The 57671-nt window shown below is 57.8% G+C and carries 46 protein-coding genes (2 of these 46 running past the window's edge); 16 read left to right on the top strand and 30 right to left on the bottom strand.

What is annotated here, in order from left to right:
• The 3 genes from GN112_RS18850 to GN112_RS18840 form a co-directional block, all read left to right on the top strand.
• A protein-coding gene (locus tag GN112_RS18850) for an AMP-binding protein (protein WP_162459007.1) crosses the window boundary here: on the top strand, nt 1–673 show its final stretch. 1046 nt of this gene lie to the left of the window's left edge; 673 of the gene's 1719 nt are visible here — the last part of the coding sequence; its start codon lies beyond the left edge, outside the window; the stop codon is at nt 671–673.
• Between the two features lie 384 nt (nt 674–1057).
• On the top strand, nt 1058–3751 hold the full coding sequence (locus GN112_RS18845; protein ID WP_155311634.1) for a bifunctional acetate--CoA ligase family protein/GNAT family N-acetyltransferase: 2694 nt from the start codon (nt 1058–1060) through the stop codon (nt 3749–3751).
• A 67-nt stretch (nt 3752–3818) separates the two neighbouring features.
• Entirely contained in the window at nt 3819–4058 is a 240-nt protein-coding gene (locus GN112_RS18840) for an acyl carrier protein (RefSeq protein ID WP_155311633.1), read from the top strand.
• A 43-nt stretch (nt 4059–4101) separates the two neighbouring features.
• Here the strand turns inward: GN112_RS18840 and GN112_RS18835 are convergent, their stop codons facing one another.
• From GN112_RS18835 to GN112_RS34895, 4 genes are all read right to left on the bottom strand, one after another.
• Nucleotides 4102–4950, bottom strand: coding sequence for a DUF4405 domain-containing protein (locus GN112_RS18835; protein WP_231717065.1), 849 nt, complete (start codon nt 4948–4950; stop codon nt 4102–4104).
• A 202-nt stretch (nt 4951–5152) separates the two neighbouring features.
• A complete protein-coding gene (locus GN112_RS18830; protein WP_155311632.1) occupies nt 5153–6316 on the bottom strand; it encodes an MFS transporter in 1164 nt (387 codons plus the stop codon).
• A gap of 13 nt (nt 6317–6329) precedes the next feature.
• Entirely contained in the window at nt 6330–7688 is a 1359-nt protein-coding gene (gene mgtE, locus GN112_RS18825; protein WP_155311631.1) for a magnesium transporter, read from the bottom strand.
• 61 nt (nt 7689–7749) lie between these two features.
• Nucleotides 7750–7878 carry a hypothetical protein gene (locus GN112_RS34895; RefSeq protein ID WP_269434930.1) on the bottom strand — a complete coding sequence of 43 codons (129 nt, stop codon included), beginning with the start codon at nt 7876–7878 and terminating at the stop codon, nt 7750–7752.
• A gap of 233 nt (nt 7879–8111) precedes the next feature.
• Between GN112_RS34895 and GN112_RS18820 the strand changes: the two genes are divergently transcribed.
• Nucleotides 8112–9668, top strand: coding sequence for an OmpA family protein (locus GN112_RS18820; RefSeq protein ID WP_162459006.1), 1557 nt, complete (start codon nt 8112–8114; stop codon nt 9666–9668).
• 57 nt (nt 9669–9725) lie between these two features.
• Here the strand turns inward: GN112_RS18820 and GN112_RS18815 are convergent, their stop codons facing one another.
• Complete coding sequence (locus GN112_RS18815) at nt 9726–12098, bottom strand: nucleotidyl cyclase domain-containing protein (RefSeq protein WP_155311629.1); 2373 nt, start codon at nt 12096–12098, stop codon at nt 9726–9728.
• Between the two features lie 208 nt (nt 12099–12306).
• Here GN112_RS18815 and GN112_RS18810 point away from each other — a divergent pair, with 208 nt between their 5' ends.
• Nucleotides 12307–12597, top strand: coding sequence for a hypothetical protein (locus tag GN112_RS18810; RefSeq protein WP_155311628.1), 291 nt, complete (start codon nt 12307–12309; stop codon nt 12595–12597).
• A gap of 54 nt (nt 12598–12651) precedes the next feature.
• A complete protein-coding gene (locus tag GN112_RS18805) occupies nt 12652–13986 on the top strand; it encodes a dihydroorotase (RefSeq protein ID WP_155311627.1) in 1335 nt (444 codons plus the stop codon).
• Nucleotides 13987–14176: 190 nt separating this feature from the next.
• Here GN112_RS18805 and GN112_RS18800 read toward each other — a convergent pair whose 3' ends face one another.
• The 10 genes from GN112_RS18800 to GN112_RS18755 all read right to left on the bottom strand — a co-directional run bounded on the left by GN112_RS18800 (nt 14177) and on the right by GN112_RS18755 (nt 23600).
• Nucleotides 14177–14755, bottom strand: coding sequence for a manganese efflux pump MntP (locus GN112_RS18800; RefSeq protein WP_231717064.1), 579 nt, complete (start codon nt 14753–14755; stop codon nt 14177–14179).
• Nucleotides 14756–14909: 154 nt separating this feature from the next.
• Nucleotides 14910–15233: a DUF6955 family protein gene (locus GN112_RS18795; protein ID WP_155311626.1), complete on the bottom strand. Its 324-nt coding sequence runs from the start codon at nt 15231–15233 to the stop codon at nt 14910–14912.
• A 110-nt stretch (nt 15234–15343) separates the two neighbouring features.
• Nucleotides 15344–16171 (bottom strand): prephenate dehydratase, encoded by an 828-nt coding sequence (gene pheA, locus GN112_RS18790; protein WP_155311625.1) that lies wholly within the window; start codon nt 16169–16171, stop codon nt 15344–15346.
• A complete protein-coding gene (locus GN112_RS18785; RefSeq protein WP_155311624.1) occupies nt 16168–16899 on the bottom strand; it encodes a prephenate dehydrogenase/arogenate dehydrogenase family protein in 732 nt (243 codons plus the stop codon). The genes pheA (GN112_RS18790) and GN112_RS18785 overlap by 4 nt, the downstream gene beginning before the upstream one ends.
• On the bottom strand, nt 16896–18026 hold the full coding sequence (locus GN112_RS18780) for a pyridoxal phosphate-dependent aminotransferase (protein WP_155311623.1): 1131 nt from the start codon (nt 18024–18026) through the stop codon (nt 16896–16898). Before GN112_RS18780 ends, GN112_RS18785 begins: the two co-directional genes overlap by 4 nt.
• A gap of 4 nt (nt 18027–18030) precedes the next feature.
• Entirely contained in the window at nt 18031–19149 is a 1119-nt protein-coding gene (aroC, locus tag GN112_RS18775; protein WP_155311622.1) for a chorismate synthase, read from the bottom strand.
• 43 nt (nt 19150–19192) lie between these two features.
• A complete protein-coding gene (aroA, locus tag GN112_RS18770) occupies nt 19193–20455 on the bottom strand; it encodes a 3-phosphoshikimate 1-carboxyvinyltransferase (protein ID WP_155311621.1) in 1263 nt (420 codons plus the stop codon).
• Nucleotides 20456–20487: 32 nt separating this feature from the next.
• Nucleotides 20488–21330 (bottom strand): shikimate dehydrogenase, encoded by an 843-nt coding sequence (locus GN112_RS18765; RefSeq protein ID WP_155311620.1) that lies wholly within the window; start codon nt 21328–21330, stop codon nt 20488–20490.
• A 2-nt stretch (nt 21331–21332) separates the two neighbouring features.
• The gene (pheA, locus tag GN112_RS18760) at nt 21333–22445 is read right to left on the bottom strand and encodes a prephenate dehydratase (RefSeq protein WP_231717063.1); all 1113 of its coding nucleotides are present in this window, start codon (nt 22443–22445) and stop codon (nt 21333–21335) included.
• A gap of 396 nt (nt 22446–22841) precedes the next feature.
• The gene (locus GN112_RS18755) at nt 22842–23600 is read right to left on the bottom strand and encodes an enoyl-CoA hydratase-related protein (protein ID WP_155311619.1); all 759 of its coding nucleotides are present in this window, start codon (nt 23598–23600) and stop codon (nt 22842–22844) included.
• Nucleotides 23601–23890: 290 nt separating this feature from the next.
• Here GN112_RS18755 and GN112_RS18750 point away from each other — a divergent pair, with 290 nt between their 5' ends.
• Nucleotides 23891–24859: a hypothetical protein gene (locus GN112_RS18750; protein ID WP_155311618.1), complete on the top strand. Its 969-nt coding sequence runs from the start codon at nt 23891–23893 to the stop codon at nt 24857–24859.
• A 172-nt stretch (nt 24860–25031) separates the two neighbouring features.
• Here GN112_RS18750 and GN112_RS18745 read toward each other — a convergent pair whose 3' ends face one another.
• The 8 genes from GN112_RS18745 to GN112_RS18710 all read right to left on the bottom strand — a co-directional run bounded on the left by GN112_RS18745 (nt 25032) and on the right by GN112_RS18710 (nt 36898).
• A complete protein-coding gene (locus GN112_RS18745) occupies nt 25032–26546 on the bottom strand; it encodes an ABC transporter substrate-binding protein (protein ID WP_155311617.1) in 1515 nt (504 codons plus the stop codon).
• A gap of 50 nt (nt 26547–26596) precedes the next feature.
• Nucleotides 26597–28507 (bottom strand): TonB-dependent receptor plug domain-containing protein, encoded by a 1911-nt coding sequence (locus GN112_RS18740; RefSeq protein ID WP_231717062.1) that lies wholly within the window; start codon nt 28505–28507, stop codon nt 26597–26599.
• 215 nt (nt 28508–28722) lie between these two features.
• Entirely contained in the window at nt 28723–30129 is a 1407-nt protein-coding gene (locus GN112_RS18735; protein ID WP_155311616.1) for an amino acid permease, read from the bottom strand.
• Entirely contained in the window at nt 30126–31064 is a 939-nt protein-coding gene (locus GN112_RS18730; protein ID WP_155311615.1) for an SAM-dependent methyltransferase, read from the bottom strand. The genes GN112_RS18735 and GN112_RS18730 overlap by 4 nt, the downstream gene beginning before the upstream one ends.
• 54 nt (nt 31065–31118) lie before the next feature.
• Nucleotides 31119–33401, bottom strand: a complete 2283-nt coding sequence (locus tag GN112_RS18725) for a TonB-dependent receptor (protein WP_155311614.1) — start codon at nt 33399–33401, stop codon at nt 31119–31121.
• 167 nt (nt 33402–33568) lie between these two features.
• On the bottom strand, nt 33569–34600 hold the full coding sequence (locus GN112_RS18720) for a FecR family protein (RefSeq protein ID WP_155311613.1): 1032 nt from the start codon (nt 34598–34600) through the stop codon (nt 33569–33571).
• Complete coding sequence (locus tag GN112_RS18715) at nt 34584–35090, bottom strand: sigma-70 family RNA polymerase sigma factor (RefSeq protein ID WP_155311612.1); 507 nt, start codon at nt 35088–35090, stop codon at nt 34584–34586. Before GN112_RS18715 ends, GN112_RS18720 begins: the two co-directional genes overlap by 17 nt.
• 230 nt (nt 35091–35320) lie before the next feature.
• The gene (locus GN112_RS18710; protein ID WP_162459005.1) at nt 35321–36898 is read right to left on the bottom strand and encodes a sigma-54 interaction domain-containing protein; all 1578 of its coding nucleotides are present in this window, start codon (nt 36896–36898) and stop codon (nt 35321–35323) included.
• A 225-nt stretch (nt 36899–37123) separates the two neighbouring features.
• Here GN112_RS18710 and GN112_RS18705 point away from each other — a divergent pair, with 225 nt between their 5' ends.
• From GN112_RS18705 to GN112_RS18680, 7 genes are all read left to right on the top strand, one after another.
• A complete protein-coding gene (locus GN112_RS18705) occupies nt 37124–38269 on the top strand; it encodes an efflux RND transporter periplasmic adaptor subunit (protein ID WP_155311610.1) in 1146 nt (381 codons plus the stop codon).
• A 12-nt stretch (nt 38270–38281) separates the two neighbouring features.
• The gene (locus tag GN112_RS18700; protein WP_155311609.1) at nt 38282–39514 is read left to right on the top strand and encodes an efflux RND transporter permease subunit; all 1233 of its coding nucleotides are present in this window, start codon (nt 38282–38284) and stop codon (nt 39512–39514) included.
• A gap of 93 nt (nt 39515–39607) precedes the next feature.
• Nucleotides 39608–40873, top strand: a complete 1266-nt coding sequence (locus GN112_RS18695; RefSeq protein ID WP_155308364.1) for an IS4 family transposase — start codon at nt 39608–39610, stop codon at nt 40871–40873.
• 21 nt (nt 40874–40894) lie between these two features.
• Complete coding sequence (locus GN112_RS18690) at nt 40895–42727, top strand: efflux RND transporter permease subunit (protein WP_162459004.1); 1833 nt, start codon at nt 40895–40897, stop codon at nt 42725–42727.
• A 77-nt stretch (nt 42728–42804) separates the two neighbouring features.
• Nucleotides 42805–44139: a TolC family protein gene (locus GN112_RS18685; protein WP_231717247.1), complete on the top strand. Its 1335-nt coding sequence runs from the start codon at nt 42805–42807 to the stop codon at nt 44137–44139.
• Nucleotides 44140–44319: 180 nt separating this feature from the next.
• On the top strand, nt 44320–45684 hold the full coding sequence (locus GN112_RS33640; RefSeq protein ID WP_162459002.1) for a P-loop NTPase family protein: 1365 nt from the start codon (nt 44320–44322) through the stop codon (nt 45682–45684).
• On the top strand, nt 45665–47689 hold the full coding sequence (locus GN112_RS18680) for a tetratricopeptide repeat protein (RefSeq protein WP_162459001.1): 2025 nt from the start codon (nt 45665–45667) through the stop codon (nt 47687–47689). Before GN112_RS33640 ends, GN112_RS18680 begins: the two co-directional genes overlap by 20 nt.
• 59 nt (nt 47690–47748) lie before the next feature.
• Here GN112_RS18680 and GN112_RS18675 read toward each other — a convergent pair whose 3' ends face one another.
• Complete coding sequence (locus GN112_RS18675; RefSeq protein ID WP_155311605.1) at nt 47749–50916, bottom strand: AfsR/SARP family transcriptional regulator; 3168 nt, start codon at nt 50914–50916, stop codon at nt 47749–47751.
• Between the two features lie 169 nt (nt 50917–51085).
• Here GN112_RS18675 and GN112_RS18670 point away from each other — a divergent pair, with 169 nt between their 5' ends.
• Both GN112_RS18670 and GN112_RS18665 read left to right on the top strand, forming a co-directional pair.
• Complete coding sequence (locus GN112_RS18670) at nt 51086–51499, top strand: EamA family transporter (protein ID WP_155311604.1); 414 nt, start codon at nt 51086–51088, stop codon at nt 51497–51499.
• Nucleotides 51500–51552: 53 nt separating this feature from the next.
• Nucleotides 51553–52341, top strand: coding sequence for a DUF169 domain-containing protein (locus tag GN112_RS18665; protein ID WP_155311603.1), 789 nt, complete (start codon nt 51553–51555; stop codon nt 52339–52341).
• Nucleotides 52342–52404: 63 nt separating this feature from the next.
• Here the strand turns inward: GN112_RS18665 and GN112_RS18660 are convergent, their stop codons facing one another.
• The 6 genes from GN112_RS18660 to GN112_RS18635 all read right to left on the bottom strand — a co-directional run.
• Nucleotides 52405–52746, bottom strand: a complete 342-nt coding sequence (locus GN112_RS18660) for a hypothetical protein (protein ID WP_155311602.1) — start codon at nt 52744–52746, stop codon at nt 52405–52407.
• A 35-nt stretch (nt 52747–52781) separates the two neighbouring features.
• On the bottom strand, nt 52782–53195 hold the full coding sequence (locus GN112_RS18655; RefSeq protein ID WP_231717061.1) for an isoamylase early set domain-containing protein: 414 nt from the start codon (nt 53193–53195) through the stop codon (nt 52782–52784).
• Nucleotides 53196–53465: 270 nt separating this feature from the next.
• Entirely contained in the window at nt 53466–53882 is a 417-nt protein-coding gene (locus GN112_RS35320; protein ID WP_155311601.1) for a YkvA family protein, read from the bottom strand.
• Between the two features lie 77 nt (nt 53883–53959).
• Nucleotides 53960–54415 (bottom strand): response regulator, encoded by a 456-nt coding sequence (locus GN112_RS18645; RefSeq protein WP_231713899.1) that lies wholly within the window; start codon nt 54413–54415, stop codon nt 53960–53962.
• A 67-nt stretch (nt 54416–54482) separates the two neighbouring features.
• Nucleotides 54483–56276 (bottom strand): sensor histidine kinase, encoded by a 1794-nt coding sequence (locus GN112_RS18640; protein ID WP_162459000.1) that lies wholly within the window; start codon nt 56274–56276, stop codon nt 54483–54485.
• A 227-nt stretch (nt 56277–56503) separates the two neighbouring features.
• A protein-coding gene (locus GN112_RS18635; RefSeq protein WP_155311599.1) for a histone deacetylase family protein crosses the window boundary here: on the bottom strand, nt 56504–57671 show its 3' portion. Its footprint extends 1097 nt past the window's final position; 1168 of the gene's 2265 nt are visible here — the last part of the coding sequence; the start codon falls outside the window, past its right edge — the gene reads right to left on this strand; it ends in the stop codon at nt 56504–56506.

Here is a 57671-nt window from a genome sequence, read left to right as displayed (position 1 = left end):
ATGGGGTGAGGACGCCCTGGGTGTACCGATCCGGGACACCTGGTGGCAAAGTGAAACCGGGGGGATTATGATCGCCAACCATCCCGACCAACCGGTTCGACCCGGGGCCATGGGACGGCCGGTGAGGGGCATCCGAGCCGCGGTCGTGCGCCCGGCGGCTGCCGGTGGCCCAACCGTCGAAATCTGCGGCATTGGCGAAACCGGTGAACTGGCCCTGGCCGCCGGCTGGCCGAGCATGTTTCGCCGCCTGCTCGGGGATACGGGGGCGTACGGACGGCGATTCGCAGGGCCATGGTATCTGAGCGGCGATCTTGTCCGGTGTGATGTCGAGGGCCTGTTTTGGTTTTTGGGACGCGCCGACGACATGATCAAAACCGCCGGGCACATGGTCAGCCCCTTCGAGGTGGAAAGCGTTCTGCTTGAATATCCGGGCGTCAGTGACGCCGGCGTGGTCGGTGTCCCTGACATGCACCTTGGTCAACGGGTCAGGGCATACCTCTGTCTCGCTACGGACATTCCCGCCGATGAAAATTTGCGCGGACGCATCATGGCCTTTGCTCGCAAGCGGCTGGGGCCGGCCCTGGCCCCCCGGGAAATCGTCTTTATCGAAACCATGCCCAAAAATCAGGCCGGAAAAATTCTGCGCCGCGAACTCGCCAAGGGGCGCCCATGACACTCCGGTAGAATGGTTTTCTTCTTCCGGTTTTTTCTTTTCGCCGGCACGGACCGCGTCGGCAACTCCGAATGGCCTGCCCAGCCCCGGTTTTCCGTGGAAACCGATCCTGCCCGTACCAGACCCTCTCCATCATCTTTACACCCTGCCGGATTTTTTTACAGGGGCCGCGCTGGCGCCATCTGCACCATTTTATTAACCATCCGTATTCTCTTCTGATTCCGATTCATGCGCGTGGCATGCGGTTTGCTCAACAATTGGGGAAAAAGCTGACACCGTTGGATGCCTGTCGTATCGCGGCATGGCACGGAACAACTCGCCCAAACGGCCGTCATCCCGGAAGACCGATAGCCTTCCAATATAACGAACGACAGGGAGATGCCCATGAGCGTACGCAACCTCAAGTCGCTTTTCAATCCCGCCTCGGTCGCCCTGGTGGGAGCCAGCATCAAACCGCATACCGTCGGCGCGGTGGCCACGCGCAACCTTTTCGCCGCCGGTTTCCAGGGATCGATCTACCTGGTCAATCCCCGGCGAACCGAGATCGACGGCCATGCCTGCCATGCGGACATCGCCAGCCTGCCCAATCCACCCGACCTGGCCGTGATCGCCACGCCGCCGGATTTGGTGCCGGAAATCATCGATCAGCTCGGTGCCCGGGGAACCAAAGCGGCAGTGGTGATTACTGCCGGCTTCGGCGAAGGCGGCAGCGCCCGGGGCCAGGCGCTGTGCAAGGCCATGCTGGAAGCGGCGCGCCCCCATCTGCTGCGCATCGTCGGTCCGAACTGCTTCGGCCTGATGCTGCCGCGGATCGATCTCAACGCCAGTTTTATCCATATGCAGCCCCTTCCCGGCCAACTGGCCTTCGTGGCCCAGTCCGGTGCCCTGCTCTCGACGGTGGTCGATTGGGCCACCCACCGCCGCATCGGTTTTTCCCACCTGGTTTCCCTGGGCGACATGGCGGATGTCGATTTCGGAGACATGCTGGACTACCTCAGCACCGACAGCCATACCCGTGCCATCTTGCTCTATATCGAATCCATTACCCATGCCCGCAAATTCATGTCGGCAGCCCGCGCAGCGGCCCGCGTCAAACCGGTCATCGTTGTCAAAGCGGGCCGGTATGAATCAAGCGCGGCGGCAGCCAGCTCCCATACTGGTGCCATGGCCGGCAGCGACGCTGTTTACGAGGCGGCCTTCAAACGGGCCGGCATTCTGCGGGTGAACGATCTGGAAGCCCTGTTCGATGCGGTTTCCACCCTGGGACAACTGCAACCGGTAACCGGGGATCGGCTGGCCCTGCTGACCAATGGCGGAGGAATCGGTGTCATGGCCACCGACACACTGATGTATAAAAAAGGGACGCTTGCCCAACTGTCCGAGACCACCATGGATCGCCTCAACGCAGTCCTGCCGCCCACCTGGTCCCACGGCAACCCCGTGGATATCATTGGCGATGCCCCGCCCCAGCGCTATGCCGACGCCCTAGGGGCGATCATCGAGGATCCGGGTGTCGACGCCGTGCTGGTAATGAACTGTCCGACAGCCATCGGATCCAGCATGGACGCGGCCCAGGCCGTTCTGGAAACGTTCACCCAGCGATCATCACACGCCCGCCGCTCTGGCCTGCTTAGCTGCTGGCTCGGCGAGGGGCCGGCCGAAGCGGCCCGGCAGATGTTTCACGAGCAAGGCATTCCCAGCTACGAATCCCCCACCAAGGCGGTGCGGGGGTTCATGCAGATGGTGCGCTACCGACACAGCCAGGCCATGCTCATGGAGGTGCCGCCGGATATTCCGGAGAACTTTACTCCCAATCGGCAAGCGGTACGGAAAATCATTGACATGGTCCTGGCCGAAGGGCGGTCCTGGCTGCTGGAAACCGAGGCCAAATCGGTTCTGGCGGCCTACGGCATTCCGGTGGTGGAGACGATAACTGCAGAAAACCCCGAGGCCGCCGCTCAAATTGCATCCACCATCGAGGGGCCGGTGGTGCTCAAAATTCAGCACGGCATGATCCTGCACAAATCGGATGCCGGGGGAGTGGTCCTCAACCTGGAGACGCCCGATGCCGTGCGCGACCGGGCAATCTGCATGCGTGAGCACTTCAAGCAGGCCCTCGATGACGTCAGCGCCCTTCAATTCTGCGTCCAGCCCATGATCCAGAAACCCCATGCCCATGAGCTGATCGTGGGAATGCACGTCGATGACCAGTTCGGGCCGGTGCTGCTCTTCGGGCACGGCGGCACGGCCACGGAAATCATCCTGGACCGCTGTCTGGCCCTGCCGCCGCTGAACATGCGCCTGGCCCATGAGATGATTGCCGGCACCCGTATTTCACGTCTGCTGGCCGGCTACCGGGGCGTTCCCGGGGCCAACCGGGCGGATATCGCCGTCACCCTGGTCAAGGTCTCCCAACTGATCTGCGACTTTGCCGAGATTGTGGAACTGGACATCAACCCGCTTTTGGGCGACCCCCACGAGGTGCTGGCCCTGGATGCGCGCCTGCGGGTGGCACCAGCCGACGGACCGGCCGGTCGCCGCCTGGCGATCTGTCCCTACCCGACGGAACTGGAGCAGATGATCCACCTGCCGGGCGGCCAGACCCTGCGCCTGCGGCCCATCAGGCCGGAGGACGAGCCGGCCTTCCAGCGGCTTTTTAACAACCTGACTCCCGAGGATATCCGCCTGCGCTTTCTGCATCCCATGAAAATGATGCCCAAAACCTTGGTCGTTCGACTGACCCAGATCGACTACGACCGTGAAATGGCCCTGGTGCTGACCGACGGCAACGGCAACCAGGACGCGGATTTCTTTGGCGTGGTGCGCTTCAGTGCCGATCCGGACAGGGAGAAGGCCGAGTTCGCGATTCTGCTGGACAGAAGCAAAACCGGTCTCGGCCTGGGGCCCATGCTCATGCGGCGCATCATCGACTACGCGCGCAGCCGGGGCATCCGCCAGCTTTTCGGCGAAGTGCTCAATGACAACCGCCCCATGCTGGCCCTGTGCAAGGCATTGGGGTTCAAGCGCCGCCATGTGCCGAATGATCCGGGGGTGACGGAGGTGTCACTGCAATTGTAAAACAGCCAGTGGCGTCATGCCGGACTTGATCCGGCATCCACACCATATTGAAAGTAGAGGAACGATCATGCAAGAAGAAGAGATCGACCGCATCGTGTTGGAAATGTTGGGGCAGGTGGCGCCCGAGGCTCCTCTGGGCGGGATCGTGGCCAATCTGCCGTTTAGGGATCAATTCGAGTTCGACTCTGTCGATTTTCTCAGTTTCATTCTCAAACTGGAAAGTCAAACCGGCCTTAAGATATCGGAGATGGATTATCCCCGGCTGGCCAGCCTGGCGGGTTGCCGCAGTTACCTCAACAGGGCTTAGGGTTCGCGGCATGACAGCGGCATTCGGTGGTGGGCATGACCATCTACCCCGCCGTTGCAAGATTGCCGGCGGCCGACCGGACCATCTCGTACAAATCCACCGGCCCCATGCCGTAGCGTTTGGCGATGTCGCGCAGGGATTCCGAGGCATCGGCAGAAATATTTTTGGTTTTCAGTGCCGCCAGAATCGCCTGGGGGTCAAGGCCATAGGTGCTGCAGATGTCGGCCAGGCTCAAGCGGCCGGTACCCGGCGGCGGCGAATCGGGCATCCCTTTACCCTCGGCCGGCACGGGTTCGTCGTCAGGGCGCATCGCCGCGTACAACGCCTTGGGGGTGGTTTGATTGCGTGTGGCCAGCTCCAGCAGGGTTTCGCTGCCATCGGTCACCTGGTACCCGGCGGCCTGCAGACGCTGCAGGGCCGTCTGGGGATCGAGTTCCACTTTCTTCGCAAAGGATTGTATTGTCGACAGCTCGGCATGACCGTAAGGCGGCTCGCCGTATTTTTCTGCTCCCGCGTCCTTGAACGCGCCGTTCAGGTTCAGCACCCAGGAAAAGGGCGGCACCATGAAAAGCGTACCGGCCACGGTCACCGCGCAGATCGCCAGGGCAACATTGAAGGCGGGCGTGAAGATCTTCATCTGCCGGCGCTTGTCCTTCAAGTACGCCATCAGCGGCTTCCAGTTGTAGTAAATGTGCAGAATCAGGGCCAGCAGAAAAAGCAGGCCGACGTTGATGTGAATTTCTCCCCACTGCTCCTTGCTCAGGCCCCACAGGCGCCAGTCCGCCCAGTAGGCCACCCGTCCCTGGGGGACGATGTAGAGAATGATGCTGGTTACCACCACGACAATAAAAGACAGGGTGGCCGTCAGGGAAGTAATTTTTCGCATATTCATAAAATGCTCCATTTTTCAGATTGTCCGCATTTGCAAAAATGACCGGGTTACCGGTCATTAGGAGACCGGTAACCCGGTTTCGTTACAACCTCTGGTGCTCTGGCTTCCTCCGTTGTTTTTGAATGAATGGTTGACTGACCGTTTGGAAATCCAATGGTTCTGCGCATTGAACGATAAATGATGGGGCTGTTTTGCCGATCTGTCAATCGGTAGGGTCCATTGGGGATGAGGAGACCGCCGGCCGCCACCGGTGAAACGCGTAGAAAATGGTCCCGCCGACCAGGGCGGCGCCGGCGCTGAACAGAAAAAGATCCGCGCTGTTGCCGGGCGAGTGGAGCACCCCGCTGACAAAAAAACCCACGGTGAGCCCGAGGCCGTAAGTGACGGCATTGTTCAGGGCCTGCCCCAGGGTTTTCTCGGCCGGCGGGGCCAGTTCGTCCATGTAGAGAATCCCGGCCATGTGAAAGGCGCCGTAAGTGATGGCATGGAGCAGTTGACTGGCCAGAATTACCGGGGTCGAACGGGTGGTGAAGAGGATTCCCCAACGCACGGCGGCCACAAAAAAGGAGAACACCAGCACCCGTTTGAATGAGAAACGGGCAAACAGGCGCCCGGAATGGATCATGACCACCACTTCCGCCCCCGACGCCAGCGCCCAGCAGAGTCCGATAAAACCGCCGCCATGCCCCAGCTCGGCCAGATGGATGGAGAAAAAGCCGTAGTAGGCCCCGTGGCTGACCAGCATGAGAAAGGCACACACCAGAAAGACCAGCGTGGGTGCGGAGAGAAGTCGGGTGTCGGCGGACACCGAGACCGGGGGCCGGGCTGTGGCGCGGGGGATGCTGAAGGCCGCCAGGGCCTGAACCAGCGAGAAGGCCAGGACCAGGAACAGGATGATGCGCATGGCAAAACGATCGATCAGCGCCCCCAGCACCACGACCACCGCGATGAAGGCAATCGACCCCCACGCCCGGGTTCGGCCATAGTGGTTTTTGGTGCGTCCGAGCACATCCATGGCAAACGCTTCGAGAAAAGCGATCAGCGGCGCATAAAACGCACCGTGAACGATGGTAATGGCCAGCATGCAGCGAAAATCGGTGGTCAACAGGAAAAGGGACCAGAGCGCCGTGCTGGCAAGGCTGCAAAACAGGTAGATGGGCCGTCGCAGCCCTCGGCGGTCGGCCAGAATGCTCCAGAAAAGCGAAAACCCGATCAGCACCATGGAGCGAACCGCCGAGAGGGTGCCGATCTGGAATCCGCTGAAACCGATCTTCAGGCAATAGAGGTTGAAATAGGGCAAGAAAACGCCCATGGCACCGAAGTATAGAAAATACTGGACGCCGATGGTGGTCTTATTGGATATCATCCACGAATCCGTTTTACTTCATGACAGTCATCAGCAGAATGGCAATCTGGAAGTAGAGCGAGATGCCCACCGCATCGATGACCGTGGCGATGAAAGGGCCGGCGGTGAGCGCCGGATCCAGCCGCAGTTTTTTGAGCACCAGTGGCATCAGGGCACCGGTGAGGTTGGCGGTGAGCAGCGTCGCCAGAAGCGCCACGCCCACCGTCCAGCCCAGCAACATGTTCTGATCCTGAAGGTAGACCCGAAAATAGGCCATCAGGCCCAATGTGATGCCCAGGGCCAGCCCCATGAACAGTTCCCGCCGGAAAACCCGCAGAAAGTCGCCGGGCCCCACTTCGCCCAGGGCCAGGGCGCGCACCACCATGGTTGCCGACTGGGTACCGGCATTGCCGCAGGTCCCCGTGACCATGGGAATGAAAAAGGCCAGGGCTACCATCTGGTGGATCACCGCACTGTTCATTTCCATGATCGTGGTGGACAGCAGCGAGGTAAACAGCAGCACGGCCAGCCACAGAAACCGGCTCCAAAAAAGTTGCGGCAAGGGCCGCTTGAAGTAGCCCTCGTCAAAGGGCACCACGGCGGAGATTCGCTGAAAGTCTTCGGTGTTTTCCGCCTCCATGATGTCGATCACATCATCGACGGTGATGATGCCCAGCAACCGGTTGTCGCCGTCCACCACCGGAACAGCCAAAAGATCGTATTTGGCAATTACCGCCGCCACGTCCTCTTCGGCCATGTCATGGGGCACGCTGATCACGCGGGTCTGCATGATGGCATCCAGGGTGATCCGGGGTTTGGACATGATCAGGTCGCGCAGGGAGAGAATCCCCAGGAGCCGCCGCTGACTGTCGGTGATATGGATGGTATAAATGGTCTCCTTGTTGGGCGCCTGCAGGCGCATCTGTTCCAGGGCCTCGGCTACGGTAACGTGCTGGGGCAGCACGGCATACTCCGTGGTCATGGCCGCCCCGGCCGTTCCTTCCGCGTAGTTCCACAGCCGGCGGATATCGTTGCGTTCGGCCTGGGCGATGAGGGGCATGATGGCCTCGCGCACGTCCTCATCCACGGCCTTGAGCAGATCCACCCGATCGTCGGGCTCCATGTTCTCGACAAAGCGCAGCATGGTCTGGGCATGGGTCGCCTCCAGACAGGCCTGCTGGGTTTCGATATCCAGCTGGGCAAAGGCATCACAGGATTTGTGGTTGCCAATCTGGAACAGGATCTCCACCAGCTGCGACGGTGAGCAGCCGCTGGTCTCCAGGGCCTCGGCAATATCCGACGGGTGCAGGTTTTTCAGGGCGTCGATGGTCGTTCGCGGCAACTGGGTGCCGGAGCAATCGGCCAGACGTTCAATTTCAAGGGCAAGGATCATGGGGCGCCTCCTTCAGATCATGCAACCGGCATCCGGCCGGCATGACATCAGGCGCCTGGAATCAACGCATGAAAAATGCGGTCAACAGGGGGGCGTTCAATGCATGGGGCCGGGCAACCCCGTTTCGGGAGCCGGCAAATTGGGTGTTCAGCGTAGCGGTGTGACTACTGCCAGGTCCTGCGTCATCCATAAAACGTTCCTTTGGTGTGGGTTTCCTGGGGCCCGGAATCGATCTTTTCTCATTTCCCGGGACCGGAATTTGCCGCCAACCTAATGCAAGCGCCGGCAAATAGCAAGTGGATTTCCTCAAAAATGCCGGACCGCCGCCGGGAACCCACCCGGTAATAGGAATTGACGAAAGGTTTTGTTTACCGATAACCTAGTCTTTGAATACATTGAAAAATGAGAGATGGAGGAGAATCGATGAACGATCACGGATGGATCTTCCGGTGGAGCGCCGGATTGCTGGTTTGCGCGGCCATTACCGGATGCGTTCAGTCACCGATGCCCGGCCCCGCCGCCAACAGCGGAGCGACCATGGCAACAATGCAAAACGCAGGCGAAGCCCTCAATCAACTGGCAGCCGACATGGCGGCCGCCCGCAACGCCCACCTGGACCTGCTTTCACCGGGCTGGTTCGAAAAGGCGGCCCGGGCCTTTGCCGATGCCCGGAAGCGGTCCGAAAAAGGCCAGCCGGCCGCCAATGTTGAAGAGGCCATACGCATTGCCAGGGCCCATTTGCGCAAGGCCGAAGTGGTGGCCACGGTTTCGCGAACCACCCTGGCGGATGTTCTGGGGGCCCGCGAAAAGGCCGGAGACGCCGGCGCGACCCAATATGAGAAAGCCTACCGCCAGGCGGAAGATGATTTTATGGACCTGGCCCGGGCCATCGAACGGGACAATCTGCCGTATGTGGAGAAAAACCGCGATGCGGTCGTCAACGGCTATCGCCAGCTGGAAGTCCGCGCCATCAAAGCAAAAACCCTGGGGACGGTGCACACGCGCATCGCCCAGGCCAAGGCCGCCGGTTCCCGCCGCATGGCCCCCCAGACCTACGAACAGGCCATCCAGTCCCTTAACACCGCCGATGCCTTTATCGCGGCCAACCCGCATGCCAGGACGGAAATTCGGACCAAGGCCGCCAATGCCCTTTTTCAGGCCAATCGCCTCATGGCGGTCACCGACGCGGCCAAGCGGTTTAAAACCATGGCACCCGAAGAGACCGCCCTGCTGCTGGAAACCTATCTGCACAGCATTACCGCCGAACTGGACGCCTCGGACATGCGCGACCAGGATCTGCAAACCCAGCTGGACAACATCGTGGGGCTGGTGGCCGCACTGAAAAATGATCGCGGCTTTCTCTCCGAACAGAACAAAACCCTCCAGACGGAGATGGAGACCCTGAGGGAAGAGAGCCAGGCCAGGATCGATGCCCTGCACATGCAACTGGCCATTTTGGAGGGCAAAAGTCGCGAGGACCAGATGGCCAAAGAGCGCATTTCACGGCAGCGCATGGCGGCCGAACAGCGCCTGGCGGCGGAAAGGAAATTCAACCAGCTCTACGCGGCCGTTCAGGATTACTTTCAAAGCGATGAAGCCGAGGTTTACAAACAAGACAATCAGGTGGTGATTCGCCTCAAAGCCATGCAATTTCCGGTGGGCAAAAGCAAAATCATGCCGGCCAACTATCCGCTCCTGGGAAAGGCCCAGAAGGCGATCCGCACATTCGAAGCGCCCCGGGTCACCGTTGAGGGCCATACCGACGCCACCGGTTCCGACGAGGGCAACATGCGGCTTTCCCAGAAGCGCGCCGATGCGGTTCGCGACTACCTGATCAACAACCAGACCCTGCCGGCGGACCGCATCACCGCCGTGGGATACGGCGCCAAGCGTCCGCTGGCCTCCAACAAGACCGCGGCCGGCCGGGCCATGAACCGGCGGATTGATATTTTGATCATCCACCAGGAAAAACCCATTTGATCGGTTCAGCCATCGCGGAGGCGATCCGCTATGGGTGCGCGACAATCATGCCGGGTGTCATTGGGCCACCGACGCAGCGATGTCTTTTTTCCGGGTGGACGTCTTGCCGCCAAAAATTTTTTGGGTGAGTTTGTAAAGGTTCGGACTGGTACACACTTCATAGTATTTGCGGTGGGTCAGGTTAAGCTGGCTGAGATCTTTGGGATTAACCGACGGCACCTCGGCCTCGCGCAATACCAGGCGCTGGTAACGTCCGGTTTTGGTGGGAAATTTGCCCGTATAAAGGCGCACTTTCTCCAGCCCCAGATCGGGGATGTCGCCGTAATACGGCTTGAGGTCAATCTCCTGGGAGAGTTTGCGGAATCCGGCCTCGTTCAGCTCGATACCGTTGATGTTGTAACGCAGCAGGATATCGTCGGCCGTCTGCTTCATCTCCTCATCCGTGACACTCTGGAAAACGAAAAGATTGAAGGGGCTGATGTTTTTGCGGATAATGCGCCGGACCGACTTGTGGCAGCCGGAGAGCCGGTCGGCCAGGTTGATGGCCGGAGAAATCATGATCCGGTTGTCCCCATCGAAGAGGAAGGTGGGAGAGTCCGCCCGATGGCAGATCCCGATCCCCAGCTCCAGGATCGGCAGCTGATGGGCCTGGCTTTTCTTGTTGTATCGGTTGATGATCATCAGCATGTTGAGAGCCATGCCACAGGCCCGGGCCACGCTGTACCAGCCGCTGGGCGTATCTTCGCGCTCAAAAATGGCCAGAATGATGGCATCCCCCTCGATAAATACCTTATGGGCATCGTACTCGGCAAGGATGTCGGTAATCGGATCGAAGAAATTGAGGCTGAAATAGGAGGCCGGATTGAGGCCACGGGCGTTCATCTGGTGAGTGATATCCGTCGACCCGCGCAGGTCGGCCTTGATGATGGTATGGTTGATGATCGGTTTCTCACCCATCTCCTGTTCATGGGGCAGCAGGAATTCGTAAAGGGTGCGGTTGGCCTTGGAGAGCGTCAGGATCTTTTTATCGGTCACCAGATTGATGCGTTCCGATGCCCGCCGATAAACGTTGAAACAGCAATAATCCCGGTGGTACCGGAAAAAAGCCCTCAGGAAGCGGACCAGGTAGGCCTTTTTGCGGCGGGTTCCCATGCGCTCCATCTGGACCACCTTGCGGTTGAGCGGCCACAGGCGGAAGGTTTTGCCATACAGTTTTTTAAGCCGTTTGAGGCGGCTGCGGATCAGCTTGCGGCTTTTTGGGGCAATCAGATACTGAAGCACCTGCTGGGGAATCAGCGGCGGGCAATAGTCCCGATACATGGGTTGCATTTCGTACGAGGCGGTAATGCGCTCCATGAGACCGGTGCGGGAGAACTGCTGGAAAAAATAGCCCGTCAGCAGGCGTTGATGCTTCAGGCGCAGGCGGTGATTTCCTATGGTCTGTTTGTCCGCCTGCTCCCGCTTGAGGGTTTTGAGCTGTGTTTTGGTCAGATCCTGGTTAAGCAGCAGGTCGATGTTGCCGGGGTGCCGGATCCATTGGTCGATCTTTTGCAGTTGGAATTTCCTGGCCTCTTTATCCTCCGGCAGCTCGGCGGCGCTGATTTCCCGGCGGCGCCGGTCCAGCGACCAATGGACGGCGGCGGATTCCTCCATATCCAGAAAAGCGAAAATGCTGCGCAGCACACTGAGCAGCACTTCGTAACGGTCCGGGTCGTCCACCCGGCGGCCCAGGCAGAGGTCATACTCCTCGATCATAAAATAGTCGTTAAACGGATTGTCCCGGTGGACAATGGGATTGCTGAGCAGATCGAAGAGAAAAGGCAGGTCCTGGCCGAAAACCGCCTCGCGCATTTCACGGATGTCGGTCTCGCGGATCTCTTTGAAATAGTCGCACAGTTCGAGCCCCACTTTCTGCTGTACCGGTTCCCGGATCGCCAGCACATGCGCCAGGTCGTCCTTGAGCTTGAGCCCCAGTTTCGGGTCCTCTTGGTGCGCCAGATCGGTTTTGCGAATGGTGTTTTTGCAATAGCTGATCAACAGGTCGTACTGCCTGCGGATCTCTTCATGGAGCATGCTGAGAATGGCGATCTGGGCGAGAAAATCGACCTGCATTTCTTTTGCGGCCCGGGCTTTGTTGACCGCGTCGGTCATGATCTGGCCATACAAATGGCGAAAATTCTCCTGCTCTTTGGCAAGGGCGCTGAGGCGCACTTTCTCGGGACGCGTCCAGATCCCGGTTTCGCGTTCAATGAGCAGTGCCGCCAGCTTGGCCGTTGTGTTGCAGAAAGTGGGACTCAGGCGAACATCGCAACGAATATTGTCGACGCCCAACACCAGGCGGTCCAGCGAAAAATCCGTGGAATAGGCGGCCAACGGGAAATCGTTGAGTCCGGGCAAACGGGGTTGGTATTTAAAAAAGTCGAATATCACGCGCGCGTTTCCGTCCGCTGGTGAAAAAAGGAGGCCTTGCGAATCAACCCTTTGTTACCTTTACCATTTGGCATGGTCGGTGTCCACAGGTTTAACCGCCGGCCATCGCATATAACCTTGGTATGTGATGTGCTTTACAGGGCGATCACGTACGGATCGTTACTATGATCCAAATCGAAATCGCTATCGAAATCGAAATCGAAAAGAAATGGGACGTAGACAAGCAGACTGGATGTTTGGCGACTTGCGATCAATGATAATCGACGCCATGGGAAACTGGAAAACCGGGAACCAACTATCGCCCTTTTGGCAACCAGTGATTCCAATATACATCGTCGATTTCGATCCCGATCCCGATTTCGATTTCGATAAACATAAACCTGAGTTACATGCGATTGCGCTGAGGTTTAACCGCCGGCCGGCGGGTGTACCGCTGGCCATCACCCGTTTCAGAGAAATCGGGGAACGCCGGCTGGACAAGCCATCCGGCAACCGATAAAGTGCGCCAAGCGGTCCACAACGGACCCAGTCGACCATACGGGGGAGGCCATCCATGACGACGATTCTGATTACCAATGCCATGACGGTCAATGAAGGCCGATCGGTTTTTCAAGATGTACTGATCCGAGGCGGCCGTATCGATACCCTGGCCACGAACCTGTCCGGCAGAAGGGTGGACCGGATCATCGATGCCGACGGGCGGGCGCTGCTGCCGGGAATGATCGACGACCAGGTTCATTTCCGCCAACCCGGACTGACCCACAAGGGGGATATCGCCTCGGAATCTAAGGCCGCGGTGGCCGGCGGGATCACCAGTTACATGGAGATGCCCAACACCTCGCCCTCGACCACCACCATCGAACGCCTGGAGGAGAAGCACCGCATTGCCGCTCAGGGCTCGTTTGCCAACTACAGTTTCTACCTGGGCGGCGCCAACGACAACATCGAAGTGATCAAAGGCCTCGATCCGAAATCGGCCTGTGGGGTCAAGGTGTTCATGGGTGCCTCGACCGGCAACATGCTGGTGGACGACCCCGACGCCCTGGAGCAAATTTTTACCCACAGTCCGGTGATCGTGGCCACCCATTGCGAGCACAGTCCCACCATCGAAGCGGCCACCCGGCACTATCAGGCGATCCATGGCAAGGATATCCCCGTCTCCCTGCATCCGGCCATCCGCAGTGAAGCGGCCTGTTATCGGTCCAGCCGGCAGGCCGTCGAACTGGCCCGGCGTTGCAACACCCGTCTGCACGTGCTGCATTTGAGCACGGCAAAGGAACTGGAACTTTTTTCCGGTCAGCCCCTGGACGAAAAACGCATTACTGCCGAGGTGTGCGTTCACCACCTCTTTTTCTCGGATGCGGACTACGCGGCCAAGGGAACCCTGATCAAATGCAACCCGGCCATCAAGACGGCCCAGGACCAAAGCGGCCTCCTGACGGCCCTGCGGGACGGCGTTATTGACGTGGTGGGTACGGACCACGCTCCGCACACCCTGGCGGAAAAGCAGCAGCCCTATCTCAAGGCGCCGTCGGGCCTTCCCCTGGCGCAGCACGCCCTGGTCTGCCTGCTGGAGCATGTCCACGACGGGGTACTGACGCTGGAAACGGTGGTGGAACGTACGGCCCACGCGCCGGCCCGGCTGTTCGACGTGCAAGAACGCGGATATTTGAGGGAAGGGTACTGGGCCGACCTGGTGCTGGTGGACCTGAACCGGCCCACGCGGGTGGATGACCAGCCGGTTCATTACCGCTGCGGGTGGAGCCCCTTTGCCGGCCGCACCTTTCGATCGACGGTTGTGGCCACCGTTGTTTCCGGCCACCTGACTTACATGGAAGGAACCATCGATCCGCTGCCGGCGGGACAGCGGCTGGAGTTTGATCGATAACTGGGCTCGCTCGCGGCCAAGGCCAAATGTCAATTGAAGGATGGGGGGCAATTCAAAAGATCGCGGCCATGGGCCGCTCCTACAGATTCCGGAGAAGCCTTGACCTTCCTTAAATCGGCAGCATGCCTTCATTTGGCATTTTTAATTGGGCATTTGACACATTCGCCCATAGTTGGGGGCCGGGGCACTCCTAAAAAAAGTTTAATACCCCGTGTTCCCGAAGGATATTGATCCCGATGGCCAGCAGGACGATGCCGCCGGTCATTTCGGCCCACCGGCTCAGCATGGCCACGCTGCCGATCACCTTGCCCAGGTGCATGCCCGCCGTGGTGAAGGCGCCGGCCACCACGCCGATAATCAGGGCCGGCGTCCAGATGGAGACATTGATCATGGAGAGGCTCAGCCCCACGGCCAGGGCGTCGATGCTGGTGGCCACGGAGAGCATCACCATGGTCAGGCCCCGGGTGGGGTCCTTGGCGTCCTCCCCGCCATGATCGCCCTTGAACGCCGAGCGCAGCATGCCCTGAGCCACGAAGGCCAGCAGGGCAAAGGCAATCCAGTGGTCGTACGCCTCGATGCGGCTTCTCACGGTCAGACCGGCGCTCCAGCCGATGACCGGCATCATGGCCTGAAACAGTCCGAAATGCCAGGCCAGGCGGAAGGTCTGACGCGGGCTGACCGACTTGAGGGCCACACCGGTGGCAATGGAAACGGCAAAGGCATCCATGGCCAGGGCCACGGCCAACAGCAGAATGTTGATGGGTTCCAAGGCGATGGGTTCCTGTTCGTTGGGGCCGGATTTGGCTGGGAAAGGATAACCCGGAGCAACGGTCGCCAGATTCGAAAATTCTGGTGAACATAAAGACGATCCGGCACCCAGCCTGTTTCACGGCAGGGCGCCGGATCGGATGGTGGTTAGGCGGCTACCGCTGGGCGGAACGAGGTGCCTTTCCGGCGAGCGGGTTGTACAGCTTCATGATGGCCAGCTTCATCACGTCCAGGGTTTTCGTGTCGGCGATAATACCCAGCAGTGTCGTTTCGGCTGCTTCAGGAAGAACGCAGGCGTTGGCGTCATTGAAGGTGAGATCCGCAAAGCCCTTGACCAGTTTTTTTTGCTCTTTCTTGCTCATTTCCACCTGGATCGCCTCTTTCCCATCAACGGTCGCGATCTTGTCTGCCAGACCGGCATCGGTAATGGTGGCCTTTTTCGTATCATCCAGAAACACATTAATGTAATAGTCTGCCATGGGGTCCCCTTTCTTTCCTTTTTTTAAAGTCGGTTGTTGGCGTTTGGACTGAGGTTTAAGTAGTTTCCTTTATTTGAAAACGAAAATTAGGTCAACTATTGAGAGTTGTTTTACCAGCACTTTTCCGCTTTCGGGTAGCTGCCCAGAAGTTTGACGAAAACGGCGTGCAGGGTCAACTCACCGATGGCCGACTTGACCTCGGACTGGTCGATGCCGGCCTCGAAAGCGGCATAGAAGACGTATTCCCACGGATTTTCCGGTATCGGCCGGGACTCCAGTTTGCTCAGGTTGAGTTTGTACTTCTGGAAAATCTTTAAACAATCCAACAGCGCGCCGGGATAGTGGCGGGTCTTGAAGGCCACCGTGGTTTTGCCGGTGACCAGGTCCTCGGGTACGCTTTCTTTTTTGGCGATGACAAAAAAACGGGTCGTGTTGGAGGTGTTGGACTGGATGTCGCTGGCCAGGATCTGCATATCATAGATTTCGGCGCACAGTTCCGAGGCGATGGCGGCGCAATCCACGCGATCTCCCTCGGCCACTGCCTGGGCCGCCCCGGCCGTGTCATAGGTGGGCATCATCTTAATGTTCTGGGACTTGAGGAACTCCTTGCACTGCTTGAGGGCGTGGGGATGGGAAAAGGCCTGGGTAATATCCTCGAGCCGGGCCCCCTTCTTGGCAAGCAGGGTGTGCCGGATGGGCAGGTAGACCTCGGCAATGACGAACACCTCGTTGGCAAAAAGCAAATCGTAATTTTCCACCACGCTGCCGGCAATGGTGTTTTCCACGGGAATCAGCCCAAAGGTGACCGCACCACTGTTCACCGCATCGAACACGTCGTCAAAGGCATCGCAGCCCACCGATTCAACATCCTTGCCGAAATGGCTGTGTAGGGCCATTTCACTGTATGCCCCGCGTATTCCCTGGAATGCAATTTTCATCCGTCTAACCTTTCGTGAATGCCGGTCATGGCATCGATGAATGCCTGGCGCGTGGGTCGGGCATATGGGTTGTAAGTATGCATGTCTTCAAAAAGCTGCCAGGTGTCGTGGCTGACCACGCCCAGGATGTGCATGAGACGCTTGTATCCTTCCGTGTCGATGTCCAGGTCGCGGGCACCGAAAGCCGACAGGGAGCGGCCGATGAAATGGGTCAGGGAGAGGCTGACGGCAATCTTTTCGTCATGTTCCTCGGCCGTGGTGCGGATCACCACCAGCCCCTTGCTCTCCAGCCAGCGCCGGATGCGGTCGTAGTGATCCTCGGCAATCCGCTCGGGACAGAGGACGATCTTGCGGCCCTGAAGCGAATCGGCGGCACTGTCTGGCCCGAACATGGGGTGGGTGGGCAGGATCGAGACCCCTTCGGGAAGCAGCTCCCGCATCCACTGCACCGGATAAACCTTGACCGAGCAGACATCCATCACCAGAGTACCTGGCCGCAGCAGCGGCGCCACCCGGCGCAGGGTGTCGCGCATGGCCGAAATGGGCATGCACAGGATCACGACCTTCTGGCTACAGGCGGTCTCGAAGGGCACCGACCGGGCGCCGCAGGCGTCGATGGCCGCCCGCTGATCGCTGCGGGTGGCCACGGCCACGGAAAAGTCCTTGGCCAGGTAGTGGGCGGTCAACCTGCCGAAACGCCCGAAACCGATAATACCGATACTGCTCATAACACCTCACGAATTCGTTTGAACGCCTCAATCAGTTGTTCTTCCGGAGCTGCGAAACAGATGCGCACATGCCCGTCCACGCCGAAATCCTCACCGGGAACCATGGCCACGCCGGTTTTCTCCAGAATGCGGGCGGCAAAGTCACCGGAGGTCTCTCCCGGCTGAAGATGGCCGCGGACATCCGCGAAAAGGTAAAAGGCGCCCCCGGGACGGATGCAGGCAAACAGCCCCTCGATCTCTTTCAGGGCCAGATCCCGCTTGCCTTCCAGTTCTTCGCGCCGCCGGCGCAGGAGGCCGTCGTCCATGGAAAGGGCCGCCAGGGCGCCGTGCTGGGCGAACGTGCAGACGTTGCCGGTCAGGTGGCTGTGCAGCCGGATCATGGCCGCGGCCACATCCGCCGGGGCAACGGCGTAGCCGATGCGAAAGCCGGTCATGGCGTAGTGCTTGGAAAAGCTGCGCGTCACGATCAGCCGTTCCCGGACCAAAGGCAGGTCGTAAAGCGAAACCGGCGAGCGGCCATCGTAGACGAAGAAATCGTAGGCTTCGTCGGCCACCAGATAGAGGTCGCGGTCCGCGGCCAACCGGGCGATTGTTTCCAGGGCCTCCCGGGGGTAGACCGCACCGGTGGGGTTGTTGGGGGAATTGATCAGGATCGCCCGGGTGCGGCCGGAAATGGCGGTGGTAATGGCGTTCATGTCCAGTTGATGATCGATGGTGGGAACGAACACCGGCTCGCCGCCGGCCAGGCGGACCTGGGCGGAGAAGCTTACCCAGCAGGGCAGGGGGATGATCACCTGGTCGCCCGGATCCAAAAGGGTCTGGAAAATGCTATACAGGGCCTGTTTGGATCCGTTGAAAACGACAATGTTGTCCGCGCGGCAACCGTCCAGCCGGTCGGCCAGGGCTGTCCGCAGGCCGGTCAGGCCGGGGATTTCGCTGTAGCGGGTTTCCTGCCGGTCCAGGGCGGCTTTGGTGGCCGCGATCACCGGTGCCGGGGTGTCGAACGACGGTTCGCCGATGGCCAGGCTGATGACCGAACGTCCCTGCCGCCGCATCTCGGCCATCAGGGGAATGAAGCGTGCCGTTCGGGAGCCTTCGATTTCCTGTACGCGTTTGGAGAGTCTCACGGTGTCAGTCTCCCCCCAGCCTGGACCGGCGCAGATGATCAAAGCCCATGATGGCCTTCTGGCGCAAGGCGCCGTCCGCCAGGACCAGGGCGGCCATGGTCTCCACGATGGGCACGGCCCGTGGCACCACGCAGGGATCGTGACGTCCCTTGGCCTCCAGGACCACCGGGTTGCCGTCGAAATCGACGGTTTTTTGGGGCAGGCCGATGGTGGCCGGCGGTTTGAAGGCCACCCGGAAGACGATGGGTTCGCCGTTGGCGATCCCCCCCTGGATGCCGCCGCTGTTGTTGGTCACGGTGCCCAGGCGCCCCTCGGCAGCCCGGAAAGGGTCGTTGTGGGCCGACCCGCGCAGGCGGGTGCCGGCAAACCCCGATCCGATTTCGAAGCCCTTGGTGGCCGGAATGGAGAGCATGGCCTGGGCCAGCCGGGCCTCGAGTTTGTCGAAAACCGGTTCGCCCCAGCCGGCCGGCACGTTCCGGCAGACGCAGGTAACGATGCCGCCGACGCTGTCCTTCTCCTCCTTGACCTGGGCCACCAGCGCCTCCATGCGGCGGGCGGCATCGGGGTCCGGGCAGCGGACCGGATTGGTGTCGACCATATCCCGGGTGATGGTATGCACGTCGGCCTCGGCCGCGGCAATGGTGTTCACCGCGCTGACCCAGGCGACGATCTCGATTCCACAGCCCAGGCGCAGGATCTTTTCGGCCACGGCACCGGCCGCCACCCGGCCGATGGTCTCACGGGCGCTGGCGCGACCGCCGCCGGACGAGGCGCGGATCCCGTACTTCATCTGGTAGGTGTAATCCGCATGGGAGGGCCGGGGGATCTTGCTCATCTCGCGGTAATCCCCGGGCCGCTGATCCTTGTTGTATACGATCAGCCCGATGGGCGTTCCCAGGGTGAGTCCGTTTTCCACACCGGAAAAGATGGTCACCTGGTCGGCCTCCTGGCGGTCGGTGGTCAGCCGGCTCTGGCCCGGCCGCCGCCGGTCCAGCTGCGGCTGGATATCGCTTTCGTCCAGGGGCATGCCCGGGGGGCAGCCGTCCAGGATCGACCCCACCCCCTTGCAGTGGGATTCGCCGAAGGTGGACACATTCAATAGCGTTCCGAAGCGACTGGACATGGTTTTCCTCCAATAACCGGCGGATTACCGCCTGAAAAAATCGTTACTCGGCACGGAGCTGTTCCCATACCTGCCAGAAGTCAGGAAAGGATTTTTCCACACAGCCCGGGTCGGCAATTTTCACCCCCGGCACCACCAGCCCGGCCATGGCAAAACTCATGGCCATGCGATGGTCGTCGTAGGTGTCAATCTCGGCCCCCCGGGGACGGCCACCGGTCACCCGCAGGCTGTCGGCGTCGGCCACGGCGTCAATGCCCATCTTCTTCAGCTCGTTGCAGGTGGCGGTGAGCCGGTCGCTCTCCTTGGCCTTGAGGTGCGAAACGTTCTCGATCACCGTGGTCCCTTCGGCGAAGGCCGCCACCACTGCCAGGGTGGGCACCATATCGGGCATGTCGGCCATGTCCACGGTGACGGCCCGCAGGTGCCCACCGGTTACCGTGATCCCGTCGGCCGCGTGCACCACGTGGCAGCCCATGCGCTCGAAAACCTGCGCCAGGCCCACGTCGCCCTGGCTGGATGCCGTCGACACCCCGCCCACCGTGACGCTGCCGCCGGTGATGGCCGCCGCCCCCCAGAAATAACCGGCCTGGGAAGCATCCGGCTCCACCGTATAGTCTCCGGCCCGGTATGTCTGACCACCGGGAACGTCAAAGCGGGTGTAACCGTCGCGCCGGACCTGGATGCCGAAACGCGCCAGGATGTCCACGGTCATGTCCACATAGGGACGCGAGACCGGGCCGTGGGAAACCGTGATGGTCATCCCGTCCCGGGTGCACGGCGCCATGAGCAGCAGGGCGGAGAGGAACTGGCTGCTTACGCTGCAGTTGATGGCGACCGACCCGCCGCTCGCCTGGCCGCCCGGAATTTCCACCGGAGGGCAGCCGGCGGTCTCCAGCGCCCGGGCGGCAATGCCCAGACCGTTGAGGGCATCCAGCAGATGGCCGATGGGCCGGTGGTACATCCGCGGGGTGCCGGTCAGGGTGTAGACACCCTCTCCCAGGGCGGCCACACCGGCCAAAAGACGCATGGAGGTTCCCGAATTGGCCAGATAGATCGGGTCGGCGCAAGGTTTGAAGCGGCCGCCGAGCCCCTGGATCACGATGTGGCTTTCCCGGTCGTCGACCGTCGCGCCCAGCTTTTCCAGGGCGGCGAGGGTCAACAGGGTGTCCTGGCTGCGCAGGGGATCACGCACGGTACTGGTGCCGTCGGCCAAAGCCGCGGCTATGAGGGTGCGGTGGGTGTAGCTCTTGGAGCCCGGTACACGAATCCGGCAGCGGCCGATGGGATGGGGCTTGATTTCAATCATGGTTTTTTCCCTGGTAAGAATTGATGACACGGTCAGGCTCTGCCCGTCAGGGCATTGAGAACAATCTTCTTCATCAGCGCCACGGGCGCCTTTTGTCCGGTCCAGCGTTCGAACTGGATGGCCCCCTGGTGGACAAACATGGCCACCCCGTCCACGACCGTACAGCCGATTTCCCGGGCCGAGCGGAGCAGTCGGGTCTCCAGCGGGTTGTAGACCATGTCCATGACGGTCATCCCCGAACGGAGGCTGTCTCTGGAAACCGGCATGTGGTCCGTATCCGGTGACATCCCCACGGAGGTGGTATTCACCAGGATGTCGGTGCCGTCACCCCTGAAATCGGCCAGGGGACAGAATTCGCCATCCATCGCTTCGGCCAGCTGACGCCCCCTGGCTTCGCTGCGGTTGACGATCGTCAGCCTTCCCCCGTGGCTCCGGATGCCGTGGGCCATGGCCCGGGCCGCGCCACCGGCCCCGATCACCGCCACCCGCTTGCCCTTGATCACCGTCTTTTCCGATAGGGCGGCAGTGGCACCCGGACTGTCCGAATTAAAGCCGATCAGGTGCCCCCCCTGATTGATGATGGAGTTGACCGCCCCGATCTCCCGGGCCATGGGTTCCACCTCATCCAGAAGATCCATGATCGAAACCTTGTGGGGAATGGTCACACTGACGCCGCCCATGTTCAGCGCACGGAAGCCGGCCACGGCACCGGGCAGGTCCTTGACGTGAAACGCCAGGTAAACTGCGTCCACTCCGGTCTGGCGGAAGGCCGTGTTGTGCATGAGCGGGCTGAGGCTGTGGACAATCGGATCACCGATCACCCCAAACAGCCGGGTGTGCGTGCCGATGGTCAATTTAGCGTCGGTAGCGGTCATGGCTACACCCCTTGGCCGATCATGGGATAGGAACCCAGGTTTTTAAGATAAAGGGTATGCGGGCGAATCCGGCCGATGGCCCGTTGAATGCTCTCCTCTTCCAGATGCCCTTCCAGGTCGATAAAGAAAAAATGGCTCCAGCTTTCGTGCCGCGTGGGTCGCGATTCGATCTTGAGCAGGTTGATGGCCTCGTCGGTGATGGGCGTCAGGGCACCGGCCAGGGCGCCGGGAACATGGGCCAGGGCGAACATCAGGGAGGTCTTGTCCTTGCCCGAGGGCCTGACCCGCTCCTTGCCGATTACCAGAAACCGCGTGGGCGGCCGGGAAAAATCCTCGATCTTGGAGGCCGCTGCTTCGAGCCCGAAAAGGGCGGCCGCACCGCCGCCGGCGATGGCCGCCGCCGCTTTCTCCTGCATGGCCTGCTGAACGGCAAAAGCGCTGGAGCTGCACTCTTTCAGTGACGCCGCCGGAAGGTACTGGTTCAGCCAGGCCCGGCACTGATTGAGGGCCTGGGAGTGGGCATAAACGGTCCCGATGGCCGACAGACCGACCTGCTGGGCCAAAAGATCGTAAGAGACCGGCTGGTAACGTTCGGCGCAGATGCAAAGCTCCGACTCGAAGAAGAGATCCAGGGTGTGGCGCACCGACCCTTCCACCGAGTTTTCCACCGGCACCACTCCGTAATCGCAGGCCCCTTTCTCCACCTCGCTGAAGATTTCACGGATGCTGGGCTGGGGCACATAGGTGACCGAATAGCCGAAATGGCTGGTGGCTGCCAGATGGGTGAAGGTGGCTTCGGGACCCAGGTAGGCCACCCGCTGGGAGGCCTGGATGGCCCGCGCCGCGGCAATGATATCGATAAAGATGTGGTGCAGCACGTTGGGGTTGAGCGGCCCTTTGTTGAGGGCCGTCAAGCGCCTCAGGATCTCGCTTTCGCGGGTGCTGTCGACCACCTGGTTGCCGCTGTCTTTTTTCAGCTCACCGATCCGTTTGGCCAGGTTGAGGCGCCGGTTGATCAGTTCGAGAATCGTGTTGTCGATGTCGTCGATCTGCTGGCGGATATCGCAGATATCGGTTGCCATGCTGCAGTCCGGGGGGGTGCCAGGTTCATCCATGATGGTTGTCCGCTCCTGATATAGCTTTCAAGATAATGTTTTTAGGCGGCGTTATCGGTCGTCGCGGTATGGATTATACAGCTTCCTCCCTCTGGCCTTGCCAAAAGCATTATCGTAAAAACTATACAAAGGGCCGGGGAGAAGGTTCTCCACGGCCCCTGAAAAGAAAAAGCCGTGGGAGTTAAGGTCTGCCCACGGCTTGGTTTGTCTTTTTTGGTTTCTCAGGACATTCAGCGCGCGCCAGGCAGACCCTTGCTAAAATAATAAAAGCAAAAATAGCTGCCGGTAAAAAAGTGAAACATCGAATCTGTCCTTTACATTGTCGATGGCGCTGAATTGGCCCAAAGCTACAGGCTCGCCGCTTCACTGTCAAGCTTTTTCATCGGCGCGGGCGTGCTACCGGCCGACGAATCGCGGCTTGCGTTTCTCCTTGAACGCCGCAAAGCCTTCTTCCCGATCTTCAGTCTGACGGACGGTGCCGGCACCTTCGGCCTCGGTCATCAGGCCCTGGTCGAGCCCCTCATAGGTGCCGGCCGAAAACGCGTCCAGCACACAGCGTACGGCCACCGGCGGTCGCTCGGCCAACCGTTTGGCCATGACCATGGCCTCATCAAGGAGTTGTTCCGGTGGGACCAGCCGGTCGACGAGACCGCAGTCAAACGCTTCGCGGGCATCGAGGGTCTGACTGAAAAGGATCATCTCCAGGGCTTTGGCCCGCCCCACAAGCCGGGGCAGCCGTTGGGTGCCTCCCCAGCCGGGAATGATGCCGAGGTTGAGTTCGGTCAGCCCCATCTTCAACCGGGGCGCATCAGCCAGGAGCCGAAAGTGACAGGCCATGGCCAGTTCCAGACCACCGCCCAGGGCATAGCCGTTGATGGCGGCGATGACCGGTTTGGGAAAGCGGTCAAGCCGCCGCCAAACATCCCGGCCGAGATTACTGATCGCTGCGGTGTTTTCCGCGTCGCTGACATCGAAACCGGCGGAGAAGAATTTGTCTCCGGCACCGGTAATGATGAGAACCCGAACAGAAGGGTCGGATTCCACCTGGGCGATGGCCTTGCCGAAATCCGTCATGGTGGTTAAATCCCAGGCATTGGCCGGCGGATGGTCAATGCGGATCACGGCAACATGATCGTTTATTTCCGGTTTCATCATTTTTTTCTCAATATCCACTGATCGTGTTAATTTCTGGTTTATAGGGGCTTTCGCATGCACAATCAACTGTTTTTAAGATAAATTATATACTTCCCGGTTTCGGTTTCTTCTTGACTCGAATATAGGATGCTCTATAAATTGCATTGACTTGGCATCAATATCCCACTTTTTTATCGATCCGTGAAGGGCTTGCAACGGATTTACCCCCAAAGTTGCAGCATTGGGGGTCACCCTGTTTCTATCCCTGTGGTTATCACGGGATTCAAATCCAAAAAAAAGGAGCTCGGAAAATGGCAACAAGCGATGACAGAAAGGACAAACCGCTCTGGCTGTTGATGGAGGAAAACATCCTTGCACTTGATTCCAAAGATGTTGCGGATAGCAACTTGGAAGCGACAATTCAAAAACTTGCCGGTGAACTCGACGCCGCCGGCCGGAATGTATCGCGCCATGGTGGGAACTTGATGCAACTGCGATGGGCCGTCGATAAAATGCGCAGTGTCGGAAAGCCCATGCTGAAGGATCTGAACGGTGCCATCGCGGCACTTACCCTGGAGGACGCCAGCGAACCTTATGCGGCCACCACGAGGCTTCTTGACGACATCGGAACGACATGGCCGGAACTCCGGTACCCCGACCGCAGACCGGAAGTGATCCGGGCTGTTGAAAAGGCCAGGCTCGATCTGTTGACCGCCAAGGCCAAGGGATTGCCCGGAGACGAAGGCATCCGCCTGTTGATTGACGAAAAAATTGATTCCCAGGTGATCATCGGCTCAATGGAGATTACCGAGGAAAAGCTGGCCGAGGTGAAAGAGACAATCAAGAAGGAACTCGCCGAACGGGAAAGAGTGAAAACGCTGCTCAAGGCCGTGGAATCCAAATCCGACGAAGAAAAGGCGAAGCATCTTTTTGACAACGACGTTACCGAAGCCTTGATCATGGAAATGATGCAGGTTGATCAGAGCATGCTCGATGGGGTAAAAAAGGCCATGGAAGAAGAACTCAAGGAGAAGCAGCGCCTGGCCGAAGAGGAAGCCGCAAGAAAGAAGGCGGAAGCGGAAGGGCCTGCCTTGAAGGATATCCCGCCGGAAGACATGCTCGGCTACATCGAATCCATCCGCGAGATCATGGAATTCAGCGATGTGGAAAAGGAGATTCGCACCATGTGCGAGCAGAGCTCCATTCCGAAAAGCCTGGTGGACATTGCCGTTTCCGATGCGGACAAACTGGATGAACTCGAAAAGGAAGCAGAAGGCTGACCAATTCTCTTCGCGTAAAAAACGGCGGCTTCAGGAAAAGCTCAATTTTCCTGAAGCCGCCGTTTCTCACAGTATGTATCTTTTTATCCTCAGGCTTTTGCAACTTTAGGATAGAATCAAATGGGGTGCTTTCATGCGGAGCTTGAACGCACATGCCCAACAATTTTCTCTCCTACCGCTCCAGCACGTCAGCCCAGCGCCGCAGAACAAGCGGGTATTCGATCACGCTGGAATCGATGTAGCCCGGCAGGCTGTAAACGGCATGGGTCTTGACGGCGGGCACGTCGCCCAGGGCCGGGTTTTTGCAGATGGCCTCGGCCAGGGCCTTTTGCACGGCGATGGAATCACCCGTCATGACAATGGCATCGGGCGCTGCGGCGATCAATCGATCGAGCTTGCGCACGGAGACGTGGCCCTTGGACGGTTTTTTGCCATCGGTATAAACCTTACCGCCCACGTTTTCGATTCCCATGGGCTTCAGCAAAAACCGGTCCGCGTATCCGCCGGGGGACTCGATGAGAAGAAAGGTTTTGCCGGTCGTCTCCTGGTAGGTGCCGCGAAGGATGACAACCTTTTTGACGAATTGCTTCTCCGCCATCTTCTTGCGGGTCTTTTCCATCTCCCTGGCATACCCGGTCAATACCTTATCGCATTTGTCCGCAAGCCCCAGAATCTCGGCCGTCTGCCGCACGGCGGGTTCCAGGCCCCGGGTAAAATCGACATACGCGATCTCCAGTTCCTGGCCACCTAAAAAAGAGGCCATGTTTTCCAGTTGCAAGTTGGGGACATAGGTGCAGAACGGATCGCTTTTTTCGATCAGGACGCGTTTGATTCCATTCTGCCGGGCAAATTTCAGTAAGGGGGCGGCCTTTTTCTTGGTCAGGCAATTGGGGCACCCCAGGACCTGAACGGCCGATTTCAGGGAGGCGCACAAGGGCCACAGGGAGCAGCGCACCGACATGGCCGCCGGTACCACGCCCAGGCCATGGGCCACATCCACCAGGCGGTCGCCGATCATAATCACATCGGCCTTTTGAGGTGCCGTGGCCGGCGAGGCAATGGCCGGTGATACGGGTACCGTTATGTTCAGCAGGGCAAGCGTTGCCAGCACGATGGCCATGGCCTGGATCCGTTGACGGATTTTCGGCGTCATGGACCCCTTTGCCGAAGCAAGAGCGGGCACCGAGGCAAAAAGCGTTCGGACCATATTGTAAGTAAAAAGCAACGCCGAGACGGTGATCAGCACACCACCAATGGTAACGACCATTTTAAAAGGGGCGGCGACGTTTCTGAATTCAGGCGAACCCGCCGTATGCCCCGAAGCCAGGCCGAACACGCCAATCAGGTGAAACCCCAGACATAAAAGAATAACCCCGAGCGTTTGGCAGGCCCAATTCATGTAGGCGGCCCATGGGCGATACCGTTCGACGCCGCTGATTTGCGGTGCGAGATAGTACAGCATGCCCATGAGGGTCGACCCCACCCACCCGATGAGGTTGACGTGCGTGTGAATCTTGGCCACGAAATAACCGAAAAAAGCCTTGAGATACTCGGGCGGAATATGGAAAACGGTGGTGTAGAATGACTGCAATTGAAACTTGGTGGGAAACATCAGCCCCTCGAGGCAGCCGATGATAAAGAATGCCAGCGCACTGGCGATGAAGTATTTCGCAATTGTTCTGGACATTGATCAACCCTTTCGAAAATAGAAGGTTTAACTGTATGATGTAAAATAGATTAATACTTCAGCGACACACCCGCATAGTAAAACGTCGGCTCGATGTCATTCTCCGATCCGGCGTTAAAAATATTGTCGACGCCGGCAAACAGCATCACGTTATCGAAAACGGTTTTGGAGAGATAGGCGTTAAGCAGGGTCACGTCCTTCTCCGGCTCGTCGGCGTAGTACCGCTCGCCGATGTAGTTCAGGCGTAGATTGGCCCGCAGCCCCATACCCGCGTGATGATAACCGAGCTTCAAAGACCCGTTGTAATCCGGGCGGCCTTCCAGCTCCTCGCCGGTGTCCTCGTTTTCCGTGTCCAGATAGGCCAGGTTGCCGGACAAATCGAATCCCATGGGCAGTCCCAAACCCCACTGAAGTTCGACTCCGGACATGGTTACTTCGCCGATGTTCTGGTATTGATAATAGTCTTTCTTTTTATTGCCCGAACCGGTGGAGGCGTAGTAAACCGCCTCGATCATGTCATCGATGCTGGTTTTAAAAGCCATCACCTGGCCGCTGAACCGTTTGTATTCACCCTCGATACCGATCTCGTAGCTTTGCGAGGTTTCCGGATCCAATTCGGCGTTGGGCTCGTACACCAGTTTTCCCCGCTTCATATAGGTTGGAACGTAAAGCTCCATGAATCCCGGCGCGCGAAAACCTTCCCCGTAGGACGCTTTGAGCCGCAGATGCTCCACGACATTGTAGGTCAGCGAGGCTCGGGGGGTCCACTGGGACCCAAAATCCGAATGGTCGTCATAACGAACGCCAACCACCAGCAAAAAAGGATCGAAGATGCGGTACTCGTCCTGAAGATACCCGCTGACATTGTCGATATCGTCATCCATGCCGGTGTCGTCCTCGCGGCCTTCCTCGCGGTATTCACCGCCCACGGTGACCAGGTGGCGGTCGAAGAACAATCCGTTAAAGCGGGCTTCGACCTGATCCAACCGGCGCTTGGAGTTGTTTTCATCGCCGATGGAACCGGCGATCATGGAGGTGGCCGGAGTGATTTCGATATCGTTTTCCTGTTCGGAATGGTTCGCTCGCAACATCAAGGAGGTGAGGGACGTGGGATGGCCGTCGTATTCCAGGAAATAGTTGAGACGGCTGTAGTCGGCATCCCGCTCCCGGTCCATGCTCTGGAGGTCCCTTAGCCCGGTATTGTTTTTGTCGACCGCTTCCAGGCCCGCCAACAGCCGGTGACCCCGGTTGATATCGAAGGAGAGCCGTCCGGCGCCCGAGGACAGATTCATGTCGTCGCCGTCATCGGGAGTCACGCCGTCCCGGTCGTAGCCATCCTTGTCCCGGTATCCGCCGGCCAGCAAAACGCCCAGACGATCCCAGGTATTGCCCACCACCGCGCTGCCGATGACCTCTTGGCCTTCATTGTAGGTGCTTTGCCCGTATTGCGCGGTAAGTCCGGCGGAAAGTTCCTTGGGCGGCGTTTTGGTGATGATGTTGATGACCCCGCCAATCGCATCGCTGCCGTACAGGGCCGAGGTCGGACCGCGAACCACCTCGATACGCTGGACCATGTCCATGGGGATCTGTTCAATGCCGAGCAGATCCTTGAAGCCTGAAGCCAGCCGGCGGCCGTCGATCAACAGCAGGGTGTGATTGCTGCCGGTGCCACGGATGCTGGGCCGTTTCTGGCGCCCGGTCTCGGTGGTCACCACCAGACCGGTGGCATCGGCCACGGCATCGGCCACGGTTTGGGCGTTCATTTCGATCATCTCCTGCCGGGTGATCACCTCCACGGCGCCCGGTGCGTCCGTGATTTGCTTTTCGGTCATGGTCGCCGTCACCACCACTCTGCCCGCATCCACGGTCCCGTCGGCCGTGTCACCATCATGGCTACCGGCCATCACTTCGTTGGGAATCAGCATCCATATGAGACCAATCGCCACACACCACTTTTTCATCCGTTCCTCCTCATAATAGAAAGGCGCCGGCAAATCTGTAATCAAACAGATCCACCCGCGCCTTCACTTCACGCCGCGTCGTCCTTCGGCCGGCTGCCGTAAGAGCATTCTCACTTTATTATATATATCGAACTATAAGCATCTTCTCATATACCTCGAACCATTACCTGTCAACCCTTTTTGGATGACGGCGCAGGGCAATTTTCACTAGGTATCTAAGCCGGTCCCAACCCCGTGTCGGCCGCCGCGTGTCTTTGGGTCTGGCCCGATTGTTTGTTGAACCAGGATTGCACGGCCCAGCCGATGGCGATCGTGGCCAGGCCGCAACCCACCACCAAGGGACGGCTGGCGACGGTATGGCATACAATCCATAAATTGCCGACAATAAAAAGAGCGGGCGTCAGCGGATAGCCGAAGGCACGATAAGGACGCGCCATTTCCGGGGCCGTGTGGCGCAGCCAAAACAGACCGGCCACCGTGGCCACGGCCGTCAGGGAGAGGGTGAAGCCGATATAAATCAGCAAGGCGTCGTAGGCCGCGCACAGAATCATCCCGATGGCGATGGCCGCCTGGAGCCAGATAGCGCCCACCGGGGTGCGGCGCGTTTGGTGAACGCCTGCGAAACGCCGGAAGAAAAGGCCGTCGCGGGCCATGGCGTAATACACCCGCGGGCCGGCCATGATCATGGCGCTCAGCACCGATAGCAGGCCCAGGGCGATGACCAGTCCGAAGGCCCTGCCCATGGCGGGGCCGAACAGAGCCGTGGCCGCCGCCGTACCCACCTCCAGCGTTCCTTGCATGGCCGAAGCCGGCAAGGCGTAGACATAGACCAGGTTCAACGCCAGGTACAGGGCGATCACCAGCCCGGTGCCCGCCATCAAGGCCAGGGGCAGGTTGCGCCCCGGCTGGCGGATTTCCCCGCCCAGGTAGGCGGCGGCATTCCAGCCGCTGTAGGAAAAGGAGACAAAGATCAGGGCCACGGCAAAAGGGCCCCATCCACCGGCGCCATTGTCAGGCACGGCCCCCAGATGGCTCCAGTCGCCTTTTCCCCACATCATGCCGGCAACGGAAAAAAGTACGATCACGGCAAGCTTGAACATCGTGAGCAGGTTCTGAACGCGGGTTCCCAGGCGCAGGCTGTGACTGTGAACAATGGAAAATAGCACCACCACGGCGCAGGCCAACAGCGTCACTCCGGAAACGGTCAGCCAGCGGCGCCCGGCGAATTCCACCGCCAGCCACGGCTCGGTGCCGCCACCGAGAAAATAGGTGGCAAAGGCGATGGCCGCGGCACCGATGGGCGCGGAAAAGCCGACCACGAGGGAAACCCACCCCGAGAGAAAGGCCGGCACCGGGCCGAAGGCGTAATGCAGATAGGCGTATTCGCCGCCGGCCTTGGGCAGCATGGCCCCCATCTCGCCGTAGCATAGCGCGCCAGCCAGGGCGAAGAGGCCGCCGACCAGCCAGCAGGTCAGCAGCATCCAGGCGCTGCCCAACTGGCCGACGATGAACCCCGATGTAGTGAAGATACCGCTGCCCACCATGTTGGCCACGACGATCACCATGGCGGACAGCAGCCCGATTTCACGCTTCAATGAACGATGGGCCGATGTGGTTTTCATTTCAGGGCGGACCCCACATAGAGAAGATAGTTCGGCACCCGTTCACCGCCAACCGTTTCCAGGATTGTCCCCAGGGTTCCCCGGATCACCCGTTGCTTTTCCCGGGAACCGGCCCAGGAAACGATGGCCACCGGTGTATCGGCGGAAACAAGGGCATTCAGGCTGGTAACGAACCCGTTCAGATCGCGCACCATGAAAAACACCAGGGTTTCGCCCGCATCGATCATGCCGGCGATCATCTTGTCCCGGCCACCTTCAAGGCGGCCGATGGTCAGGGTCACGGCCATGGCATCGCCGGACACAAGGCTGGTCTGAAGTGCTGCGTTGGCCGCGTTGAAACTGGAGATGCCGGGCACGATCCCTGGGTTCAAATCGTCGAATTCACGCATATAATCGATGTGCGGACCAAAAATTGTCGGGTCGCCGTTATCGAGAATCACCACATGCTTGCCCGCGGCCACGGCGTCGCGGATGATCCGGCGTGTCTTTTCCCGCTGGGCGGCAATCTCCTCGGGTGACTTGTCCATCCGGGGACCATGACCGGCGCCTGTGGGCGTTTTCCCTTTAAGCTTCTTTTGGGGCGGTTTCGGTCCCGGATGGCCGGGGCCGCTCCGGGTTTCGCCTTGGAAAAAGAGCCGGTGTCCGGCATCGTATACGGTTTTTCGCGCCAGCAGTTCGCCATAGTAATCGGTGCGCGCGCCCATGGTGAAAACGATGTCGGCGGCCGCAACCGCCTGCCGGGCCCGCATGGTCATGTTGTCCGTGTCGCCGGTTCCCATGCTGACCAGGAGAAGCGTCCCCGGCCCCGACACCTGCGCCTTGGCCGTGGCACCGGTGACGGCGTCGACACCGGACGTCGCGCATCCGGCCACCACGAAACCGGCCACCATCAGCAACAATGGGAAACAGAATACCTTTGATCTGAACCAATTCATATCGATCTCCTCTTTAATTTTTTTTCACGGTATGGCCCCTGTGCGGACCAGGAATTAAAATCGATAGGCAACACTGACCCGCACGTCCCGTCCCGGCTCGGCCGTGGCGGTGCCGTCTTCGCCGATGGTGGTCTGCTCACTGTAGTAATGGTCGAACAGATTGCGCACCGCCAGGGTGACATCGAGGTTGGGAATGACGGACTGCCACTGGGCCTGCACATGGTGGAGCACATAGCCGCAACGATCGATATCGTCTTCGTCGATCCCGCCCACGGCTTCCAGCGTATAGCCCACGCCGAAACGCTCCCGCATCTGCCAGAAACTGTCCCAGACAAAACGGTCACCGGTGGAGGCGCCCTTTCGGCGCGTGATGGCAATCAGGTCTCCATTTTCGTCCTCGGTGCGGGCATGGGTATAGCTCATGGAGGTTTTGAAATCGCCGGTTCGCCATGTCGCGCGTGCCTCCCAACCCTTGGACGTCATCGGGTCGTCATTGTAAAAGCCGGTCACCGGTGCGCCACGGCGGCCGCCGATCTGGACAATCAGATTCTCGATCTCGGTTTCGAAATACGTCACCTGGATATCGAGGCGGTCGCCGTCCATCAGCAGCCCCTCGTGCTCGAAGCGCAGGCCGCCCTCATACTGGGTGGCGGTTTCGGGCTCGAATGAGCTGCCGTAGCTGTCCTTTTCCGCCTGCTGGTTGAAAGTCGGATTGTCTGTGGTGGTCGACAGCCATTGCACCGGAATGATGCCGGTGCTGCGCACGGATTCGCCGTAGCCGCCAAAGGCCGTGAACCCGTACCCCATGGCGACTTCCAGCCCGGCGCTGGGGCAAATTTCATCGCCGCTGATCGTAACTTCGCCAAAATCGGTTTCGTAGTCGTCGTAGCGCGCTCCCAGGGTCAGCAGGAACGGGCCGAGATTCATCTGTTCCTGAATATACACGCCCAGATTCCCGACCTCGTTGTCGGTTCCCACCTGGGCGCCATCGGACTCATGAATGCCTTCCTCGGCGTAATAATCGCTGCCGATGGTCAGGCGGTGCCGGGTCATGCCCAGCTTGAAGCTGGCCGTGTTACTGAGGTTTGTTCCCCATCCCTCGCTTTCAGTCAGGGTGTCCAGATCAACGTTTTCCAGGAATAATTGGTTCAGGTATGCGTTGAAGCGCCAGTCCACCCACGGGTTGTCCGCCGGACGATACCGATGGCCCAGGGCAAGGGTCTGGCGATCGCTTTCCTGGTAATACAGGTCTGCGGTTTCATCGTAATCGGTATCCCCGGCGCCCCAGCGATACAGCCCGCTGTTTTCGTTTTCCTGGGCGCTGATGCGCAACTGATGGTCCGCCTGGTCCAACATGCTGAACTTGAGAAAATAGTCACGATCCCGGCCGGCCGAGCCATGCACGTCGTTGCCATCGCCGTCGCGGTAGTCCTCGAAGTTGGCGCCGCTGACATATCCCAGCAGGCCGAAACCCTCATAGGCGCCATAAACACTGGTCGACCCGCGGTAGCCATCGTCGGCGCCGGACGCCCCGACTTCCACTTTCGCGCCGACGTGCCTGCCATCCGCGAGCATATCCTGGGCGTCCACGGTTTCCATGCGGATGCTGCCGCCCAATGCTCCGGCGCCGCTCAGGGCGCTGGGACCGGTCGTCACCTCGACACGCTTGAGCAGGTCGGGATCCATACCGCCGATCGACCCCCGGTGCTGAAAAAGGTTCCGGCCCTGGACCGCGCCGTCGATGGTCACATTCAGGTTGCTGGCTTCGATGCCGCGCACATAGATTCGCTGTGAGTTGCGCGTTCCTCCGCCGACGACGACGGACGGCTCGTCCCGGAAAATGTCGGCCATATCCGTGGCCAGATTGCGCTGAATGCGATCGATGGGCAGCGTTTCGGTCCCGGCATCAGAAATGGCCTTTCCCGCCACGTGGACTGCCGGCATGGTGACCTCCTTGTTGCCGGTTACCGGAATGGGTTCCAGGTGGTAGCTGCTCTCCCCATTCTTGTGGGCTTTGAGGCCGCTGTTTTCCAGCAAGATTGCCATGGCGTTGGTGACACTGTAGATGCCATTCAACCCCTGAACGGTTTTACCCTCCAGCAAGGCCGGATCGAAGGTCAGTGTGATCCCCGCCTGCACGGCGAATGTGTTCAGGGAATCCTCCAGACTGCCCGCGGGAATATTGTACATACGCGTTTGATTCGAATCAGGCTGAGCGGAGGCCGATGGCGGGACAAACCAGGCGCCGGCCAGAATTGCCGCCAGCAGTGCCAGGATGCCAAGGCCGAATGAGGGGAAACGTGAGGCAACGGAAAAGCAATAACGAACTCCGGGCATGGTCAAGATCTCCTTTCGGTTGTGTGGGACGGATACTCGATAGCCGAATGAAGACCTTAAAACCCGTAATGTAAGGGTTGTTTTTTTGAGGCAGGCCGAGAAAAACGCTTATCCGGAAAGCGCAAGCCGGTTCGGCGCCTTGAAAAAAAGCGACGGCGGCAGCCGTTTCACCGCACTACAAAAAAAGCTCCTTCCCGGCTGATATCAACCGGCAGGGTGTTTGATAGGGCGTTCAAGGCGCGGGACAGGGCATCGGGACCGTCGAGTTGAAAGACCCCGGAAACGCGAAGGTCGGCGATATCCCCGCGAACTTGCACTTTACCGTTATGATAACGGTTGAGCTGGGCAGCAAATTCGGCAAGGCACATCCGCTTGGCGACGATCGCGCCCCGGGTCCAAGCCATGGGATCGTAATCCAGATGGTCGACTCGCTTCAGGTGACGTCCCGCCGTGTCGATACAAACCGTGTCGCCGGCATGGAAGATAACCCGGTCGGTGGGGAGCTCGATGGCCACGGCACCGTCCGTGACATGCAACCGGGTTTGCCCAGTCTCCTCACAGACGTTGAACTGTGTGCCAATAGCCTCCAGGCGGGCATGCTCGGTTTCCACCCAGAATCCACGACGGCCCCACACCGATTCTCTGTCGGAGCCGGTTTGGATGTATACTTCTCCCTGCTTCAGTAAAACTGTCCGCCGAAACAGAGAATAGGCAACTTCCAAACGCGTGTTGCTGCTCAGCATAATGCGGCTGCCGTCATCCAATTCGATGGACCGGCGGACGCCGAAATCCGTGCCATAGGCCGCCCGCCGCTGCCAGGGCAACCCAGTGACCAGCAATCCGGTACCGACGGCCATCACCGCCAGGGCGGCAAGTTTCAGCGCATGGCGCCTGGAAGCACTGCGATTACGAAAAGCATTCTCCAAGGTCAGGCAGGCCAATGCCCCCGCGCCATCCGGAACCGCCTCGAGTTGTCGATCCACGGTTTGGATGCGTTGCCAGGCGGTCTCATGCATTGGTTCCTGGGCGCGCCATGCGGCACAGGCCTCGACATCCGCTTGCTTTGCCATTCCGGAATGAAGCTTTACCGCCCAGGCAATCGCCTGGTCGATAATGCATGCAGGCACCTGCGATGCATTTCCATTGGCCTGATCCTTTTTGGTGTGGCGCATGTTGCCCTCGCTATCGATAACATCCATCCCGCATGACCATGCAATGACGGTAGGCTTTGGCCATGTACTTCTCCACCGAACTGAGACTGACCTCGAGTTGCACGGCGATTTCCGGGTAGCTCAAGCCCATCAGGCGGGAGAGTAAAAATGCGCTGCGTACCTTGGGGCCCAGTCCATCGAGCATGGCGTCGATGTGGGCCAGGATGTCAAGAAGCATCACCCGACCTTCAATTGAGGGGGCTTCGGGTTCGGGTACATCGGCCAGGGCACTGCAATAGGCACGTTCCAAATCCCGGTGCCGCACATGATCCACCATCAGCCCGTGGGCGATGGTGGCCAGCCAGGCCCTTGGCTTGCGCAGGCCGCCGATTTCCACCGGCCGCCGGAGAACCCGCACAAAAGTGTCCTGGGCCAGGTCGCGTGCGTCATCCAAGCCCCCCAGACGATGGCGCAGCCAGTTCACCAGCCAGCGGTGGTGATCAATGTATAAGGTTTGCACATCCGCTTGTGAATTCATGAATCCCGCTTCCATTTCAATTTCAGGTGTTCCTTTACTGACCCTAACCACTGAACACGATTGTCCTGACGCCAAAAAAAAGGCGTAACCAGGCACAGGGCTGTGCCTCATGTTACGCCTTCACTTTCTCCGCGCCGGCTGGCGGCCGGAGGTCGTAAGGGGTTCAATATTTAATTAGACATTCCTATCAAAAGAAAATGGTTCTTTCTATATAATTTTAATTGGTTTTGTCAAGTGCTTTGACAGGCTAAATTTTCAGTTGCTTTTCTTCTTTTTCCAAACGTGATGCTTAGTTTGCGCATGCGATGCCTGAGCGTACTGGGGTTTACACCCAAACGGCCGGCTGCCCCATTTGGGCCGTCGATTCTGTTGTTACACAACAAGAGAACATTTTCGATATGATTCCGCATCACCTCATCCAGGGTTGGCACGTCTTGTTCGAGACTGGGGCATAGAGGCTGGGATTGACTAAGCGGCATACTGATATGATCAAATATCAGTCCTTCATTCGGAGTACCGGCCAAAGCGCGTATGAGAGCCCTCTCAACTGAATTCTCCAACTCCCTCACATTCCCGGGCCAATCATGTTTTATCAGCTTTTTCATTTGAATCGACGAGATCGTCGGGTGGGTTCGAATTCTCATCTCGCGGCATTTCCTTTGGACGAAATGCTTGACCAGAGCCGGGATATCGGCTTTTCGGTGTCGCAGCGGTGGGATCGTTATGGGAAACACGTTGAGCCGGAACCACAAATCTTCTCTGAAGGATTTTTCAAGGACCAGTTGCTGCAGGTTCCTGTGCGTGGCGGAAATGATGCGAATATCCACCTTGATGGGGTCCCCGCCGCCCACCCGCTCGATGGTCTTGTCCTGAATGACGCGCAAAAGCCGTGTTTGTGCAGAAAGGGGAAGATCGCCAATTTCGTCGAGAAAAATCGTGCCGCCATGAGCCCTCTCAAATCGGCCTCGGCGGGTTGTTCCGGCACCAGTGTACGCCCCCTTTTCATGACCGAAGAGTTCGCTGTCAACCAGGTTTTCGGGTAAGGCCCCACAATTGACCTTTATCAGTGGACCGCTGTGCCGCAGCGAAGAATAGTGAATTGCATTGGCGATGACCTCCTTGCCCACACCGGTCTCGCCCAAGAGCAACACATGGCTATCCAATGGGGCCACTTGGCGAACCATTTCCATGATGGGTTTTAATCCATACTCTTCACCAATGACTTCGGCTCCTGAAATCTGGCGTAACTCGCTGGCCAAGTAGCGGTAGTCATCGGATAGCTTCTTCTGTAGGCGCAGGACTTCCTGGTGCTTTAAGATGTTTGCAATGGCAATGGAAAAAGGATCGTGTAAGAGTTCCAGCAAGCGAGCGTGTTCTTTGCGAAACAAGTCTCGTCCCCGCGCTGAAATCACAAGTTCACCGAAACTTTTTCCGGCTATTTTCAGGTGTAGCAACAAAAAGCAAAGGGGATGCTGTTTGGCTTCCAATTCAACCTGTTTTGCAACTGGTTGCATTTCCGACCGGTTAATCATGCTAACCACCGGGCCATAACTTCCTTTTTCAACAAATCGTGCGGCTTCTTTGGACAACCTGGCCGGATAACGCAATGGCGTTTCAGAATAGCAACTTGCGGAAGCGATATTGCGAAGTATCCGGTTTTCCGGCTCGTATGTATTTAAATCCAGGCTTTCAGCGGGCATGAAGTTTTCAAGATACTTGCGGATGTCTGCCAGCATGGTTTTTGCGTCCAAGTTACCGTAGATTCGTTTGGACGCTTGGTGGAAGAACTCCATATCATTAATGGCCACGGCTCTCCCCCTTGTATCTGTCGCATGCGACATAAAATTAGAAAAATGTCATATATGACAAAAATTTTTGGCGCATATGATAAAATTTGTCAATTATTTTTCTAACTCATTTGTATTAATAGAAAATATTTTTTGGCACACATCTCGCTGAACTGTATTTGAAGCCACTGGCAACAGCACTTCTTCGTTGGGAACCGGTAACCATTCAATCTGGGAGAACTATTCATGAGAAAGCCAAAAAGCATCACACGGTGGCTGGGAATGGCCATGGTCGGTCTGATGGCGGGGATCATGGGCGGATGCATGGATTCCGGGGCCCATGCCGATATCCCCCCGAAGGCCGTGCGGCCGGTAAAAGCAATCCAGTTGACCCGCATCGTCGGTGATCATGCATTGGTCTTTCCGGCCACAGCCAAATCCCTGCGGGAAGTGAGGCTTTCCTTCCGGGTTGGCGGGCCGTTGATTGGACTGGATGCGGAGAACGGACAAAAAGTGGTTAAAGGCCAAATGATCGCCCGCATCGATCCACGCGATTTCGAGATCGCCATAAAGACCCTGGAGGCCAAATTGGCTGCTTCCAAGGCCCATTTGGAAGAAGCCACCCTGCAGTATCACCGCTACGCCCATCTATTCAATCAGAACGCGGCTGCCAAGGCCAAATACGACAACGCCAGGGCAACCTTCCAGATGGCTGAGGCCCAGGTGAAAGCCGACACCGAAAGCTTGGCGGATGCAAAAAACGACCTGATCGATACTCGATTGATCGCGCCTTTTACCGGATACGTGAACGATGAACTCGTCGAAAATCACGAAACCGTGACCCAAGGCCAGCCGATCGTATCCCTTGTCGATCTGAAGACAATCGAGGTGGTCCTCGGACTTCCTGAAGATCTGGTCGGGCGGCTTTCCGATTTTAACTCGTATCGGGTGGCCTTCGAAGCGGTCCCCGGCAGCGAATTTGCGGCAACGTTAAAGGAAGTGGGCAAAACACCGGACCCGACCAGCCGGGCATATCCGCTCACGTTGATTCTGGAACCTGCCGCGACCCCGTTGGTGCGCCCGGGCATGGCTGCCCAGGTGCGAATCAACGTTTCTGCCGATGCCGGGAAAGATCGTTTTGCGATTCCCGTCCAAGCCCTGTTCAATTCCGGGGGCGACACATCCAGCGTGTGGATCTTTGATGCACAGACTCAAACGGTGAGCCGCCAGGAGGTTTTTGTTGAAAGGCTCAATCGGCAAGGGGTTGAGATTTCCGGGGACCTCGCACCCGGTCAATGGGTCGTATCCGCAGGTGTGCATCACCTCCAACCCGGTCAGAGAGTACGGCTGCTCAAAAAGCCCTCCCCAACAAACGTGGGCGCGATGCGGTAAAGGAATCGATTCATGAGTTTGGCAACGTACGCAGTTGACCATAAAGCGGTGATCTATCTCAGCATATTTTTGCTTTTGGCCGGCGGGCTTTCCGCCTACCAAAAGCTGGGCAAACTTGAAGATCCGACGTATATCGTCAAAACGGCGGTTGTGGTCACCCCCTATCCGGGTGCCGGGCCATACGAAGTCGAGCAGCAGGTGACCGATGTCATCGAAAAAGCAGCCCAGTCCGCAGACGAGGTGGAGAACATTTATTCCATTTCCCGGGCCGGGGTATCCATCGTGTATGTGGACCTCATGGATTATAACCGCGCCAGGCAGATTCAGCAGCTATGGGATATGCTGCGCAGGAAAATAGCAGGCGCCCAAGGGGATCTTCCCGAAGGGGCCGGACCGTCCCGGGTGGAAGATGATTTTGGTGATGTCTATGGTATTTTCCTTGCCCTTACCGGAGACGGTTTTTCCAACGCAGAACTCAAAGATTATGCGGAATTCATCCAGCGCGAACTGCTGCTGGTGGAAAATGTATCGCGCGTCCAGGTTTTCGGCACCCGCACCCAGAGTGTGAACGTGGACGTTTCCATGGCCAAGTGCGCCACGCTGGGCATCCATCCCCATCGAATTGTCAGCGCCCTGAGAAGTCAGAACAGGGTGGTGGTGCCGGGTTCCGTCCAGACCGACCACCAGCGCATCCGGGTGGACTACCCGGGGGATTTTGAATCCATGGAAGGGATCGGCGACCTGGTTATCGGCAGCCAGGGCCATTCAAAAATAACCCTGGCAGATATTGCCACCATCAGCCAGGGGTATACCGATCCGCCGGAACCCACCATGCGTTTTAACGGCAAGCCGTCGGTTGGCATCGGTATTTCCGCATCGTCCAAAGCCAACGTGGTCACGATGGGAGATGCCGTACAGGCCCGGCTCGACGTGCTTTTCCAGGATCTGCCCGTGGGGCTTACACTCGAAGGGGTATACTACCAGTCCAAACTGGTCAAAGGGGCCATTCGCAAATTTGTCACCAACCTTCTTGAATCGGTGGGTATCGTTATTGGTGTCCTTTTGGTCACCATGGGGCTGCGCAGCGGTCTGTTAATTGCCAGCGGGCTGGTGCTGTCCATTTGCGGCACGTTGATCGTGATGCTGGTCTGGGGCATTGATCTGCAGCGGATTTCATTGGCCGCCCTCATTCTGGTGATGGGAATGATCGTGGACCAATACTGTTCGGCATATATATTGCCATAACATCCTGTTATTAAAATAAAAAATAGCACTGGACAAAAAGATCGCTTTGTGTTTTAATCATGGTGGGTACAATTAATTAATCAGGAGGTCTCCATGAGCGAACACATCGACAAAAATGTTTTTCAAACAATTCTATCACCGGTGCTACCATTGATTGAGGTTAATCAAAATAGTCTCCATAATGATTTGGACACTTACAAGCTTTCATTATCATCGTTCACCACAAATTTGCTTTTTGGAATAATAACCAGAATTAAAAGCGTTGGACAAATCGTCACTGAGATCAAAACATCACCAACTGCTAAGGCATTAGGATTGGTCGTCGCATCGAAGTCTATGTATAATGAAGCGTTTAATCGTTATCCCCCAGAAATATTTAAAGATATATTCCATCAGTTGGTAAAAGAATTGGATTTGCATAAAATTCCGGAAATCAGTCATCTTGGAAAAATGCTAATTGTAGATGGTTCGCTTTTTCCGGCCATTTCCAATATGGCATGGGCTTGTTACAAGAAAACCGCTAATGCGATCAAAATGCATTTATCTTTTGAACTCAACCGAATGATTCCAACCGAATTTATCAGTACGGAAGGTAACTTTTCCGAAAAAGAATTTGTTAAGCAAATTCTTCGCGAAGGCATTACATATGTCTGTGATCGAGGCTATATCGCTTTCAATCTGTTCAAGCAGATATCCGACAGCAATGCATTTTTTATTATTCGCGGAAAGTCGAATATGACGTACACTGTAAAAGAGTGTCTCACTGCCACCGTACCGGATACATTCTTGAAATTTTTCAGTGACATCACAGATTCAAATATAATATTCAATAGCGATGAAAACAAAGCAAGTTATCGTATTGTTAGCTTTACGGCTATGGGCGAAAACTACATTTTGATCACAAACAGAAATGATTTGACAACTTACGAAATTATAATGCTTTACGCTTACAGGTGGCAAGTGGAACTTTTTTTTCGCTTCATAAAAAGAACCTTCAAGGGAATTCACTTAATGAGCCAATCTCCTCATGGCGTACAGATACAATTCTACTTGTATATGATTGCTTATCTATTGTTATTATCATTCAAACAAGATACGGAAATAATAAGCAGAGAAAATGAAAAAGATGAGCATGAATCTGAAGAAAATAATAAGAACGAAACCTTGCTAACTTCATCTTCATGCTCCAATTCAAATGCAAAAAGACCATATGTTTGCGGGTTAGTAACTCTTCTTGGAGAAAAATTAAAACAGTTTTATAAAATTGGTCTTCACTGGTTATTAGCAGTAAAAAATAATTTGTTAGAAATATTTGATGTGAATATCGCCAAAGTTATTGCTCAATACTCTTATCAATGAATGTGCCGAACAGTATTGATCGTGGACAATGCCATCGTGGTAACCGACGGCGCGCTGGTGAGGCTGAAGCGCGGTCAGGACCGAACGCATGCCGCCATCAGGTCGGCGGAGCGCCCGGCATGGCCCCTTTTCGGGGCCACGGTGATCGCCAGTCTGGCATTCATGCCCATTTTTCTGGCCCCGACCGAGTCGGGCGAGTATTGCCGGAGCCTTTTCCAGGTGGTGTCCGTATCCCTGGTGCTTAGCTGGCTGCTGGCCATGAGCCAGACACCGGTGTTTTGCCAGCGCTTTTTGAAGGGACCGAAGGCGATCGTTTCAAAAGACCCGTTCGCATCCTTACCGTATCGGATCTACAGCGGCACGCTCGTATGGTGCCTGCGCCATCGGTTATTCTGTGTGGTCATCATTATCGGCCTGTGTGTATTGGGAGTGATCGGCATGGGCAAAGTACAGAAACGCTTCTTTGCCGAATCGTCCAAGGCCCAGTTTTTCATCGACTACTGGCAGCATGAAGGCACCCGGATCGAAACCACATCGGCGGGCCTGCGTCGCGTTGAAGATTATCTGGCCACGCTGCCCGAGATAAAAAATTTCACCACGATCATCGGTTCCGGCCCGCCACGTGTGGCCGTCACCATAACCCCGGAAGCGGACAATCCTGCATTCGGCCAGATTATCGTCAATGTTCATGACTATCGGGCCATCCCTGCCTTGCAGGAAAAACTCGATGCATGGTTTGTCGACAACCAGCCCGATGCGGCCCCCAAGATGCGGTCCTATAAAAACGGACCGCCGGCCGATTATATGGTGGAAGCCCGTTTCTCCGGACCGGACCCGGCCGTTCTGCGCCGTCTTGCCGAAAGCGCCAAAACAATCCTCAGGGACGACCCCTTTGCCAAATACGTCAGGGACGACTGGCGTCAACGGGTTCCCCGGTGGGTGGCGGTTTATTCCCAGCAGCGCGGCAGAGACGCGGGGGTGGAGAGAAATGATCTGGCCCAAGCGATTCTGCAGGCAACCGACGGTCTGCCCGTGGCCGTCTACCGAGAGGGCAATGAACTGATCCCCTTGCGGGTGCGTTCCGTGATCGATGAGGGTCTCGGGATCCCCTCGCCGGAATCCACGCCCATCTGGGGAACGGGAACGGCCAGCGTACCGCTGGGCCAGGTGGCGGATGTTTCGGGCCTTTCATGGGAGGATTCGATTGTCCGGCGCTATGACCGCCGGCGGGCCATCACGGTGCAAAGCGATACGGTGGGAATCACTTACGACGCGCTGCTGGCGAGGGTACGCCCGAAGATCGAAGCCATTCCGCTTCCGCGGGGATACACATTGGATTGGGCCGGAGAGTACGAACTTGCGGTCAAAGGCGACGAAGGCGTGCAAAAATACATGCCGCTCACGTTGATGATGATATTTTTTATCCTGGTTGCGTTATTCAACGGCTTTCGCCAGCCTGTCATCATCATGCTGGTGGTGCCTTTGGCCCTGGTGGGGATGGTGACCGGGCTCCTGTTAACCGGACAGGCTTTCGGATTCATGGCCATGCTTGGCGCCTACAGCCTGATTGGCATGCTCATCAAAAACGCCGTGGTGTTGATTGAGCAGATCGAGTTTTCCATCAAGAAAGGGGTGGATCGGCATCAAGCCGTTGTCGACTCCTCGGTAAGCCGATTGCGGCCGGTGACCATGGCCTCAGCCACGACCATCCTGGGTATGCTGCCGCTCTTGACCGATCCCTTGTTTGCCTCCATGGCCGTGACCATTATGTTCGGACTTGCTTTTGCCAGTGTTCTGACCCTGATTGTGGTGCCGATGTTGTACACGTTGTTCTTCAGGGTAAAACCGCTTTAATGCCACCCATATCGGACAAGAGTTAAGAGATGGAAAATAATAATACTTGCCTATTTATATGCGCGTGTTTGCTGGCGATGTCGCCCCTGACCGTAAGTGGCCAGGAAGCCATACCCCGATTTTCAGTCGAAGAGGCCGTCCAGGAAGCCTTGCATCGCAACCCTTCCATGAGGGAGACGTCCGCAACCATGGCGGTAGCCGACGAGTCAGTGAAAAGCGCCCGCGCGGACTTGCTGCCCAAGATATCGGCAGGGTACGGATACACCGCGCTGAAGGAAGATCCGGTTTTGAAAATGGCATCCGGTGACGTTCAGATCGCTTCCCGGAAGCAGTACAATTGGAACGTGACCGCCGTCCAGCCCCTGTTTTCCGGTTTCGCCTTGAGCTCGAGATACAATATCGCTCGGCTGGATACCCTATCGCGGACCCTGGAAAAGGATCAGACCATTCTTGATTTGACCCGCAGCGTGTGCAGCGCCTGTTACACCCTGTTGTTGGCGGGAAAGATCTTGGAGGTACGAAACGACGAGGTCCACGCCTTGATCGCTCACAAACGCGATGCGCAGCTGTTTTTCAGCCAGGGCCTGATTCCACCGAATGACCGGCTCAAGGCTGACGTGGCGCTATCCAATGCGCTTCAGGAGCAGGAGCGCGCCAAGGCCAATGTCCGTAAGGCAGTGATCGGTATCAATCGTCTTCTGAACCGGTCATTGGAATCCGAGCTTGTTATCAAAGATGCGCCCATGCCGGTCCAGGCGTACGACGACCTGGCCGCCCTCAGTGAGCGGGCGCTGAAGGATCGACCGATTTTACGTCTGGTTGATATCGGCATGAAGCAACTGGAGCTTGTTAAAAAAGCAAGCCAAAGCGCCTGGTACCCGCAGATTTCAGTTGTTGGCAGCTATGCAAAGACGGGTGATAACCCCAGTGCCAGCAGCAATGAATACAGTGACAGTGACGGTTCCTATGTGGGAGTGAAGCTCGAATGGAATTTTTGGCAAAGCGGAAAGATACGGGCCGAAGTGAATCGCACCTGCCGTCAAATGGAAGCCCTGGATGCCAAAATCGAAAATCTGAAAGCACAGGTACTGGAGGAGGTGAGCGACGCGCTGATCGATTGCCAATTGGCCCGCACCAACATCGCTACGGCTGAAAAGGCCCTATCCCAGGCCCGGGAGAACTGGCGCATCACCGACCTCCAATACCAGCAGCAGGTGGCCACCTCGTCGGATGTGCTGGATGCGCGCTCTTTTCTCACCCAAGCGGATACCAATTACTACCGTGCGGTGTACGGTTATTTGGATGCCGTGGCCGGCCTCGAGCGGACCATCGGGAAAAAGCCGTCTTCTGCGTTGGTCTTTTCCACACATAGCCCCACTATGCGTAAGAAAGCCCGCCTTGAATACGAATGAAAATCATGCGCATCCGGGTATATTCTTATCCGCCAATCGCCTAAGCGTTCTCGATTTGGATCAGACGATTTCATTGCAATGCCGTCCTTTTTTTTCTATATTTAATTCCGATGGATATATTCCAACGAACCAAAAATGGCGTCGATATAAAGACGCCATACACCGAATCGAGCATCCCCCATGACAAATGCCAGTAGCATCCGCGACCGCGCCAAAACCTTTTATAACGCATTGGATTTGGATCGGCCGATAAACTTCGGAGTCCGGGATCTGGTTGAAAACAGCCTGGACTCAAGCGTCTATGTCGAGCACATTCATGGAACCGGTCAACGCGACCCGGTCCAGGAATTGGCCGCCCATATCGATTTTTCTGCCAGCGCCGGTGCCTATCTGTTCACCGGCAACCGGGGGACAGGCAAAACAACCGAGTTGCTGCGCTTGGCGAAGATCCTGCACGATTTCGGTTGCGAAGTATTTTATGCCGATTTATCCGAATATTTGACGCTAACCCAACGTATAGAAATCACTGATTTTCTGATCGCAATTTTAGGCGCATTTTCCGAGAAGGTCGAAACGCGGATCGGCAAGGCGCCTGGCAGCCAGGGATTCTTTGAACGGGTCTGGTCGTTTTTAAAAACCGATGTTCGGTTCGACGAAATCGCGATCCCCGCCGGAGCCTTAGAGCTGAAAGCATCGCTGCATCACAATCCGAGTTTCAAGTCCGAGCTCCAGAGAAAAACCCGCGGGTTGGTGGAAAAGCTGGTCAAGCAGGCACGCGATTTTGTCGGGGAAGCGGTTCAAACCATACGCCGCGAACGTGCGACACCCGATAAAAAAATCGTACTGATTGTCGATTCGGTGGAACGATTGCACGGCGTCGGCGATTCCAAGGACGTGAATGAGGTCTTCAAAAGCGCGGAGACACTGTTTGCATCCCATGCGGAAAAACTTCGATTTACAGGACTCAACACCGTTTATACCGTCCCCCCCTACCTTTCCGCCCTGGCCGGTGGGCTGGGAGCCTATTATGCGGGCGGGCGCATCTACTCGCTGCCGAGCGTTCACATTTACCGATGCTGTCCTGGCGTCGGTCAACGGCCCGAACCTTACCCGGATGGGCTTAAAAAAATGCCCGCGATCGTGGAAAGACGGTATCCGGACTGGCAGGCCTTTTTCTCCGCGGAGCAGCTCAACCGACTCGCCGAGAGCTCGGGCGGTGATCTGCGGGATTTTTTCCGCATGCTGCGATTGGTCATTGCCCGTTCCCCCGGCCAACAACAGCTGCCGGTCCCCGACGCGTTTCTGGTAGATGCGGAGGACGCGGTGCGCAACGACATGCTGCCGATTGCTGAAGACGATCTCAAATGGCTGGAAAAAATCATGGCCCGCCACAAGCCCGAACTCCCCAATCGGGATGCCCTGCCGAACTTCGCCAGGCTTCAGCAAGGCAAATATGTGCTGCAGTATCAAAATGGTGAAGACTGGTACGATGTGCATCCCCTCCTGCATAAAGAGGTCACACCCATTGATCAAGGACGAGATTGATTCCCTGTGGATCCAACTGCGCCCGCATCTGGAATGGGCGCAGGGTTTCAGCCTGATTCTGATCTTTGCCAATCATCCGGTTCCGGTCGCCCTTCTGCGTCAACATCTGGCGGATCGTCTGCAACTGCGTACCGCGCGCATGCATCGCTTCACCCCTTCGTCGGCAGAGGACATCGAGGCTCTGGCCGATGCCGTGCTGAGCTGTCGTCCCGGCTTGGGGCACGGCCCCATATGGGTTGAGCTGTGGCGGCAAGCCATGGAACCCGTGTGGGAGACCGCCAGGCGCGGCTTTCTGAATCGGTTGAACGAAAGACGGTTCTTACTGGAACGCGATGTGCGCCTACCACTGGTGCTCGTGCTGCCGCAGGCATGCCGTGGCCGCCTTCCCATCGAGGCGCCCGATCTCTGGGCTGTCCGCACATTCACGGCCACCCTTCCGGTACCGATAGCTGGCGATGAACCGATCGCAGCCAAGCCCTCCCCCCCAAGCCAGGATAATGGCACGATGCCACCAAGCGCATCTGAACAGGAGTGGCATCGACTCTGGGCCACGACCCCAGACAGGTCAAAAATCAATCCCTGGGACGGATTCGAGGCCGTCGACGCGGCGTTGGATCGCGGCGACCTCCCTGGGGCGCAGACAATTGCCCGCCAGGCTTATGATCTTGCCCGTTTGTTGCGCCAGAGCCTTGGCGATACCCCGCAGTCCCTGCGTGACCTGTCCGTCTCCCTGGATAACGTGGGCGGTGTGGAACGGGATCTGGGAAACCTGGAGGCGGCAGGCAGCGCCTACCGCGAAAGCCTGGAGATACGCCGCGGCCTGCGCCAGAGCCTTGGCGATACCCCGCAGTCCCTGCGTGACCTGTCCGTTGCCCTGAATAACGTGGGCGGTGTGGAACGGGATCTGGGAAACCTGGAGGCGGCAGGCACCGCCTACCGCGAAAGCCTGGAGATACGCCGCGGCCTGCGCCAGAGCCTGGACGATACCCCGCAGTCCCTGCGTGACCTGTCCGTTGCCCTGGATAACGTGGGCCGGGTGGAACGAGATCTGGGAAACCTGGAGGCGGCAGGCACCGCCTACCGCGAAAGCCTGGAGATTGCCCGCGGCCTGCGCCAGAGCCTGGGCGATACCCCGCAGTCCCTGCGTGACCTGTCCGTTGCCCTGGATAACGTGAGCGGTGTGGAACGGGATCTGGGAAACCTGGAGGCGGCAGGCAGCGCCTACCGCGAAAGCCTGGAGATACGCCGCGGCCTGCGCCAGAGCCTGGACGATACCCCGCAGTCCCTGCGTGACCTGTCCGTCTCCCTGGATAACGTGGGCGGTGTGGAACGGGATCTGGGAAACCTGGAGGCGGCAGGCACCGCCTACCGCGAAAGCCTGGAGCTTGCCCGCGGCCTGCGCCAGAGCCTGGGCGATACCCCGCAGTCCCTGCGTGACCTGTCCGTCTCCCTGGATAACGTGGGCGATGTGGAACGGGATCTGGGAAACCTGGAGGCGGCAGGCACCGCCTACCGCGAAAGCCTGGAGATTTTCCGCGGCCTGCGCCAGAGCCTGGACGATACCCCGCAGTCCCTGCGTGACCTGTCCGTCTGCCTGGATAACGTGGGCGATGTGGAACGGGATCTGGGAAACCTGGAGGCGGCAGGCAGCGCCTACCGCGAAAGCCTGGAGATTGCCCGCGGCCTGCGCCAGAGCCTGGGCGATACCCCGCAGTCCCTGCGTGACCTGTCCGTCTCCCTGAATAACGTGGGCCGGGTGGAACGGGATCTGGGAAACCTGGAGGCGGCAGGCAGCGCCTACCGCGAAAGCCTGGAGATTGCCCGCGGCCTGCGCCAGAGCCTTGGCGATACCCCGCAGTCCCTGCGTGACCTGTCCGTCTCCCTGGATAACGTGGGCGGTGTGGAACGGGATCTGGGAAACCTGGAGGCGGCTCGCGCGGCCCAGCGCGAAAGCCAGGAAATTGCCCGTGCCCTGCCCTCTAAAAAAAGTCAAGTTAACCCATGACGTATTCGTTCATGAGTGACCTTACCCATTTTTATTGCTTTGAGGGCCTGTTCTGACAACTACCCGTCCATCGCCAATGACGGGGCCATCCCGGACTTCAAGCGGCCAAGAAGCTGCCCGGGCAGGTTCCAAACCCGGAAAAGCCCGACCGGATAGAGCGGGTGATGATAGACAGCACCGAGGGCCTCGGCTGCCTGCAGGTCCTGGCCGGCCGCAACCCACACCCAGGCCCGGGCCAGCAAATATAAAAGATTCAAATGGGGCTTATGCACCGATGGCAAAGTTTTATCCGCAGCCTCCAAGTGGAATCGGGCATTTGCAGGATCTTTTGTCAGGCAGGCAAGAAAGGTCATTCCCAGGTGGGCCATGAAAAGGGGTTGCCCGCCCTCCTGTGCCTGGATAAGAAAGGTTTCGGCACGGCGGGGGTGGTCGGCTGCAATGGAGATGAGGCCCTTGAGGGCAAGCGCATTTTTAAACCGTGGCAGGGCCAGACCAAGATCCTTGGCGATATCCAAGACCCGATCCGTCAGGGAATCGGCCCTGGCCAGGTCTCCGTTGAGCAGGGAGATCAGGCCCAGTTCCTCGTATGCGGTCATCATGCCTATGGGCGCCCTGATCCGGTCGAAGGCGTCTGCAGCCGCCTGAAGTGGGGGTTGACCGGATTCAAGGTTGCCCTTGCCCACTTCGCAGATCCCGATATTGCAAAGGGTCCATGCCTTTTTAATCTCATCGCCGGCTTCGGTTCCGGCCTTGTGGCCCTGTCTGAAATATTCGATGGCCTTGTCCATCCGGCCCTGGGCCTGCCGGCATAACCCCATGCGGACCGTTACCCAGAAGGCCCGTTCAATTCCGGGATACGCCTTGAGGCCCAGGCCAAAGAGGCGGATGGCCTTGTCCCAGGCTTTTTCTTTCTGGGCCACGGCCCCCATCAGCAACAGGGCGTAGGCCCTGCCGGATCGGTCTTTGCGCTTTACGGCCAGCCTCAGCCACTGCCCGGCCCGGTCCTTGAGTTCCGATGCCTGCCGGGCAGCGAGACGCTCCGTTGTTGCCATGTCCAGCCAGCAAAGGGGAATCAGGGCCATATCCGGGCAAGGTTCGGCACCGGCCATTTCCATGACCAGGGTTTTGGCCGGTTGAAACAGGGCCTTGCTTTCATGATACCGGGTGTGCATGTCAAAATAGACGTATACCCCTTTTACCGCACGGATCAGGGCAAAAAGATCCTGCTGATCCACGGCTCTGAACCATGCCTGGCGGATATTGGGGAATTCGGCATCCATCTTTTCGCGGCAGGCCAGCATGCGTTCACCGATCAAGCCCGGTTCATTGTCGCGCGCCAGGTCCAGGTAATGGTGTTTATGGGCATCCAATACCTCATCCTCCAGACCGGATGCCGACAGTCGTTTCCCGGCATACTGCCTTAACAAGGGATGCATTTCAAAACGCCCGGTTTCGGGATCCGCCCGGAGCAGGGACTTTCTTGCCAGCCCCGTTGTCCGGCGAACGGCCGTTTCAGGCTCGATTTCCATGACCCGGGAAACCGCCTCAAGCGTAAAACTGTGCCGGAAAGCGGCAAGTTTCATCAAAAGGTCTTTCTCTTCTTTGGACAGACAGGTCCAGGAGGTGTCCAATACAGCCAGGATGCTCTGATGGCGTTCAGGCATATCCCGGATATCGGTTCTTAAAAAATCCAGGCTTTCCCGAATCCTGTCCGCGATTTTTTCCGGGGGGAATACATCCATCCATCCGGCCGCCAGGATCAGGGCCAGCGGCATGCCCCCGGTCAGGTCGCAGATCCGTGATACGGCCTGAAAATTATCCGCATCCAATTTGACAGTCGGCCTGACTCTCCTGGCAGCGGAAAGGAAAAGGGCGACCGCGTCCCAGGTTTCCTCGGCCCGGCATATGGCGACCGCCTTTTCACGGCCGGACAGAGGGGGGCGGGAAAGATCCGGAACAGGGAAGAGATGCTCACCCTCGAGCATCAGCCGGATTCTTGATGTGACCAGAATATTAAGATTGGGTGCCTGTTCCAGCAATGTTAGGACAAGACCTCCCCCTTCGGCCAGGTGTTCGAAATTGTCCATCACCAGCAAGGCTTTCCTGTGCCGCAGAAAATTGACGATCTGCCCTTCCAATCCGGTTTTCCTGTCGGATTCCGGCCCCAGGGCCTTGAGCAGTTCGCCAGCAAGCTCGCCGGGTGTCCGTAAGCCTGCCATCCCGATAAAAAACACCCCATCGGGAAAACAATTCATGAGGATTTCTGCAAGCTCAAGGGCCAGCCGGGTCTTGCCGATGCCTCCCGGCCCGGTCAGGGTAAGAAGCCGCACTTCCGGAGCCGTTATCTTTCCCACCAAAGCGTTTATGTCATCCTTTCGGCCCACGAAGCATGTGGACCGGGCCGGCAGGTTGGTCCGGGGCGGGGCATTGTCTGAATTGATCTGCCCATCCCGGTTGGTGTTGCGGATACGTTCCCCAAGGGCGGTTGTCTTATCTTCGGGCAGGACGCCCAGTTCCTTTTCCAGCAGGGCTTTGCATTTCTCATACTGACGGATGGCAAGGCCGGGGTGTCCTGCCTTCTCGTAAAGGCGGATCAGCAGCCGCTGCGCGCCTTCATCCAGGGGATCCAGGGCCACCAGTTGCCGGGCATGGGAAACCGCTTGTGAATACGTGCCCCGGTTGATCCCAAAACGGGCAAGGAATCCCAGGACTTCAGCGGCCCGGCCTTTCAAGTACTCAGCCTGCTCCAGCTGCCAGTCCTCGAAATCCGGGGCATCGTTGAGGGAAAAACCCGAAAGAAACGAGCGTTTGCAGATCTGCGCAGCTTCTTCCAGCGCGTTGATCCGTTCCGGTTGGAAGGGCTCCGGGCGGTTTTCCCCCACCTCGCCCTCCTTTTGGGGAAGCACGGCGGCACATTCCAGGAACCGGTTCACATCCACCTGCAGGTTTGCATGGGGTACAAAACCGATGGTTTCCCTGTCGATGCTCAGCCAGGACGTTCCCAGCGTCTTTGCCATGAGCCAGAGGGCCTTGCGAAGCGATGCCCTGGACCTTGCCGGGTCGCTTTCCGGCCAGAACATGGTAGCCAGCTTTTCCCTGGAATGGACTTTCCCGGTAACAGCCAGGTAGGCGGCCAGGGCAACGGCCTTTCGCCGGCCGATCTTTACTGCCGTACCGTTCACGCGGAAACATGGGGGACCGAAGAATAAAAATTCAATCTGGGTCATGGGCTGGTTCTCCTGGGCGGAAACTTATCTTATCCCCCGGGGCTTGACAATTTTTAATTGGAAACGCCCGTGTCACGCTTTGGGGAACGGAATCGGAACGTTGGCTTGTTACTTAGGAAGGCAAGTCTTCCAAACTTAACCTGAAAATAGAAAAAAGGAGATTTGCCCAATGCTATCCCAATGGATTTTGCCCGCCTCCCTGACCCTGGTATGCTGGGGCGTATGGAGCTTCATCCCCAAGATCACCACCCGGTACATCCACCCCATGAGCGCCATGGTCTATGAAGTTGTGGGTTCCATTATCGTGGGCAGCGTGGTTCTCTCCCTGCTTGATTTCAGGCCCGATATCAATCCCAAAGGCATTTGCCTGGCCATTTTTACCGGGATCCTGGGCCTTACCGGTGCCCTTGGATTTCTTTTTGCCGTCAAGTCCGGAAAGGTGTCTGTGGTCGCCATGTTCACGTCATTGTCACCAGTGATTACCCTTGCTTTGGGATGGCTGGTGCTAAAAGAACCCATTACCCTGAGGGAGGGGCTGGGCATTATCAGCGCCTTTGCAGCCATCTATTTTTTTACCAGCTGAGTCTGTAGGTAAGAAATAACTTTTCGCGAGCCCTTTGGCCAAAGGAGAAGGAAATGGAACCGTTAAAACATGAACCGTTAATGGAAGCGTTGGGCCTTACCCAAGAGCCACTAGGCATCTTTTACACAGACCGGCAGCCCTCATCGGGATATGCCCCCAGAGCCCAGGTTCCCCTGGGCCGACTGGCAGAGGCCCCGGACGGAGAGATGCACTGGAATTCCTGCGTGTTGGGAAAAGTACGGCGGGCCTGTCGTGAAAATAAGGCGGCCTATTTTGACCATACCCGTTATGGCTGCCTGGGCGGGGCCTTTTTCATGGGATTCAAACCCCATTACGAGGACTTTGAGCCGGATCTCCTCTCAACAGGCATTCCCGGGCGTTTTGAAGGGGAGCGTTATGTGGACGGTCCGGAAACCGGAAAAGCCTTTTATGATGGGTTTGAGCCGCCCCGGGCAACGGGCCGTTTCCTGGTGACCCAGCCCCTGGGGTTGTTTAAAAAAGATGAGCAGCCCGAACTGGTGGCCTTTTTCCCAGGCCCCGGGGCCCTGATCGGTCTGAATGGGTTGACGACCTTTGTGACCCGTGACCCCCAAGCGGTATGCACCCCCTTTGGCATGGCCTGCTGCAACTTGATCGCATGGCCCAGAAAATTGCTTTGCATGGGAGAACAAAAGGCAGTGGTCGGCTGCTTTGATATAAACGGCCTCAAGTACCTTAAAACAGGGGGCCTGACCTATGTTGTTCCCTTTAGCCTGTTTAAAAAGATGGTGGCGGTATGGCCGGAAAGCGTGTTGGGGACCAGGGCCTGGAAACGGTTAAAGATATCAACGGATTGGAGTTGATCAATCCTTTGTGTAAAAAACAACGGCTTCAGGAAAAACGCAACTTTCCTGAGCCGCCGTTTCTCATAGTATGTATTGCAGCCCGATCCCATATCGATGCTTTTCCTTGTCGTCAATTCGTTTCAGCCATTTGATTTCCGCCAGACCAATAAGTCGCGGGTTGGCATCTTCCTTGGATAACGAAACCTTTTTGTGACCGACGGTTCTCACAATAAGAATGGTGCCGGTATTGAACTTTTTTCGTGCTTCAAGATAGCTGCCGTGGGTGGAGAAGTTATACATTACGCCATCGGTAGCGCTGTTCATGCCGCTGCTGGTAAAGGGACTGCAGATGACGGCAACCTCAGTGGGGCTCCGTTTGATGATACGCGGATCGTTTTTTTGTTCAGTTCTTTTTCTGTGCATGGTTTCACCTCGCTATAATCCCCAGAGCAAGATTGTTATAGACGAATTACCGAATTCCGGCTGTCGCCAAACGGCGTGGGCAAAAGCCCGTCGGCTTCGGGATCATTTTCCCAATTATATTTGTCTAAAAGATACCGGAACTGATAAGACCGGCCGATCTTAAGATCGACGGTTGTTTTGAAAGCCCCGTTCTTCAGTTTTTTCATGGGGGTTGCGGAAATCGACCAGCCGTTGAACTCCCCCACGACGTGAGCGCTTTGACTTGCATTGGCAACTGCTTTTGCAATTTTGAAGGTAACCTTACATATCGGTTTGCGCTTTAAAAATTGTTTTTGGATACCCATTGCTCCCCTCCTATATTTTGTTGTTCGAGATGTGATGGTCCCCCATGGATTAGCATTGCTTTGCATCGCATTATAGTTGCTTCTCATGGATAAAATATTGGTCAAGGCACGAAAATCCAAAAGGCGCAAGCAGACTCATCTGTTCTGCTTGCGCCTTCACTTTATTACACGCCAATGGGTCGCCGTAAATCGTAAGACGCCTGCTTGCTATTATAATATTCTAACTAAATCGAAAGCAAATCACGGTCTTGTGGTTTCGGGAGACATTGTTCATCTCCGATTTGAACAGGGTCCAGTGTGGATTGACATGCAAAAGAAAAGGGCAGGCGTCGCCTGCCCTAGGGGAAATGGGGCGGGGGTCAACAAAGGCGGGCCTTACGGTAAAGAGGCCCGGGCCATGATCGTCTTGGCCCAGACGGCAACACCGGCACCGATCAGCAGCCACAGGGTGACCACGATCAGGGCACCAAAAAGGGCGCCGGACTTTTCCGCGGGCGGCGCCATGCCGGCCTGCTCACGACACTCTTGCAGGATTTCGGCGGGGATCATCTTCAGGCAGAGCAGGATGCCCAGGGGCAGGATGATCAGATCGTCCAGATAACCCAGGACGGGAACGAAATCGGGAATCAGATCGATGGGGCTCAGGGCGTAAGCCACCACCAGGATCGCCACGAGCTTGGCCTGCCGGGGAACCCGGGGGTCCCGGCAGGCCAGGGAGAGGGCGTGGATTTCTGTTTTCAACCGTTGGACCCGTAAGGTCCATCGCTTTATCCAACTCGACTCAGGGGGCATACTTTTCTCATCTGTGGAAGCAGCGACCTTCCGGCCGGCAACAAGGACACACCATGTCGGGCGCCGCCGCGAATCCTCTATTTGGAAAACAACCGCATGGCATCCCGGGGGGATTCGACCACCTTCTGAATCTTGTCCTGGATATCCTTTTTCTCAAGATCATCCTTTTTGTCCCAGGCCCCCTCGATTTTGGCGGTCAGTTCATCGATTTCGCAGGGTTTGGTGAGATAATCGTAGGCCCCCAGCTTGACCGCCTCCAGCGCCGAGTCGATGGAACCATGGCCCGTCAGCATCAGGGTCTGGGTAAACAGGCCCAGCTTCTTGATCTCCTTCAGGGTCGTCAGACCGTCCATGCCGGGCATCTTCAGGTCCAGCACAACCACATCGAAATTCCCGTTTTCAAGCTCCCGGATGGCCTCTGCGCCACTATTGACCGCCGTGCTCTGGTACCCTCGGGCGTCCAGCAGACGGCTCATGTTTTTGGCAAAAATGACTTCGTCATCGACCAGCAGTATTTTGGATCCGATCATCATGATCTCCTTTCGTTCGATAGGGGCGCCGCCCGCCCGAAGCGCTGACGCTGCCCGATGGATGATACGTTTATGCGGCCTTTTCCACTTGTTGGTCATATGCATGGACAGAATCGGGCTGGGCATCCGGCGACCGCAATGGCAGCCGGATGGTGAAATCGGTTCCCTGGTTGACAACGCTTTTCACGCTGATCTCACCGCCCAGTCGCTGGATGATGCCGTAACAGATCGAAAGGCCAAGACCCGTTCCCCGCCCCATGGGTTTGGTGGTGAAGAAGGGGTCGAAAATTTTGGCCAGCTTTTCTTCCGGAATGCCGCTGCCGGTATCCGAAACCACGATCTCCACGATGCCATCGGGTTCCAGGTAATTGGTGCGGATGGAGATGGAACCGTATTGTTTGTTCTCATGGGCGTCGATGGCGTTGGTGATGAGGTTGAGGAAAACCTGCTGCAACTGGGACAGGTCCGACAGAATCGGCGGGACCTCGGGTGACAACTCCTCGAGAAAGCTGATGCCGGAAGACTTGGCCTCCCGTGCCATCAGGTCGACCACCTCACCGATAAAGGCGTTGATGTCCACCGTGTCGATAACCGACTGCGTGCGGCGGGAAAAGCGCAGCAGGTTGTGGGTAATGCGCTTGCAGCGCTTGATCTGGACGTCGATCTGATTCAGAGAGTCGTCCAGTTGGACGCCGAATTCCGCATCCATGTCACCGACCCGCCGATAGGCGTCCAGAACAATCTCCCGCTCCGTGGAGATGATCGCCAGGGGGTTGTTGATCTCATGGGCCACCCCTGCGGACAACTCGCCGATGGAGGCCATTTTGCTCGTCTGCATGAGCTGGCTGTTCAGCGCATCGGCCTCGGCATCCTTGCGCTTGACGAGGTTGAGCATGTAGCGGGTGACCAGAATCGTCACCACCAGGATCGTGGCCGCGGTGACGTGCAGGAAGATCAATACCGAGAAGTTGGCCTGGTTTTCAGCCCCGAAGGCTTCGTCCTTGTCCTGGCGGACCACCAGCATCCATTGCGGGGTTTCCAGCCAGGCCGTGCTCACGATCTGCCGCACCGACCGCTCGCCGTTGAAACCGGCATCGGCCGCCTCCTGCCGCACCCGAATCCCCGGATGGACCTCGCCCACGTCAATGGCGGCAGGCTCCATAATCCGGCCGCTGTACCGGGGTGTGGTCTGGTAAATGCCCTCCCGGTTGACGAGAAAGACTTCCCCGGTCCGGCCGATCATGACATTCTCCACCAACGACCGGAAGGCTTCCGTGTCCACGGTGGCCCTCAGGGTCCAGGGCCCGTCGGTATCGTTTCCCCGAACGGCGATGATGAAATGCGGTTCCCGGCGAAACCCCATGAACATGTCGCTGATGTACAGACCTTTTTCCATGACCATCTTGAACCAGTGGGCATCCTTGTAATTCTTGTCCAGCAGGTCATAGGGGCCCACATAGGCCAGATGGTCGCCCTGGTCGTCGATCACCCCGAGGTCGGTCAGGGTCCAGTGCTCCTTATTGAACAGGTCGAAGGTCGATCGCAGGAACCCGGGTCGGGAAAAATTCTGACGGCTGTGGGTGGCGGCCATCAGCGCCAGTTTGTCGCTTTGCTCCTCAAGAAACAGCTCGATGACCTTGCGGTGGTGCTGCACCTCTTTACGAAATTCCGTCATTACCTGCTCTTCGCCCAACCGGTTGTATTTGATATTCATGCCCCATCCCACCAGCAGCAGGGGAACGACGGAACAGACCAATGTCAGTAGCACAAACCGATAAAAAAGCCGTCTGTATCGAGCCTGGCGATCTTCATCGGGGCTGGGGGTATCTCCATTTTGCAAATGATCCGATGGTAAATCTTGCATATCGCCTCCTTCCGCAATGGGGGGTCGCGGCCCTTGCCCGGCCACGCGACGTTGTTGTCGTATTTCCAAATCAAGGAGCATGCCAAAAAAATAATTGCCGCCACTTTTTTTTATCCAGAAATATCAGTTAATTATTAATGGTCAAGGGCTCTTTCAGGGCACTTGGCGACGGGGTGTCCACCGCGTGGTGACAACTGTGTCTCTTGCCACCGTGGGTATCGCTACGGTCAGAAAAGTTGCGGCCAGAACGGCTTCTGGACGCTGATCACCTTGGCGATGACGGCGGGAACGAAGGCTGACCTCGGGTTTCGCCGCTCTTCTTCTGTCCCGGCATCCGGATCGGTGTTGCAGAGTTCTTGGAGAAAACGCAACCCGCACACCTCGATACCCTTGACACTGTAGCCGCCTTCGAGAATAAAGGCGATTCGTCCGCCGCACACCCGTGTGGCCATGCGGAGCAGCATGCGGGTAAGCATCCCATAGCCTTCCGGGGTTACCTTCATCCCCCCCAGCCGATCGTGCAGGTAGAGATCGAAGCCCAGTGACACCACGATGAATTCAGGCCCGAATGCGTGGGTCAGCGGATCGACGATCCGCCGGAAAACAGCTTCAAAGGCCCTGTCGCCGGCCCCTTTGTCCATAGGAATGTTTACGGTAAAGCCTTTTCCAGGCCCCTGGCCGATCTCACCGAGGCTGCCGGTACCCGGATACGCCGGATAACCGTGGGTGGAGAGGTACAGTACCGAAGCGTCGTCATAAAAAGCGGTTTGGGTGCCGTTTCCATGATGGGCGTCCAGATCGATGATCATGACGCGTTTGAGGCCGTGCATCTTCTGCAGGTAGCGGGCGGCCAGGGCCGCGTTGTTGAGCAGGCAGAAGCCCATGGCCTGATCCGGCTCGGCGTGGTGCCCGGGGGGACGCACGGCGGCCACACCCCGGCTGGCCCGGCCGCTGCAGATGCCGTCCATCAACCGAAACACGCCGCCGACTGCCAGGCAGGCCACCTCCCAGGAGTGCTCCGTGGTCTGGGTATCCATGTCCAGGGTGACCAGCTGGCGGCCCGCGGTTTTTTCCAGCCGGGCAATGTAGTCGGCCGCGTGTACCCACAGCAACTGTTCACGGTCGGCCGGCTCGACCATCATGGAATGCCACCGGCCGGCAATGCTCGGGTGGGCCAGGGCGCGGCAAAAGGCGTCGAAGCGCCGGGGACTTTCCAGGTGAAACACATTTTTCAGGTGCAGGCCAAATCGCGGGTCGTCCACCACCAGGATGGTGGTCTGCGAATTCGGCGTTTCGCCGCTGATCCGCACCTTGCCCGTGCGGGTGGCCATATCGATCAGGGCCGTGGCTTCGGCGATGCGCGTCTGGTTTTTGAGCAGCAGGGCCAGGGCGGTG

Source organism: Desulfosarcina ovata subsp. ovata (assembly GCF_009689005.1).
Classification (GTDB): domain Bacteria; phylum Desulfobacterota; class Desulfobacteria; order Desulfobacterales; family Desulfosarcinaceae; genus Desulfosarcina; species Desulfosarcina ovata.
The sequence above is the reverse complement of the archived record's forward strand: the minus strand, read 5'-3'. Positions and strand labels throughout refer to the sequence as shown.

Bases quoted from the DNA above. Each gene is read 5' to 3' on its own strand.
- GN112_RS18785 (WP_155311624.1), bottom strand. From the start codon at position 16,899: ATGAGCAGTATCGGTATTATCGGTTTCGGGCGTTTCGGCAGGTTGACC.
- GN112_RS18810 (WP_155311628.1), top strand. From the start codon at position 12,307: ATGGGACGTAGACAAGCAGACTGGATGTTTGGCGACTTGCGATCAATG.
- GN112_RS18705 (WP_155311610.1), top strand. From the start codon at position 37,124: ATGAGAAAGCCAAAAAGCATCACACGGTGGCTGGGAATGGCCATGGTC.
- GN112_RS18840 (WP_155311633.1), top strand. From the start codon at position 3,819: ATGCAAGAAGAAGAGATCGACCGCATCGTGTTGGAAATGTTGGGGCAG.
- GN112_RS18835 (WP_231717065.1), bottom strand. From the start codon at position 4,950: ATGAATATGCGAAAAATTACTTCCCTGACGGCCACCCTGTCTTTTATT.
- mgtE (WP_155311631.1), bottom strand. From the start codon at position 7,688: ATGATCCTTGCCCTTGAAATTGAACGTCTGGCCGATTGCTCCGGCACC.
- GN112_RS18765 (WP_155311620.1), bottom strand. From the start codon at position 21,330: ATGACCGCTACCGACGCTAAATTGACCATCGGCACGCACACCCGGCTG.
- GN112_RS18820 (WP_162459006.1), top strand. From the start codon at position 8,112: ATGAACGATCACGGATGGATCTTCCGGTGGAGCGCCGGATTGCTGGTT.
- GN112_RS18685 (WP_231717247.1), top strand. From the start codon at position 42,805: ATGTCGCCCCTGACCGTAAGTGGCCAGGAAGCCATACCCCGATTTTCA.
- GN112_RS35320 (WP_155311601.1), bottom strand. From the start codon at position 53,882: ATGCCCCCTGAGTCGAGTTGGATAAAGCGATGGACCTTACGGGTCCAA.
- GN112_RS18755 (WP_155311619.1), bottom strand. From the start codon at position 23,600: ATGATGAAACCGGAAATAAACGATCATGTTGCCGTGATCCGCATTGAC.
- GN112_RS18805 (WP_155311627.1), top strand. From the start codon at position 12,652: ATGACGACGATTCTGATTACCAATGCCATGACGGTCAATGAAGGCCGA.
- pheA (WP_231717063.1), bottom strand. From the start codon at position 22,445: ATGGATGAACCTGGCACCCCCCCGGACTGCAGCATGGCAACCGATATC.
- GN112_RS18750 (WP_155311618.1), top strand. From the start codon at position 23,891: ATGGCAACAAGCGATGACAGAAAGGACAAACCGCTCTGGCTGTTGATG.
- GN112_RS34895 (WP_269434930.1), bottom strand. From the start codon at position 7,878: ATGGATGACGCAGGACCTGGCAGTAGTCACACCGCTACGCTGAACACC.
- GN112_RS18795 (WP_155311626.1), bottom strand. From the start codon at position 15,233: ATGGCAGACTATTACATTAATGTGTTTCTGGATGATACGAAAAAGGCC.
- GN112_RS18675 (WP_155311605.1), bottom strand. From the start codon at position 50,916: ATGACCCAGATTGAATTTTTATTCTTCGGTCCCCCATGTTTCCGCGTG.
- aroC (WP_155311622.1), bottom strand. From the start codon at position 19,149: ATGTCCAGTCGCTTCGGAACGCTATTGAATGTGTCCACCTTCGGCGAA.
- GN112_RS18720 (WP_155311613.1), bottom strand. From the start codon at position 34,600: ATGGATGTTATCGATAGCGAGGGCAACATGCGCCACACCAAAAAGGAT.
- pheA (WP_155311625.1), bottom strand. From the start codon at position 16,171: ATGAAAATTGCATTCCAGGGAATACGCGGGGCATACAGTGAAATGGCC.
- aroA (WP_155311621.1), bottom strand. From the start codon at position 20,455: ATGATTGAAATCAAGCCCCATCCCATCGGCCGCTGCCGGATTCGTGTA.
- GN112_RS18715 (WP_155311612.1), bottom strand. From the start codon at position 35,090: ATGAATTCACAAGCGGATGTGCAAACCTTATACATTGATCACCACCGC.
- GN112_RS18700 (WP_155311609.1), top strand. From the start codon at position 38,282: ATGAGTTTGGCAACGTACGCAGTTGACCATAAAGCGGTGATCTATCTC.
- GN112_RS33640 (WP_162459002.1), top strand. From the start codon at position 44,320: ATGACAAATGCCAGTAGCATCCGCGACCGCGCCAAAACCTTTTATAAC.
- GN112_RS18695 (WP_155308364.1), top strand. From the start codon at position 39,608: ATGAGCGAACACATCGACAAAAATGTTTTTCAAACAATTCTATCACCG.
- GN112_RS18730 (WP_155311615.1), bottom strand. From the start codon at position 31,064: ATGAATTGGTTCAGATCAAAGGTATTCTGTTTCCCATTGTTGCTGATG.
- GN112_RS18830 (WP_155311632.1), bottom strand. From the start codon at position 6,316: ATGATATCCAATAAGACCACCATCGGCGTCCAGTATTTTCTATACTTC.
- GN112_RS18670 (WP_155311604.1), top strand. From the start codon at position 51,086: ATGCTATCCCAATGGATTTTGCCCGCCTCCCTGACCCTGGTATGCTGG.
- GN112_RS18660 (WP_155311602.1), bottom strand. From the start codon at position 52,746: ATGCACAGAAAAAGAACTGAACAAAAAAACGATCCGCGTATCATCAAA.
- GN112_RS18725 (WP_155311614.1), bottom strand. From the start codon at position 33,401: ATGCCCGGAGTTCGTTATTGCTTTTCCGTTGCCTCACGTTTCCCCTCA.
- GN112_RS18845 (WP_155311634.1), top strand. From the start codon at position 1,058: ATGAGCGTACGCAACCTCAAGTCGCTTTTCAATCCCGCCTCGGTCGCC.
- GN112_RS18640 (WP_162459000.1), bottom strand. From the start codon at position 56,276: ATGCAAGATTTACCATCGGATCATTTGCAAAATGGAGATACCCCCAGC.
- GN112_RS18735 (WP_155311616.1), bottom strand. From the start codon at position 30,129: ATGAAAACCACATCGGCCCATCGTTCATTGAAGCGTGAAATCGGGCTG.
- GN112_RS18740 (WP_231717062.1), bottom strand. From the start codon at position 28,507: ATGAAAAAGTGGTGTGTGGCGATTGGTCTCATATGGATGCTGATTCCC.
- GN112_RS18645 (WP_231713899.1), bottom strand. From the start codon at position 54,415: ATGATGATCGGATCCAAAATACTGCTGGTCGATGACGAAGTCATTTTT.
- GN112_RS18745 (WP_155311617.1), bottom strand. From the start codon at position 26,546: ATGTCCAGAACAATTGCGAAATACTTCATCGCCAGTGCGCTGGCATTC.
- GN112_RS18665 (WP_155311603.1), top strand. From the start codon at position 51,553: ATGGAACCGTTAAAACATGAACCGTTAATGGAAGCGTTGGGCCTTACC.